The 57,671-nt window shown below is 70.9% G+C and carries 39 protein-coding genes (1 of these 39 running past the window's edge); 22 read left to right on the top strand and 17 right to left on the bottom strand.

The annotated features are described in order from the left end of the window. Positions 1-750 carry the 5' end (the start) of an outer membrane protein assembly factor BamA gene (gene bamA, locus CAP_RS17720; protein WP_156040898.1) on the bottom strand. Its footprint begins 1,923 nt before the window's first position, so only the first 750 of its 2,673 coding nucleotides appear in the window; the start codon lies at positions 748-750; its stop codon lies beyond the left edge, outside the window. A gap of 468 nt (positions 751-1,218) precedes the next feature. Here bamA and CAP_RS17715 point away from each other — a divergent pair, with 468 nt between their 5' ends. From CAP_RS17715 to CAP_RS53710, 3 genes are all read left to right on the top strand, one after another. Continuing rightward, positions 1,219-3,528, top strand: a complete 2,310-nt coding sequence (locus CAP_RS17715; RefSeq protein ID WP_231511540.1) for a DNA gyrase/topoisomerase IV subunit A — start codon at positions 1,219-1,221, stop codon at positions 3,526-3,528. Position 3,529: 1 nt separating this feature from the next. Then, a complete protein-coding gene (locus CAP_RS17710) occupies positions 3,530-5,482 on the top strand; it encodes a DNA gyrase/topoisomerase IV subunit B (protein WP_044242491.1) in 1,953 nt (650 codons plus the stop codon). A gap of 504 nt (positions 5,483-5,986) precedes the next feature. Then, positions 5,987-6,343 (top strand): helix-turn-helix domain-containing protein, encoded by a 357-nt coding sequence (locus tag CAP_RS53710; protein WP_269324391.1) that lies wholly within the window; start codon positions 5,987-5,989, stop codon positions 6,341-6,343. Positions 6,344-6,408: 65 nt separating this feature from the next. Here the strand turns inward: CAP_RS53710 and CAP_RS17700 are convergent, their stop codons facing one another. Beyond that, entirely contained in the window at positions 6,409-7,227 is an 819-nt protein-coding gene (locus CAP_RS17700) for a carbon-nitrogen hydrolase family protein (protein ID WP_044242487.1), read from the bottom strand. A gap of 43 nt (positions 7,228-7,270) precedes the next feature. Continuing rightward, the gene (locus tag CAP_RS50535) at positions 7,271-7,840 is read right to left on the bottom strand and encodes a hypothetical protein (protein ID WP_156040897.1); all 570 of its coding nucleotides are present in this window, start codon (positions 7,838-7,840) and stop codon (positions 7,271-7,273) included. Between the two features lie 150 nt (positions 7,841-7,990). On the opposite strand from CAP_RS50535, the gene CAP_RS17690 reads away from it, so the two are divergent. Together CAP_RS17690 and ligA are read left to right on the top strand one after the other, a co-directional pair. Further along, a complete protein-coding gene (locus CAP_RS17690) occupies positions 7,991-8,479 on the top strand; it encodes an NUDIX hydrolase (protein WP_197041229.1) in 489 nt (162 codons plus the stop codon). Between the two features lie 25 nt (positions 8,480-8,504). Next, the gene (ligA, locus tag CAP_RS17685) at positions 8,505-10,502 is read left to right on the top strand and encodes an NAD-dependent DNA ligase LigA (protein WP_044242484.1); all 1,998 of its coding nucleotides are present in this window, start codon (positions 8,505-8,507) and stop codon (positions 10,500-10,502) included. 32 nt (positions 10,503-10,534) lie between these two features. Here ligA and CAP_RS17680 read toward each other — a convergent pair whose 3' ends face one another. The 5 genes from CAP_RS17680 to xseA all read right to left on the bottom strand — a co-directional run bounded on the left by CAP_RS17680 (position 10,535) and on the right by xseA (position 20,063). Then, on the bottom strand, positions 10,535-11,536 hold the full coding sequence (locus CAP_RS17680) for a DUF2804 domain-containing protein (RefSeq protein WP_044242607.1): 1,002 nt from the start codon (positions 11,534-11,536) through the stop codon (positions 10,535-10,537). A 39-nt stretch (positions 11,537-11,575) separates the two neighbouring features. Further along, positions 11,576-15,055: a DUF2169 family type VI secretion system accessory protein gene (locus CAP_RS44865; protein WP_197041228.1), complete on the bottom strand. Its 3,480-nt coding sequence runs from the start codon at positions 15,053-15,055 to the stop codon at positions 11,576-11,578. A 154-nt stretch (positions 15,056-15,209) separates the two neighbouring features. Beyond that, entirely contained in the window at positions 15,210-17,312 is a 2,103-nt protein-coding gene (locus tag CAP_RS17670) for an amylo-alpha-1,6-glucosidase (RefSeq protein WP_052375444.1), read from the bottom strand. Further along, positions 17,309-18,385 (bottom strand): shikimate dehydrogenase, encoded by a 1,077-nt coding sequence (locus tag CAP_RS17665; RefSeq protein WP_231511539.1) that lies wholly within the window; start codon positions 18,383-18,385, stop codon positions 17,309-17,311. Before CAP_RS17665 ends, CAP_RS17670 begins: the two co-directional genes overlap by 4 nt. Beyond that, positions 18,378-20,063: an exodeoxyribonuclease VII large subunit gene (gene xseA / locus CAP_RS17660; protein ID WP_081864988.1), complete on the bottom strand. Its 1,686-nt coding sequence runs from the start codon at positions 20,061-20,063 to the stop codon at positions 18,378-18,380. The genes CAP_RS17665 and xseA overlap by 8 nt, the downstream gene beginning before the upstream one ends. Positions 20,064-20,787: 724 nt before the next feature. Between xseA and CAP_RS17655 the strand changes: the two genes are divergently transcribed. From CAP_RS17655 to CAP_RS17620, 8 genes are all read left to right on the top strand, one after another. Next, a complete protein-coding gene (locus CAP_RS17655; protein WP_231511538.1) occupies positions 20,788-21,738 on the top strand; it encodes a HEAT repeat domain-containing protein in 951 nt (316 codons plus the stop codon). Beyond that, positions 21,738-22,733: a HEAT repeat domain-containing protein gene (locus CAP_RS54990; protein WP_044242481.1), complete on the top strand. Its 996-nt coding sequence runs from the start codon at positions 21,738-21,740 to the stop codon at positions 22,731-22,733. Before CAP_RS17655 ends, CAP_RS54990 begins: the two co-directional genes overlap by 1 nt. 136 nt (positions 22,734-22,869) lie before the next feature. Further along, a complete protein-coding gene (locus tag CAP_RS17645; protein WP_370865987.1) occupies positions 22,870-23,376 on the top strand; it encodes a peptidase M23 in 507 nt (168 codons plus the stop codon). A 176-nt stretch (positions 23,377-23,552) separates the two neighbouring features. Beyond that, positions 23,553-24,092, top strand: a complete 540-nt coding sequence (locus tag CAP_RS17640; protein WP_044242475.1) for a VOC family protein — start codon at positions 23,553-23,555, stop codon at positions 24,090-24,092. Positions 24,093-24,101: 9 nt separating this feature from the next. Next, on the top strand, positions 24,102-24,743 hold the full coding sequence (locus tag CAP_RS17635) for a polysaccharide deacetylase family protein (RefSeq protein WP_044242473.1): 642 nt from the start codon (positions 24,102-24,104) through the stop codon (positions 24,741-24,743). Then, entirely contained in the window at positions 24,740-25,597 is an 858-nt protein-coding gene (locus CAP_RS17630; protein ID WP_044242472.1) for a fumarylacetoacetate hydrolase family protein, read from the top strand. Before CAP_RS17635 ends, CAP_RS17630 begins: the two co-directional genes overlap by 4 nt. Before the next feature lie 86 nt (positions 25,598-25,683). Continuing rightward, positions 25,684-27,480 (top strand): thiamine pyrophosphate-binding protein, encoded by a 1,797-nt coding sequence (locus CAP_RS17625; protein WP_197041227.1) that lies wholly within the window; start codon positions 25,684-25,686, stop codon positions 27,478-27,480. Between the two features lie 77 nt (positions 27,481-27,557). Continuing rightward, the gene (locus CAP_RS17620) at positions 27,558-28,277 is read left to right on the top strand and encodes an SAM-dependent methyltransferase (RefSeq protein ID WP_156040895.1); all 720 of its coding nucleotides are present in this window, start codon (positions 27,558-27,560) and stop codon (positions 28,275-28,277) included. 87 nt (positions 28,278-28,364) lie between these two features. Here the strand turns inward: CAP_RS17620 and CAP_RS17615 are convergent, their stop codons facing one another. The 3 genes from CAP_RS17615 to CAP_RS17605 all read right to left on the bottom strand — a co-directional run bounded on the left by CAP_RS17615 (position 28,365) and on the right by CAP_RS17605 (position 31,750). Next, positions 28,365-29,489: a pectin acetylesterase-family hydrolase gene (locus CAP_RS17615; protein WP_081864987.1), complete on the bottom strand. Its 1,125-nt coding sequence runs from the start codon at positions 29,487-29,489 to the stop codon at positions 28,365-28,367. A gap of 492 nt (positions 29,490-29,981) precedes the next feature. Next, positions 29,982-30,851, bottom strand: coding sequence for a hypothetical protein (locus CAP_RS50530; RefSeq protein ID WP_156040894.1), 870 nt, complete (start codon positions 30,849-30,851; stop codon positions 29,982-29,984). Between the two features lie 161 nt (positions 30,852-31,012). Beyond that, positions 31,013-31,750 (bottom strand): hypothetical protein, encoded by a 738-nt coding sequence (locus CAP_RS17605; RefSeq protein WP_197041226.1) that lies wholly within the window; start codon positions 31,748-31,750, stop codon positions 31,013-31,015. Positions 31,751-31,860: 110 nt separating this feature from the next. Between CAP_RS17605 and CAP_RS17600 the strand changes: the two genes are divergently transcribed. Then, on the top strand, positions 31,861-33,360 hold the full coding sequence (locus tag CAP_RS17600; protein ID WP_044242462.1) for an acetyl-CoA carboxylase biotin carboxylase subunit: 1,500 nt from the start codon (positions 31,861-31,863) through the stop codon (positions 33,358-33,360). A 38-nt stretch (positions 33,361-33,398) separates the two neighbouring features. On the opposite strand, the gene CAP_RS17595 is transcribed toward CAP_RS17600, so the two are convergent. The 3 genes from CAP_RS17595 to CAP_RS44860 form a co-directional block, all read right to left on the bottom strand. Next, a complete protein-coding gene (locus tag CAP_RS17595; protein ID WP_044242460.1) occupies positions 33,399-34,049 on the bottom strand; it encodes a DUF4276 family protein in 651 nt (216 codons plus the stop codon). Continuing rightward, the gene (locus CAP_RS17590) at positions 34,046-35,182 is read right to left on the bottom strand and encodes an AAA family ATPase (protein ID WP_044242457.1); all 1,137 of its coding nucleotides are present in this window, start codon (positions 35,180-35,182) and stop codon (positions 34,046-34,048) included. Before CAP_RS17590 ends, CAP_RS17595 begins: the two co-directional genes overlap by 4 nt. 99 nt (positions 35,183-35,281) lie before the next feature. Continuing rightward, on the bottom strand, positions 35,282-38,269 hold the full coding sequence (locus CAP_RS44860; protein ID WP_052375440.1) for a hypothetical protein: 2,988 nt from the start codon (positions 38,267-38,269) through the stop codon (positions 35,282-35,284). Positions 38,270-38,727: 458 nt separating this feature from the next. On the opposite strand from CAP_RS44860, the gene CAP_RS17570 reads away from it, so the two are divergent. From CAP_RS17570 to CAP_RS17560, 3 genes are all read left to right on the top strand, one after another. After that, positions 38,728-39,867, top strand: a complete 1,140-nt coding sequence (locus CAP_RS17570) for an IMP dehydrogenase (protein ID WP_156040892.1) — start codon at positions 38,728-38,730, stop codon at positions 39,865-39,867. 112 nt (positions 39,868-39,979) lie between these two features. Further along, positions 39,980-40,318 (top strand): SCP2 sterol-binding domain-containing protein, encoded by a 339-nt coding sequence (locus CAP_RS17565; RefSeq protein WP_044242454.1) that lies wholly within the window; start codon positions 39,980-39,982, stop codon positions 40,316-40,318. Positions 40,319-40,458: 140 nt separating this feature from the next. Then, positions 40,459-41,664: a CaiB/BaiF CoA transferase family protein gene (locus tag CAP_RS17560; protein WP_044242451.1), complete on the top strand. Its 1,206-nt coding sequence runs from the start codon at positions 40,459-40,461 to the stop codon at positions 41,662-41,664. On the opposite strand, the gene CAP_RS17555 is transcribed toward CAP_RS17560, so the two are convergent. Next, positions 41,665-43,083: a GspE/PulE/PilB domain-containing protein gene (locus CAP_RS17555; RefSeq protein ID WP_044242449.1), complete on the bottom strand. Its 1,419-nt coding sequence runs from the start codon at positions 43,081-43,083 to the stop codon at positions 41,665-41,667. Positions 43,084-43,298: 215 nt separating this feature from the next. Between CAP_RS17555 and CAP_RS44855 the strand changes: the two genes are divergently transcribed. Both CAP_RS44855 and CAP_RS17545 read left to right on the top strand, forming a co-directional pair. Beyond that, positions 43,299-46,103: a protein kinase domain-containing protein gene (locus CAP_RS44855; protein WP_052375438.1), complete on the top strand. Its 2,805-nt coding sequence runs from the start codon at positions 43,299-43,301 to the stop codon at positions 46,101-46,103. A 10-nt stretch (positions 46,104-46,113) separates the two neighbouring features. Then, complete coding sequence (locus CAP_RS17545) at positions 46,114-47,190, top strand: HAD family hydrolase (protein ID WP_081864986.1); 1,077 nt, start codon at positions 46,114-46,116, stop codon at positions 47,188-47,190. A 131-nt stretch (positions 47,191-47,321) separates the two neighbouring features. Here the strand turns inward: CAP_RS17545 and CAP_RS17540 are convergent, their stop codons facing one another. Then, the gene (locus tag CAP_RS17540) at positions 47,322-48,137 is read right to left on the bottom strand and encodes a uracil phosphoribosyltransferase (RefSeq protein WP_044242447.1); all 816 of its coding nucleotides are present in this window, start codon (positions 48,135-48,137) and stop codon (positions 47,322-47,324) included. Positions 48,138-48,328: 191 nt separating this feature from the next. Between CAP_RS17540 and CAP_RS17535 the strand changes: the two genes are divergently transcribed. Together CAP_RS17535 and CAP_RS17530 are read left to right on the top strand one after the other, a co-directional pair. After that, positions 48,329-48,916 carry an SMI1/KNR4 family protein gene (locus CAP_RS17535; protein WP_231511537.1) on the top strand — a complete coding sequence of 196 codons (588 nt, stop codon included), beginning with the start codon at positions 48,329-48,331 and terminating at the stop codon, positions 48,914-48,916. 93 nt (positions 48,917-49,009) lie between these two features. Then, complete coding sequence (locus tag CAP_RS17530; protein ID WP_081864997.1) at positions 49,010-50,950, top strand: serine/threonine-protein kinase; 1,941 nt, start codon at positions 49,010-49,012, stop codon at positions 50,948-50,950. Between the two features lie 127 nt (positions 50,951-51,077). On the opposite strand, the gene CAP_RS17525 is transcribed toward CAP_RS17530, so the two are convergent. After that, positions 51,078-52,118, bottom strand: a complete 1,041-nt coding sequence (locus tag CAP_RS17525) for a hypothetical protein (RefSeq protein ID WP_156040891.1) — start codon at positions 52,116-52,118, stop codon at positions 51,078-51,080. A 566-nt stretch (positions 52,119-52,684) separates the two neighbouring features. On the opposite strand from CAP_RS17525, the gene CAP_RS17520 reads away from it, so the two are divergent. Further along, positions 52,685-57,562, top strand: a complete 4,878-nt coding sequence (locus CAP_RS17520; protein ID WP_044242445.1) for a zinc metalloprotease — start codon at positions 52,685-52,687, stop codon at positions 57,560-57,562. Positions 57,563-57,671 lie beyond the last annotated feature (109 nt).

The following is a 57,671-nucleotide window of genomic DNA, read 5'->3' as shown; positions in this document are numbered from 1 at the left end:
GTCCTTCTGGGGGACGACCTCGAACTCGACCTCGGCGAGGAAGTAGCCCTCCTCCGCGTACTTGTCGCGGATCTTCTGGACGCCCCTGCGGATGGCCGCATAGCTGAGGATGGTGCCGGTCTTGACCTCCGCGGAGAGCGCCTCGGTCAGGTCTTCCTCGTCGACCTCGCTGTTGCCCTTGTACTCGATGGCCTTGATGCTCGGCCGCTCGCGGACGAGCAGACGGAGATGAACGCCCTCGTCGCGACGGGTGAGGTCGATCTCGACGTCCTCGAACAACCCTGAATCCCACAGCTCCCGGACGTCACGGGACAGGCCTTCGGGTGTGAAGGGGCGGCCGACACGGATCTGACCCAGGTAAGCGGAGATGTCCTCTGTCGAGATGCGCCGGTTGCCGGCGATGACGACCTTGGCGACCGGCTGTCCGCGGGCCTGCTCCCCTTCTGTGGGGGGGAGCGTATCCGTGAACTCGGGCGCATCCCCCGCTGCCGGCCCCTGGGCGCCGGTTCCCTGGGGCCCTGGGGCAAGCGCGCCAGGCGCAGGAGCGCTGGGCGCAGCAGCGGGTGCACCCTGCCCCCCCTCATCACCTCCCTCGCCGCTCGGTGCGGGAGCCGGAGGCGTGGGAGCTGGCTGCGCGCCCGGCTGCGGGACTGGTTGCGCGACCGCCGGCAGAGGGCGCATCGCGGAGCACAGCGCAAACCACAGCGCGAACCACAGCCAGATGAGCCGCTTCGCACGGCGGGAGAGCATCTGTGAACGGAACCCGGTCTCGTACAAGGCGCACCCGCGTAGCCCAGCGCGCGGTCCGTCTCAAGGGGCGGTCGTTCAACCCCACGCAAAAACGCACGAATCCGCCGCATCCTCTGAGCTGAGGCCGAGCTGAGGCGCTCCGGACCGAGGCGTCACCCCAAGGCGTCCACCTCGTGCTAGCCGTCCACACCTACAGCGCGGTCATCCCTCCGACGCCGCCTGCACACGGCCCTACGGCATCTCGTCGCCATCCAGCGCATGATGCCTTGCACCGAACCTTGACCAGGCAGCCCTCCGTGGGTAATGCCCTCGTCCCCCTTCTACCTGAACGCCGGTGCACCTTCGCGACCGGCGGCCAAGGAGCCAGGTGTGTCTCGCTCGCAACCTGTACCGCTGGATGACGATGAAGCCCCGCGCAGGGGCCGCAGGGGCGGCCGCCCGCCGGGCGGAAGTGAGCCCCCTCCGCCAGTGCACGACACCTCGCTGGCGGATGAGGCGCAGCGTCGTTACCTGAACTACGCCCTCAGCGTCATCACCTCGCGCGCGCTCCCCGACGTACGTGACGGCCTCAAACCCGTACAGCGACGTATCCTCTACGCGATGCTGCACGACCTGCGCCTCGCGCCGGACGCCAAGTTCCGCAAGAGCGCCGCGGTCGTCGGCGACGTCATGGGCAAGTACCACCCCCACGGCGACGCCTCGATCTACGACGCCATGGTGCGGCTCGCGCAGGACTTCGTCATGCGCGCACCGCTCGTCTCCGGCCACGGGAACTTCGGGTCCATCGACGGCGATGCTCCTGCGGCCATGCGCTACACCGAGGCGAAGCTGCGTCCGCTGGCCATGGAGATCCTCTCCGAGCTCGGCCAGCGTACCGTCGACTGGCGCCCCAACTACGATGGCACCCGCTCCGAGCCGATCGTGCTGCCGTCCCGGTTCCCCAACCTCCTCGTCAACGGAGCGCAGGGGATCGCCGTCGGCATGGCCACGAGCATCCCGCCGCACAACCTCGGCGAGGTGATCGATGCCTGCGTCGCCCTGATCGACACCCCGGATCTCAGCAACCTGCGGCTCCTGACCCACGTGAAGGGCCCGGACTTCCCGACGGGTGGTCAGCTCCACGCCACGAAGAAGGAGCTGGAAGCGGTGTACACCACGGGCCAGGGCTCCTTGAAGCTCCGGGGCGAGTGGCAGATCGAGGAGCCAGACGACAAGCGCGGCGCGCCCCAGCTCGTCATCACCTCCATCCCGTACGGCATCGAGCGCAAGGCCATCGTCGAGAAGATCGCGGACGTGATCCTCTCGAAGAAGCTGCCCGCGCTGATGGACGTCCGCGACGAGTCCACGGAGGAGGTGCGCATCGTCCTCGAGTTGAAGCGCGCGAGCGATCCGCAGCTCGTGATGGCGTACCTCTACAAGCACACCCCGCTCGCCATCAACATCCAGGTCAACCTCACCTGCCTCGTCCCCACGGACAACCCCGACGTCGCGACGCCACGACGCCTCGGCCTGCACGAGGCCCTGTCGAGCTTCCTCGAGTTCCGGAACGTCACGGTCACCCGCCGGACCGAGTTCCAGCTCGGCGAGATGCGCCAGCGGATCCACATTCTGGAGGGCTTCGAGAAGGTCTTCGACGCCCTCGACGAGGTCATCAAGATCATCCGTCGCAGTGAGGGCAAAGCGGACGCAGCCGAGAAGCTGATGAAGCGGTTCGAGCTGAGCGACGAGCAGGTCGATGCGATCCTGGAGCTGCGGCTCTACCGCCTCGCCAGGCTCGAGATCCTGGTGGTGCAGCGAGAGCTCGCCGAGAAGCGCGCCGAGGCGACCCGGCTGGAGTCCCTCCTCAAGAGCGACACGCAGCGCTGGAAGCTCGTCCGCGACGAGCTGCTCGAGGTCAAGCGCGCCTACCCGGATCGCCGGCGCACCAAGATCGTTGGCGCCGTGGACGAGCCCGAGTACCAGGAAGAGGACTTCATCATCGCCGAGGACGCCAACGTGATCCTCTCGGCGCAGGGCTGGGTGAAGCGCGTCCGGGAGGTGAAGGATCTCTCCACCACCCGCCTCCGTGACGGCGACACGGTCCTCGCGGCAGTGGCTGGCTCGACCCGCGCCTCGATCGCGTTCTTCTCGAACCTCGGCTCCTGCTACGTCTGCAGGATCCACGACGTGCAGCCGTCGAGCGGCTACGGCGACCCCGTACAGAAGCTCTTCAAGCTCGGCGACGGAGAGCGGATGGTCGCCATGTACTCGTTCGACCCGCGCGCGCTCGACGTGCCTGCTCCGTCAGAGGACGCCACCGAGTCGGAGCCCCCGTTCGCCGTGGCGGTCACCCGAGGTGGCCTCGGCTTCCGCTTCTCGCTGCGTCCCCACCGCGACCCCTCCACCCGCGCCGGCCGCCGCTTCGCCCGGCTCAACGACGGGGACGAAGTGCTCGCCGTGCTGCCCTCGGGCGTGAGGGACGAGGACATGGTCCTCTGCGCATCGAGCGAGGGTTACGCCATCGGCGTCCCGGTCTCCGAGCTGACCGCGCTCTCCGGGCCCGGCAAGGGTTCGATCCTCATGAAGGTCGAGGAGGGGGACCGCCTGCTCGGCGCTGTGCTCGCGCTTGAGCACAAAGATGTCATCACGGTCGAGACGGACAAGGGCAAGGTCATGGACCTCCGCGCCGACAAGATCGCCGGCTCTCGCGGGGGTAAGGGGCAGCAGATCGTCAAGCGCGACCGCTTCGCCCGGGTGGTCCCCTCCCCCGTCGTGGCGCCGACGCTGGAGGTGAGCTGACATGGCAGCGACGACACCCAGGTACACGGCCGCCGACATCGAGGTCCTGGAGGGACTGGAGCCCGTCCGCAAGCGACCGGCGATGTACATCGGTGGCACCGACGCACGCGGCTACCACCACCTCCTCTGGGAGATCGTGGACAACGCCGTCGACGAGGCCATCAACGGGTTCGCTCACCGGATCGAGGTGCGCCTCGACGCCGACCACCAGGGCGCCACTGTGGGAGATGACGGCCGCGGCATCCCCGTGGACATCCACCCCAAGTACAAGCGCCCCGCGCTGGAGCTCATCCTCTGCACGCTCCACGCGGGCGGAAAGTTCGCGAGCTCGAACTACAAGGTCTCGGGCGGGCTCCACGGCGTGGGTTCGAGCGTGGTGAACGCGCTCTCGGAGCTTCTGGAGATCCGCGTCATGCGCGACGGCGCCGAGCACACCCAGACGTTCTCGCGCGGCGAGCCCACCTCGAAGCTCAAGCGCGTCGCGCAGACCCGTAAGCACGGAACCATCGTCCATTACCGCCCCGACCCGCTCATCTTCGGCAAGAGCGCGCGCTTCAACGCCGATCAGATCCGCGAGCGCCTGGAAGCAAAGGCTTACCTGCACGCGGGCCTGACCATCGTCTTCCACGACGACGCGATCGGTGAGTCCACCGAGTTCTCGCACCCGAACGGCATCGCCGACTTCCTCCCCAAGCTGATCGCCCAGCGCGGCAAGCCGGTCACGCACCCGAACCTGTTCTTCATCTCCCGCGAGGCGACCCTCCGCAGTGACGGCATGGGAAGCCCCGAGCCGAGGGTCATGAAGATCGAAGCAGCCCTGCAATGGACCGAATCCACCGAGGATTACGTACGCTCCTACGTCAACGGAATCCCCACCCACTCGGGCGGGACCCACGAGACGGGCTTCGGCGGCGCCATCGTGAAGGCCGTGCGCGCCTTCATGGATGCCAAGAAGATCCAGCCCAAGGGCGTGACCCTCACCGCCGACGACATCCGCGAAGGCACCGTGGGCGTGCTCTCGGTCTACCTCCCGGATCCGCAGTTCCAGGGGCAAACCAAGGATCGCCTGAACAACACCGAAGCCGCTCCGGCCGTGGAAGGCGCCGTGCGACCTGCCGTCGAGCAGTGGCTCCTGGAGAACGGCTCATCCGGCGAGGCGATCGTCATGCGCGCCATCCTGGCGGCCCGTGCCCGTGAGGCACGCCGGGAAGCCACGGCGCAGGTGCTGCGCAAGACGCCCGTGTCCCACAGGCTCAATTTGCCGGGAAAGCTCGCCGATTGCGCGTCGACGGACCCGGGCGAGAGCGAGCTGTTCCTGGTGGAGGGTGACAGCGCAGGTGGCTCCGCGAAGCAGGGCCGCGACCGCAGGACGCAGGCGATCCTCCCCCTCCGCGGCAAGGTGCTGAACGCGGAGCAAGCGTCCACCTCCAAGGTGCTCGGCAACCGCGAACTCCAGGACATCGTGAGCGCGCTCGGCTGCGGCGTCGGCAAGGACTTCGACATCTCGAAGCTGCGCTACGGCCGCATCTTCCTGCTCATGGATGCCGACAGCGACGGCCAGCACATCGCCACCCTGCTCCTCACCTTCTTCTACCGCCACCTTCCCGGGCTCCTCCGTGGAGGCCACGTCTACCTCGCGCAGCCGCCCCTCTACCGGATCGACGCCGGCAAGGAGACCTACTGGGCGCTCGACGACGCGGAGCGCGACAAGATCCTCGCGAAGCTGCCGAAAAGCGTGAAGGTGGACATCTCGCGGTTCAAAGGCCTCGGCGAGATGCCGGCAGAGGATCTCCGCAACACGACGCTCGATGCGCGCCGCCGCCGCGCGCTGCGGGTCGTGATCGAAGGGGAGCTGGAGACCGACAGGGTGCTCAACGAGCTGATGGGCAAGGATCCCCAGGCCCGCTTCCGTTTCATCATGGATCGCGCAGCGGGCGCAGAAATCGACGTCTGACCGTCGTTTCCTCTGAATCCCTGCCCGCGGCGCCTCGTCCAACACCGATCCCCGCATTTCCCGCCACCACACCGCTGTCGCGCATCACAGTGCGCATCGAGATGCGCACTGCAGTGCTCGTCGCGATCGAGCCACGACAGAGCGCGCGCGATCGCGTGAACTGACGGCCACACCCCCATGGCATCGAGAGCATGGTCCGCTGCGACGGGCGCCGCTCACCCGCCGTGATTCCTGCGGATCTACCCCGCTGCGCGCCGCTTTTTGGTGTCACGGCCTGACCGTTGCAATTGCTCCAGGACGACCAGCACGGCGCTGCCGAGGCTGGCCCCAACGCTGGAGAGGTACGCTGTGACCAACGCGCTTTCTCTGTCCCATCGGATCGCACCCCCGGCAACGCACATCTCCCCCGAGGGTCGACTCCGCTTGCCAACCCCCAACGCCGCAGGAGCCCGCGTGCCCGTGCTGCCTCTGGCACCCCTGCCGCCGCGTCCCGCCCCCGCTCCCTTGAGGAGCACCCCCGAGCGCCTTCAGCTCGGCCGTGAGCGCATCCGCCAGGCTGCAGAGTCGGGCCAGCGCATCCGCTCGTACGAGGTGGCGCTCGACCTGGACCTGTCCGAGTTCCACTTCGCGCGCCTCTTCCGGGCTGCTTTCGGGCGCTCGCCCCACACGTACTACGACGAGGTCCGCGCCGAGCGCGCGCGCGTCCTGCTGCGCGAGGGGCTCAGCGAGGGTGAGGTCGCACGCCGCGTCGGGTTCCGCAGGCCGGCCGAGCTGCGCTCGCTCCTCGCCAAGCGCGCCGCCGCAGAGGGCGCAGAAGCTGCCCCATGCAGCGAGTCCCAGCCCTCGCGTCAGCAGGGCTGAACGTACCGGCATCTCACCGACACGCCCCGCGGCGGGCCGCGGCCTCGCGGCGGTTTGCAGTCCAGTCAGAGACGGCGGTGCTCCAGCGCCGGCAGGCTCGCGCGGACCCTCGAAAGATACGCCGGGTCCAGCGCTGCCGTCACGACGCCCTCCCCCTCCGACGCTTGCGCGATCACCTCGCCCCAAGGGTCGATGATGCAGCTCTTGCCGTACGTCGCACGGCCTCGCGGGTGCCTCCCCCACTGCGCCGCTGCGATGACGTACACCTGCGCCTCGATGGCACGTGCCCGCAAGAGCACCTGCCAGTGATCCTTCCCCGTCAGCAGCGTGAACGCAGCCGGCACCACCACCGCCTCGGCTCCCGCGGTGGACAGCGCCCGGTAGAGCTCGGGAAAGCGCAGGTCGTAGCAGATCGAGAGCCCCAGCCGCAGTCCATCGACCTCGACCACCACCGGCTCGCGCCCGGCCATCGTGGAAGCAGACTCGCAGTAGCGCGTGCCGTCGGAGGTCTCCACGTCGAACAGGTGGATCTTCCGGTACCGCGCCCGCAGCGCGCCGTCCGGCCCGAAGACCGCGCACGTGTTGTAGGGGCGCACGGCATCTCCGGATCGCTCCGGAAAGCCGCCCGCGACCAGCGTCACCCCGGCGGATCGCGCAAGCGCTGAGAGCCGCACGGCGATGGTACCGAAGCCTGGATCCAGGTCCTCGGCGAGAGCGCACTTGCCCTCCTCATCGCCCATGTAGGCGAAGTTCTCGGGGAGCACCACGGTGCTTGCCCCGCGCCGCACGGCCTCGTTCACCAGCACGGTCACACGCTCCAGGTTCTCCGAGACATCGCCCTGGCTGGAGAGCTGGACGGCTCCCCAGATGACCGGCTTCACCATGCGTCGACGTTATCACCCCCCACCGTCACTGCACGACCACCCCTCACGCCCCTCCAGTTCCTGCACCTCCTATCCCTCCAGCGCCCATCCCTCCACCTCCCGCGCCGTTTCCGCCACCTCCCGTGCCGCCCCCGCCTCCCTCGCCCCACGCAGGACACTCCAGCGGCTCCGGGACTGTGCACGCACTCCCGCACTGCGCGCAGGCGCACGCGAGCACCTCCCGGTAAAGCGCGTGCTCCGGCCCCTCCACGTCCGGGAACAGGCACGCGCGCTGACATGCCGCATCCCCGTCGCAGTCACCGACGCACAGGCTGATCGCAGTGCACCCCGCGTTGTCGCACGCATCCCCCGCCTCCTTGCAGGGGGCGCCCGGCGCGATGGCCGCGTTCACGCAGTCCCCGCACGCCACCCGCGCGCCGCTGGTCGCTGCGGCGCACTCGCACACGTTCGCCGGTCCCGCCGTGTCTGTCGTGCTGGTCGTGGTGGTGCCGCCGCTCGTCGCCGCGGTCCCCTCGCTGCCCCGCGGCGGCGGGAGCCCGTCGCCACCGTCGCACCCCCACAGGACGAGGACCACCCCAGCAGCCCCCCGCCAGACCCTCCGCGACGTCCTCATGGAGACGAGACTACCCAACCCTGGCCTCGGCGGCGCCTCGACGCGCCTCAAGCGGACGCCTGGACGAGGGAAGCCCGGGAAAGCAGCCGGCTCCCTCTCGCCGTTCCTGGCGAACCTCACTATCCTTCCGCCCCCTCACCTGGAATTCTCATGCCCTTTGCTCCTCTCTCGATTTTGCCGCGCTCCGTGATGGGTCTCGCCAAGGAAGTCGCGAAGGCCCTGCTCCGGCGGCCCGTCGTCGGTGTCTCGGCGGCCGCGCGCACCTCCGATGGCCGCTGGCTCCTCGTCCGGCGCGGCGACACGGGGACCTGGGGGCTCCCTGGCGGCACCCTGGAGTGGGGCGAGACGCTGCGCTCCTGCGTCGTCCGGGAGCTCGCAGAAGAGGCCGGGGTCGTCGGCGCCACCGTGGGCCGCCTGGTCGGCGTGTATTCGCGGCCCGATCGAGACATCCGCTTCCATGCCGTGACCGTGCTGGTCACCGCGGACATCGCCGAGCCCACCCGGAAACCGGTGAACCCGCTGGAGATCCGCGAGGTGCGCCTGTTCCGCGACGACGAGCTTCCCTCCGAGATCGCCCTCGGCATGACCGACCTGCTCGCCGCAGCGCGGCGCGGCGAGGGCGAACCCATCCTCGAATGACGCCCGACCGAACAGCGAGAACACGATGAAACAAGGGAACCTCTTCGCGGCGCAGCCCAGGCCCGCCTCCCTCCAGGGAGGCCTCGACAGCAACGCCGAGCAGCGCGCGCGGATCGACGAACTCGCCCAGCGCGTCGAGCGCTACCGGGCCAGCTACTACGCGGGCAACACCGAGATCTCCGACGCCGCCTACGACGCGCTCGAGGACGAGCTACGCGCCCTCGACCCGACCCACCCGGTCCTCGCCCGCGTCGGATCGAGCGCGCTGGTGACCGAGTGGGAAAAGGCGCGGCACGAGATCCCCATGGGCTCGCTCAACAAGGTCGTGAACGAGGACGAACTCCGCGCCTGGGTCGCCCGGTGTGAAGAACTGCTCGGCAAGGAGCCGCACGCCCCCGTGGCCTCGGACCTGTTCGTCGCCGAGAAGCTCGACGGCATCTCCATCGAGGTCCTCTACAAGGACGGCAAGCTCGTCGACGCCATCACCCGCGGCGACGGCGAATGGGGCGAGCGCATCACCGCCAACGTGGCCCGCATGAAGGGCGTCCCCGCGCGCATCCGCGAGCGGGGCCACCTCTCCGTACGCGGCGAGATCATCCTCCGCCTCTCGGACATGAAGGCCCATTTCCCCGGCGTGACGAGCCCCCGCAACATGGCCGCGGGCCTCTCGAAGCGCTTCGACGGGCAGGGCGCCGAGCGCTGCACGGTGATGTTCTACGACGTCGCCGAGCACGCGGAGATCCCCACCTGCCGCCGGCGCTTCGAGTGGCTGCGAGAGCTCGGCTTCGCCACCCCGCGCTCCGCCCACGGCACGCTCGACGACGTCATCGACCTCTACCGCAAGTACGGCAGCGAGCTGCGCGGCGCGCTCGACTACGAGATCGACGGCCTCGTGGTCTACGTCGACTCGCTCAACCTCCAGACCGTCCTCGGGGATCTCAACCGCCGGCCTCGCGGCGCCGTCGCCTTCAAGTTCGCCTCGCCCGCCAAGGTCTCCAAGGTGGTCGCCATCCAGTGGGACACCGGCCCCAGCGGCCGCGTGACCCCGGTCGCCATCGTCGAACCCGTCGAGCTCGCCGGAGCCGTCGTCCAGCGCGCCTCGCTCCACAACGCCGCCAACGTGCGCACCCTCGGGCTCGGCGTGGGCGACGAGGTCCTCGTCTCGCGCCGCAACGATGTCATCCCGTACGTCGAGGAGGTCGTGGAGAAGCACGGCCCTGCCGCGCAGCCCCCCACCACCTGCGGCGTCTGCAGCGGGGCGCTCGTCACCGAGGGCGAGTACATCCTCTGCCGCAACGCCTCTTGCCGCGCCCTCATCGAGGGCAGGATCCACAACTGGATCGACGCCATCGGCGCCCTGGAGTGGGGCGACAAGCTCATCGAGCAGCTCGTCGCCGCGGGGCACCTGCGCGAGCCCCTCGACCTCTACAAGCTCAAGGTGAAGGACATCGCCGATCTCGAACGGCGCGGCGAGAAGATCGCAAAGAAGTGCCTCGACCAGATCCAGAGCCGCCTGCCGCTCACCTTGCCGGTGTTCCTCACCGCGCTGGGCATCGAGGGCTTCGCCCTGCAGACCGCGCGGCTCCTCGTCTCTGCCGGCCACGACACCCTCGACAAGGTCCGCGCCGCCAAGGAGGCCGAGCTTGCGGCCATTCCGGGCCTCGGCGCCATCAAGGCCGCCAACATCACCCGCGGCCTCGCCGCCCGCAAAGACGAGATCGACAGGCTCATCGCCGGCGGCATCCAGCCCGTCACCACCGCGGCCGAGGGCCCCCTCGGCGGCCTCACCTTCTGCTTCACCGGCTCGGGCACCCGCCCACGGGGCGAACTCACCCAGCTCGTCGAGTCGAACGGTGGCCGCGTCCTCGGCTCGGTGACCAAGGAGCTCAACTACCTCATCATCGCCGACACCAGCTCCACCTCCAGCAAGGCCGAGAAGGCGCGCAAATACGGCACCAAGCTCATCACCGAAGAGCAGCTCGATCAGCTCATCGAAGAGCGCCGCGCCGCCGGCGCCTCCTGATCAGGACCCCCCGACCGCGCCCGGCGTGCCCCTCACCAGAGCACGTCCTGCAGCTCGGTCACGCCGAGCACCTCGTCGATCTCCAGCACCCGCCCATTCGCCCTGCGGATCGTCCCCGTGTACGTCCCCGCAGGCTGGAGGAACCGCGCGCGCAGGAAGCGCAGGTCGGTGTTGTCCTCGTGCGCCCCACCGGGCGCAAACCGCAGGTCCACTGCGCCATCCTCCGTGCGCACCGTCCACGGCTGGAGCGGCTTCCCTGGCACCGACGTGAACCTCCCCTCGGCGAGCGGCTCGATCTCTCCGTCGACCCACAGCGCGCACTCCGCCGCCCCCGACATCCCCTCCACCAGGTTCAGCCCCACCCGCTCCCCGCTGCGCGCCCGCCCGAGCGCGAACCCCCAGCGCCACACCGTCCGGCGTGGCAGGAGCCCGTTCGAGTAGTCGTACCCCCCGAGCCCACCGTCCAGCGAGAACCGCCGCCCCCCGACCCGCGCCTCTCCGCGCACCGCGAGCAGCGCCCCTTTCTCCGTGGCCACCGCCCTCCCCTCGGGCAGCATCGCGATCGCGGCGATGGGCGGCGGTGCTCCCGATGCATCGAGCGAGGCTGACACCTCCACCTCGCCCACCCTCGCCTCCACCTTCAGCGCCTCCCCGGCGCTACGGCGCCCCATCGAGACCTTCGCCCCGGGCAGCCTCCCCTCGGCCACGAGCAGCGCAGGCTCGTCCGACACCCGCGCTGTCAACGGCAGCCCGAGTGCCTTCCGGTCCGCAAGCATCCGCCCCTCGCCGCGGCTGTAGACGAACGCGAACGCATTCGCCGCGTACCCGAGGCGCACCAGCGCCACCGTCACCATCACCTCGTCCGCGACCATCGACACATACAGCCACCGCTTCTGACGCGTCATCCGCATCATCCGGCCCGGCGCGAGCTGCGCGAAGTCCAGACGAGGCAGGCCACCGCGGAACGAGCCGGTGCGGAGCGCGGACGTGCCGTGGTCGAGGAGAGCATCGGGAGGAGGCAGGAGCGAGCGCATCGCGCCCAGCATACCCGCGCTGCTCCTGGAGTGCGCCCCTCAGCCCGACTCCCCCGAACCGCCCGGCGCGTCTTCCACGAGCCCCCGCACGTTCGCCCCGCTCAGCTTCGCGGTCTGCCGCGAGGCCCCGCGCATGTCGGCCCCCTCCAGATCCGCGTCCCGGAGGTCGGCCCCTTCCAGCACCCCGTGCGACAGATCCGCCCCCTTCAGCTTCGCGGCGCGCAGTACGGCGCCCGACAGATCCGCGCGCGTGAAGCGGCTCCCCACCAGATCCGCCTTCCCCGCCGCCACCCCGTTCAGCTTCGCGCCCTCGAACCCTGCCTCCCGCAGCCGCGCCTGCCGCAGATCGGCCCCCTCCAGGTTGGCCCCCCCGAGATCTGCCCGGTCCCCGCTCAGCCGCTGCAGGTTCGCCTTCCGCAGGTCCGCGTCGCGCAGCCGCGACTCCGTGCACGTCACCCGCTGCAGGCTCGCCCCCTCCAGCACGGCCCCTTCCAGCGAGCAGGCCCGCACCGTCGCACCGTCCCACTGCGATCGCGGCGCCACCACGCCCGAGAGCGAACCTTGCTCCAGCACCACCCCTTGCGCGCGCGCGTCGGGCATCCGCGCCCGATCGAAGATCGCCCCCGTCCCGCGCGCGTCTTCCAGGTTCACCTCGGTCAGCGTCGCCTCCTTGAAGTTCGCCTGGTCCAGCACCGCGCCGCTGAAGTCGGCGCTCGGCGCGTCCATCCCCTGGAACGAAGCGCCCTCCCACACTCCCCGCGCGAACGTCGCCCGCGAGGCCCCTGCCCCCGTGAACGTCGCCCCTTGCCCACGCACCCCGCCGAGGTTCGCATCCCCGAGCCGCGCCCCATCCAGACGCGCGCGCACCAGCACTGCGCGTGACAGGTCGGCGCCCGTCAGATCCGCCCCCGTCAGGTCGGCCTCGGTCAGATCCGCCCCCGCGAGCTGCACCTCGCTCATTCGCACCCCTGCGAACACGCAGCGCACCAGGCGGGCACCCTTCAGATCGCAGCGCGACAGCACCGCCCCGCGGAAGTCCACCCCTTCCAGATCCGCCTCGGCGAGCCGCAGATCGTGGATCGCCTGTCCGGCGCGCACCCGCGCCGCGATCTCCGCCCGCAGCGGCGACTCACGCTCCCCGACCCCCGACGCGGGAGACACCGGCACTGGCGTCCCGGCTTGCCCGGGAGCTACTGCCTCTCCCGCACCGATCTCTCCCCCGGCACCTCCGGCAGCGGCCCCTGCACTGGCCTCCGCGGCTCGCCCCGCAGCGGGCAGGACCGACGCCTCCGCCCCACGATCGCCCGGCACAGGCGGCACCAGCGGCGGCGGCACCGGGGCAGCGTCGCTTCCCGAAGGCGCCAGGCCGCTCCCCTGCCCGGTCGACATCCGCTGCAACGACGTCCCCAGACCGAAGCGCGGTCCCTCGACGTGTGCCGGCACGCCACCTCCTCCGGAGGGCGGCCCTTCTCCCCGCGACGACGGCGGCGGTAGCACGGACGGCCTCACCGGCTCGGGCGGAGTCACCACATCCGGCGGCCTCACCACGTCCGGCGGCCTCACCACCTCGGACCGCACCGACTCCGGGGGCTTCACCATCTCCGGCGGCCGCGCACCAGCAACCCCGGACGTCGTCTCGGGCCGCCCGGGCGCAGCCCCCCTCCCTGCGCCCGCCCCGGTCCGGTGGAAGGGCAGGACATCCCGCAGCGGGCTCGGTCTGGGAGGCGCCGTCATCCCCAGATCTATCTCCCCCGAGGCCATGGACGCCGCCCCACCCCCGGCACCCCCGGCTGGAGGCGGCGCCACCCGCGGAGGCGGCACGGGCGCACCCGCGCCAGCGCCCGCGGCGGGCCCCTGCCCGAATGGCAGCACGGAAGCGCCTCCTCCGGGAGGCACCCCCGCGGCCGGCAACGAGATCGGCCCTGTCTGCATCGCCTTGCTGGAACGCTGTACGAACGGCAGCCCGCTGGCCGCAGCCCCTGCGCGCGTGTTGTGCGGCAGCGTCCCGTCTTCGGTCGTCTCCTCCGCGCCGCCGATCGCCTTCGCGCCCCCGGCCTCTCCAGCCTGAAAGGGCAGCGCGGAACCCTTGAAGGCTCCCGGCGGCAGCGTCCCCGCTTCTTGCCGCGCGCGCGGCGCCACCACCGTCTCCGAAAGCGACAGCACCCCCGCGGGCATCTGGGGTCCGGGCGCAACGAACCTGGGCGCCCCCGCCCCCTGCTCGCTGCCGCGCGGAGGTGGCTGAGACCCGCTCCACGGAGCCCCTGGAATCGCGGCTCCCTGCGGAGGCAACCCCGTGCGGGGCGGCGGCACCGGCAAAGGGCCGCTCGCGGGCTTGCGGAGGTCGTCCACCGAGACCGCGGCCGTCACCTCCTTGTCGACCGTCGTCCACGTCGCGCGCGGCGGCGGCGTCGGCACCTCGGGCGGCGGGATCGACCCACCCGCAGCGCCCGCAGCGCCCCCGACGCCCGCAGCCCCTGCACCGCTCGCGGCCGGAACGGGCGGCACGACCGTCGGCGGCCGCACCTGGGCCGCGAACGACGCGGGCACCGGGATGCTCACCGACGAGCGCTCATCCTGGGTCACCACCAGGTCCTCCGGATCGGGCCACGTCACCGGCTGTCTCGGCGTCTCCAGCCCCACGAACACCCGGATCGCGCAGCCCGCCGAGAGCGCCTGCGCCGGCACCTGCGCCCGCCACACCACGCTGCAGACCTGCTGATCGGCCTGGATGTGCAGCATGTCGGCGCTGAACTCCACCGGGGCCCCCTCGCTCACGCCGCGCGAGCTGATGAGGTAGTAGCGCCCGAGGGCCCTCACCGTCGGAAGGCGGCACGACAGGCGCGCCGCAGCCGCGTTCATCCCGTCGAGCACCAGCCACTCGTCTCCCCGCAGGAAGGGCATCTGCTGATCGGGCGGCGCCGCGTGGAAGTACCGCCAGTCGAGCCCCTCGGCGTACTCCACCACGGGCGCGCCGAGCACCGGCCGCGGCCTCGATCCCAGCAGCCGCGCCCGTGGCCCCCATGTCGGCGCGATGGGCCCGAACGACGTCGGCCGCCGCGGATCCGACGGATCCACCAGGTTCGGCAGCCCCGAGGACCCCGGCGCCCCCACCCCCACCGGGTTCTCCGGGAACCCCGGACCGCCGTACGTCCGCTCGTAGACCAGCGGCATCTGCCGGAACGGCTGCGGGCTCGCCGAGGATGGTGAACGATCCCCGTAGGCGTACACCGACTTCTCCAGCAGCCGCTGATCCCTGAAGACCGCGAGCCGCGCCACCACCGCCGTCGCCGTCTGCCCTGGCGGCGCGCACGCGTGCCCCGTCAGCACCACCCCCGCGCTCGGCAGGTACGGCACCGTCTCGCAGGCCTCCACGAGCGCCCGGCCGGGATCTCCGTCGCGGTAGCGATCCTGCTGGACCAGCTCCTGCGGCGCGATCGGCCACGCATCCCTGCCGTCTGCGAGGGCGAACGTCGCCTTGGCGAACACCGTCGCCCGCAGCACGCCTCCCACGCGCCACATGGCGCGGCCACAGGACAGCGGCTGCAGGGGAACGACCTTCAGGGGCGGCGGAATCTGCGGTTGCACCACGTCGACGCGGAGGCCGCGGCCATGCGGCACCCTCTTCCCGGCGACGTTAGCAGCGCGGGCCTGGGGAGGTCACCCCTTCCCGCATTCAACGAGGCTCGGTTCCGTCCTCGCGCGGTAGATCCCACGCCATCGCGCGCAGCAGCTCGGCCACGCTGCAGGCATGGGCCACGCAACCACGGGGCAGGTGCGGCGGCTCCGCGTCGCACAGCTCCGCCACGTACCCCAGCGCCAGCTCGTTGCCCGCCGCCGACGCCACCAGCCTGCGCAGGAGCGGCAGCACGTGCTCCCCGAGCGACGACGACCGCAGCGCCGCCCGCACGTAGAAGCTCAGCAGCCAGGGCCACACCGTCCCCTGGTGGCATGCCGCGTCCCGCGCCTCCGCGTCCCCCACGTAGCGCGCCGCGTAGCGCGGCTCCCCGGGCGCGAGCGAGCGCACGCCCGCCGGCGTCACCAGCGTGAGCCGCACCCGGTCGAGCAGCGCGCTGGCCTGCTCCTCGGTGAAGCAGTCCGGATCGATCGCCAGCGCGATCAGCGCGTTCGGCCTCACCACCGGATCGCGGAACGACCCCGGCCCCTCCGGAGACTCCGAGATCACGTCGTAGGGATAGGACGTCTCCTCGCACCAGAACCGCGCCCGGAACGCCTCCCGTGCCCGCTTCGCAGCCCGCTCGGCCCGCGCCGCGAGAGCCTCGTCCCCTGCCGCCCGGCTGAGCCGTGCCAGCGTCTCGGCCCCCTTCGCCCACAGCGCCGACAGCTCGACCGGGCACCCCACCCGCGGCGTCACCGCCGCCCCCTGCACCCGCGCGTCCATCCAGGTCAGCGCCTCGCCTTCGCGGCCCGCCGCGAACAGCCCGTCCGCGGTCAGGCGCACGTCGTGCCGCGTCCCCCGCAGCACCGCCTCGAACGCCGCCTGCAGCGCCGGGAACAGCTCACCCAGCACGAACGGGTGCCCGTCGCCGAGCACGCAGATCATGTGGCGCGCCGCCTCGAACAGCCAGAGCGTCGTGTCGGCCGAGTGGTACTCCGAGGCACCCCCGGCGTCGGGCAGCCGGTTGGGCACGAGCCCCCCCTGCATCTCCCCGATCAGCGCCCGCAGCACGCGCATCGCCCCCTCGACCTTCCCCGGCACGAGGTACAGCCCCGGCAGCGCGATGAGCGCGTGGCGCCCCCACACCTCGAACCACGGATACCCCGCCACGACCCCCGGGCTCGCGCACCCATCGCAGCGGAAGCTCGCCGCTGCGATGGAGAGCTTCCGCTCCGCGAGTGACACCGAAGGCCCTGGATCCTCCGCCAGGATCGCCGCGCTCGCCGCTTCCAGCAGCGCCTCGGGCGCCCCCTCGGGCAGCGATCCCGCGGCGACCACCAGGTACGCCGGCACGCCTGGCTCCACCGGCATGTCCACGTGCCCTGGCGTCCAGAGATCCTCGTGGAAATCCAGCCCGCGCTCCTGCTCGGCGAGGTACTCGAACCGCCGCCACCAGTCCGGCGACCCCACGAACGTCCCCTGGTAGCGGAAGCAGAGCCGCGGCAGGCTCCGGTTCGGCTGCACCCGCACCTCGTGGTACGTCGCGCCGTCGGGGCCGCTGTCCACCCGCATCTCCACCCGGTTCGACATCCCCCCGTTCTCGCGCAGGAGCCCGTGCATGTGCCGCACCGCGAGCAGCGGCCGGAGCGTCAGCCGCGCCGCCTGCTCCCCGCGCCACTCGTAGCGCAGCACCACCGCGTTCTCCCTCCGCACCAGCCCGAGCTGCATCTCCAGCACCCCGCCCGCGACCTCGTAGGTCCAGCGGGGCAGCGGATCCTGATCGAACCGCGCCAGGTAGAACGGCGTCGCCTCCGGATCCACGCCAGGGAACTGGTGCTTGCCGAGCTCCCACCGCGGCCTCCGCCTTGCTCCTGGCTCCGCGAGGTCCAGCCCCACGTCCACGTGCGACAGGAGCACGTGCCGCCCCCGCGGCGGATCCAGGGCCGCCACCAGCATGCCGTGGTAGCGGCGGGTGTGCATCCCCGCCACCGTCGAACTCGCGTAGGCCCCTGCCCCGTTCGTGTGCAGCCACTCCCGCGCCGCCCGACCGAGCTCCCCTCCCACCTCCACATGCGGCCAGGGCGACGGCCCTTCCATCCCCTTCGCCAGCGCCGCCTTCACCTCGGGGCCGAGCGACAGCCCGGGAGCCGTGCTCCTCATCGAACGCTCGTCGCCTTCTCGAGCGACTCTTCCGCCGCCGATCGCATCAGCTCCACGGGCGCTTCCATCCCGGTCCACAGCGTGAACGACCGCGCCGCCTGCCCGACCACCATCCCCAGACCATCCCTCGCTTTGAGCCCACGCAGCCCCGACATCCTCAAGAACGGCGTCACAGGTGGGTTGTAGATCACATCGTACGCCCGCGCATGCGGCGCGAGCATGTCCCAGGGGACGATCCCTGTCACGTCCTCCCCCGGAGGTCCCCCGAGCATCCCCGCGCTCGTCGCCTGCAGGATCAGATCCGCCGTCGCCGCGGTCTCGCTCCAGTTGAGCTTCAGCATCTGCGACGCCTTGCTCAGGATCGGCGTGCTCCGCACCGGCCACGGCGCCGTCAGCGCACCGAGCGCGCGCGCCCGCTCCGCCGAGGGCGAGTCCAGCATCTCCGCCGAGCTCGCCCACGACCTCGTGGTGACGCTGATCAGGTGAAACCCGAGCCGCTTGCAGGCCATGATCGCCGCGAGCCCTGCCCCCCCGGCCCCGATGATCACCGCCCTCCCCCGCGGACAAGGCAGCGCCTGCAGGTGAGGCTCCCGGATGACGCCGAGCGCCGCGGCCGGCTGGAACGACGACGCCTGCCCCGAGGCTTGCCCCGGCGACGAACGCACCGGCGCAGGGGGCGCCCCGGCCTTCCCCCGCACCGAGGGCGGCGAGGTGTCCTTGAGCAGATCGTCGAGTTCGTCCTGCAGCGCCAGCGCGTCGGTGTTGTAGGCGATGACCCGCCTGTCCGGCGTCCGCACCAGCACGTTGGCCGCGCCGATCGACGCCGCGCTCTCGTCCACCGCATCGACCATGGACAGCACCCGCTGCTTGTGCGGCACCGTCACGTTCGCCCCTGCGATGACGCCGCTCCGCACCTCGTCCACGATCTGCCGCAGATCGTCTTCCGTCGGCACGTCGAACGCGCTGTAGATGTGGGGCAGGTGCAGCGCCCTGAACGCCGCGGTGTGCATCACCGGCGAGACCGAGTGCCTCACCGGGTGCCCGATGAGCACGAACAGGCGCCGCTCAGCCATCGCTCCGGGGCTCCTCTGAAGGCTCCAGCCCCAGCCGGAGCTGCTCTCCCTCGATCCGCGCCGCCCGCCGCCGCGGCGCCCTCACCCCACGCGCCCGCCCCCCGCTGCTCCCGACCCCGCCCACGCTCATGCCGCCGCCACCGCTGCCGCCGTTGCTCCCACCGCCATCCGCCTCCGTGCCTTCGCCGAGCGGCTCTCCGGGCCCCGCGCTCGCCGTCACCGTCGCCCGCAGCGACCCTTCGTGCACCCGCACCACGATCCGCTCCCCCGCCGCCACCGTCCGCGCATCCAGGATGGCCCTCCCCGACGCATCCGTGGTGATCGCGTACCCGCGCGCCAGCACCGACAGCGGCGACATCGCCGACAGCCGCGCCACGTCCTCCGCGAACCGGCCCCGCAGCCCCCGCACGTACCGCCGCGTCGCCGCCCCGAGCCGCACGAGGAGCGGCCCGAGATCCGCCCGCGCCCCCGCGATCACCGCCCGCGGGTGCCTCCCGGCCAGGCGCCGCTCGATCTGCGCGAGTCCCGCCCGCTCCCCCGAGATCCGCCGCTCCATGGCCCGTTCGAGCCGCCCCCGCAGCTCATCCACCTCTTGCTGCGGCTCCGCCAGCAGCCGCTCCGGCGACCCGAGCGCCGCCACCCGCCGATCGAGATCCGCCCGCGCCGCGGCGAGCGTGTGCCCCACCGCCCGCGACAGCCGCACCGAGAGCAGCCCCAGCTCCCGCCGCCGCGCCCCCGCGTCGGGCACCAGCAGCTCCGCGGCCTGCGAGGGCGTCGCTGCCCGCGCATCGGCGCACAGATCGGTGAGCGACACATCCACCTCGTGCCCCACCGCGCTCACCACCGGCACCCGCGCCTGGGCCACGCGCCGCACCACCGCCTCGTCGTTGAACGCGCTCAGATCGTCGGCCGACCCCCCGCCGCGCCCCACGATGATCACGTCTACCTCCGGCACCTGCTCCAGCAGCCCGATGGCCCGGCAGATCTGCGCGGACGCCCCGGGCCCTTGCACCAGCGCCCGCGCCAGCAGAACCCGCGCTCCTCCCCGCCGGAACGCCACCTTCACGATGTCGTGGATGACCGCCCCGCTCCCGCTCGTCACCACCCCGATCACCCGTGGCTCCCGCGGGAGCGGCCGCTTGCGCTCCAGCGCGAACAGCCCCTCGGCCGCGAGCTGCTCCTTCAGCCGCTCCAGCGCCTCGAGCAGCGCCCCCCGCCCTGCCGGCGCCGCGCTCTCCACGATGAACTGCAGCCGCCCTCGGGGCACGTAGAGCGACGCCTTCCCCGTCACCACCACCCGCTCCCCGTCCTGGAGCGCCCGCAGCGACCGCGGCCCCGCCGTCCGGTACATCACGCACTCGATGCACGCCTCTTCCCGCTCGTCCTTCAGCGCGAAGTAAGCGTGCCCGCTCGGTGCCCGCTTCAGCCCCGAGACCTCCCCCTCCACCCGCAGGTTGGCCGTGGAGCCCTCCAGGAGCCGCTTCAGGCGCCGATCGAGCTCGCTGACCGACAGCACCTCCGACTCCCCCTCGAACCGCGGCCGTTGCCCCGCCGGCGACGAGGAGACGGGCCAGGAGGCAGGTCCCGAGGGCGGCACGGAAGGCGGTTCCCACCCGAGATCGCCCCCCTCGAACCGGGCTGCAGAGGCTGACTCGGGAGATGGGTCACGACGCTGCACACTTGACCACTACCCTGGCGCGCGTCGCCTGCCTAGTAGCGCATCCCCTGAATCCGGGGGTCACCGTCAGCTCGCTTTCCCTCCCCTGCCCTGCCCTGTCTTGCGGCCCAGAGGCCACGTCTACCTGCTCCATGTCCCCCCTCGTGCGCCTTGCTGCAGGCCCCGAACCTCCGCCAGGGACGCCGGCCCTGACGCTGCACCAACGGCCACCGCCTCCCGAAGATCCGCCATGGTCGCCGGTCCAGGGCGCTTCACCATGGCCCTGCCCTCTCGCCAGCAATGTCCCCTGGTGTGACCACCATTGAAGCACTCCGTGCGGACACCAATGCCTACCTCCGCGCCGCCTCGTGCATCCCCATGGATGTGCACATCTTTCCCGGTGCACTTATCCGCCGCGTACACTTGCATCGTTCGGCCCGCGGTGCATCGCACCTCATTCGCCATCGACGCGCGCGGCCTGCGTTGACGGCACGACGCTGCTCGTGATTGTTCTGCAAACGAGCATGCGTCGACGCTGGGTCGCCACCATCGCAGCAATTTCCTGCTGATTGCGTTCTGGATCATCGTCTGGCCGAAGCGCGCCCCCACCTCTCCCGACGCCCGGACCTCCGGCCCCTCCAGCGCCGACGAGGCCACCGCGCGCCAGCGCAACGATCGCGCGTCCTCCCCGGAAGGACCCACGGATTCCCACCCCGAGGGCCCTCATCCCGACGACAAGGTCCCCATGCCTCGCTGCTGGCAGGGCCTCCTCGATTTCGACCAGAAAGCCACCCTCGCCGACATGCGCGCCGCCATTGCCAGCGCCGTCGCGAACGGCGACCCCCTCCTCGCCGACTACCTGCGCGAGCGCCTCGCCGAGATGATCGGCAGCAACGTCGACAGCGCCCTCCAGGTCCTCGACTGGGCCACCACTGCCTCCGGCCCCGAACTCGGCATCCTCATGGGCGCCCTCAAGCTCTCCGACGCCGTCCGCGACCCGCGCGTCTCCGGCAAGCTCCTCGCCACCGGCGAGCAGAAGAGCGCCGACCTCACCCTGCGCGGCGCCGCCCTGGAGGCCCTCGAAACCCAGCACCGCTTCGACAGCGCCGCCATCGACCGCATCAAGGCCATCGCCCTCGACGACGACGCCGAATCCGCCGCCTGGCTCGCCACGCGCACCCTCGGCCGGGTCATGACCGAGGACTTCAAGCGCACCGGCAGCTACGAGCCCTACTGGAAAGAGCTGCTCTCCGTCGGCAAGGAGTCGCAGGAGACCGCCGTCCAGCTCCTCGCCCTGGAGATGCCCTCCTACGCCGACCCTGTGCTCTCCGGCAGCGAGATCGACACCCTCGCCGCGCTCCTCAAGAACGACCCCGACCGCAGCGTCCGCGAGATGGCCGCCCACCGCCTCTCCGTCACCCGCGAGGCCACGAAGGTCCTCGCCGTCTACCGTGAAGCCTTCCCCGCCGAGCGCGACGAGTGCGTCCGCTGGGCCATCTTCCGCTTCGCCGCGCGCGTCGGTGGCGCCGCCGCCCTTCCCCTCCTCGCCGACTTCGCCGCCCTCGATGCCCGCTTCAAGGAAGACCACCAGGACTTCATGACCCTCTACGCCACTGGCACGGTCGACTTCTCCCGCATCTGGATGGGCAAGGCCGAGCGTCACCAGTGCGTCCTCGAAGAAGGGATGCCCCACTGATGCCGCGCGCCGTCTCCACCTGCGCTCCGCGCGCCGCTCGCGCCCTCGCTGCCGCGTCGCTCCTCCTCGTGCTCGGGGCTGCCGAGCCGCAGGGCCAGCCCCTCCCCGAGCGGGTCGACTGCGCCTTGCCCGCCATGGTCGACAGCCTGCGCGGCGCGCTCCAGCAAGGCTCCCCCGCGCTCCGCCGCTACATGCAGCTCCACATCAAGGAAGCCGCCCTCTCCTTCCCCGCCGGCGAACTGCGCGCCCTCTTCGCCGCCGAGCGCGACCCCGCCATGCTCGAAGCGCTCGGCGCCGCGCTCGCCACCAAGGCCAGCCACAGCGAGGACCTCTCCCTCGTCGACCCCATCCTCGACCGCGCCCGCTCCGAGGCCGACCCCAGGCTCCGCGCCGCCTCCCTCGCGGGCATGCGCGGCACCGCCTCCGTCGAGGTCCTGCAGAAGAAGGGCGGCGTCTCCTACGAGGACTTCATCCGCGATCCCTCGCCCGAGGTCCGCACTGCCGCCGTCGACAACCTCCTCCACGAGAACGACAAGGTCCACTTCGGCCACGACCGCGGCGTCTCCGAGGCCGCCATCAAGGCCGCCGCCGCGAGCCCCGATCCCGCGACCGCTGCCAGGCTCCTCACCGGTACCTCCATGGAGCAGGTGGGCCCCGAGGCGGTGCAGACCCTGGTCTCCCAGCTCGCCTCCCGGAGCCCCGAGCTGCGCGCCGCCGCCGCCAAGGCCCTCGGCGGTGTCCCTGCCGCGAGCGCCGACACCGCCCAGCGCGCCCTCGTCTCCCGCTACCCCGCCGAGAGCGAGCACGCCGTGCGGGCCGCCATCCTCGAAGGCCTCGTCCACCTCCGCCTCTCCGGCGCCGCGCCCACGCTCCAGTCCCTGCGCAGCGTGGACCCCACGCTCGCCCTGGAGATCGACGCCTGGCTCAAGGTGCTCGCCATGCACCTGCAGGAGTGGACCCTCATCCTGCGGGAGAAGCAGCGCCTCGCGCCATGATCACGCGCTGCCACCGGATCCGGGGAACGTCGAACCACCGTCCAGAAGGAGAACAGAAGAGATGGCCATGACCAGGATCACTAAGATCGTCACCAGGATCGCGGCGATTGCCGCGCTCGCGACCCTCTCCGCCGCCATGCCTGCCCCGCTCGAAGCGGCGACCGCGCGCGGCCCCATCTGCGAGAACATCGCCAAGGTCGGCTCCACGACCTACTACTCGTGCAACGGCAGCTCCCACACCGCGCTCGACATCAGCAACCAGTCCTGCAGCGAGTGGAACGCCCGCGGCATGATCCTCGGCACCGTCAACTACAAGCTCTACAGCGGCTGCGCCAACAACTGCGCCAACCCGCCCCCCAACCCCAACTGCAACGGCGGCGCCGGCAACTACTACGTCGTCAGCGGCGCAAGCGGCTGGGACTTCCGCCAGCTCCACATCAACACCAACACGAGCTCCGCCACCAAGTCGTGTGACCGCTGTGCCCTCGGCCTGGTCGGCTCCACCGGCCAGTCCTACGGCGCCCACGTCCACGCGGACAACCGCCAGTACGGCACCAGGAAGAGCGCCTGGTACACCAGCGTCGGCACCACCTGCGGCTCCAGCGGCTACTGCGAGAACCGCGTCGGCACCCCCACCCTGTGACCTGCTGACGGCCCGAGGGGCAGCTCCGCCGGGGGAGCTGCCTCTGCGTGACCATGGTGCTCTCCACGGGCGTCCGGGAGGTCGTGAACGTCGACGTCGCGACGGGATGGATGCCGACGAAACCGGTTCCCCCCTTCACCCGACCTCCCTAACCTCACGGTCGAGGAGCGATCGCCATGACCACCGAACGACGCCCCACGAGGCTCCACCACACGGCCTACGTCTCCCGGGATCTCGAAAAGACCCGCGCATTCTACGAGGACCTCATCGGCCTGCCGCTGGTGGCGACGTGGTGCGAGTCCGACGAGCTGTTCGGCAAGGTCCGCACCTACTGCCACTGCTTCTTCGGCCTCGAAGACGGCAGCGCGCTCGCCTTCTTCCAGTTCGCGCACGAGGAGGACCAGCAGCTCTTCGGCCCGGAGATCCCCTCCTCGCCGTTCCACCACATCGCGCTCAACGTCGACCGCGCCACGCTCGAACGCGTGCAGAGAAAGCTCGCCGACGCCGGCTACAAAGAGCCGCAGACCTACGTGCTCGAGCACGGCTACTGCCAGTCGCTCTACGTCGTGGATCCCAACGGCATGACCCTGGAGCTGACGTGCGACGCGCCGGAGGCCATCACCGAGCAGCTCGTGCGCGGGCGCGAGCAGGACGCGCGGCGCGAGCTTTCGCGCTGGCTCGCCGGCGACCACACCTCGAACAACACCTTCCGGTAACTCCGGCCCATGAGGCGCGTCACCCTCTCGTTCGACAACGGCCCGGATCCGGACGTCACCCCGCATGTCCTCGACCTGCTCCGCGAGCGCGAGCTCCGGGCGCACTTCTACGTGCTCGGCAAGCACCTCGCGACCCCGGCCGGGCGCCGCCTCGTCGAGCGCGCGCGCGACGAGGGTCACCTCATCGGCAACCACTCGTACACCCACGAGACCCCGCTCGGCGCCGACCCTCGCCCGGACGCCGTGGCGCAGGAGATCGTCCGCACCGAGGCCCTGCTCGCGCCGCTCGTGCCCGGCCCCAGACGGTTCCGGCCCTTCGGCGGCGGCGGCCTCCTCGGGCGTCACCTCCTCAGCCCCGCTGCACGCGACTACCTCGTCGCCCACGGCTACTCCTGCATCCTCTGGAACGCCGTCCCGCGCGACTGGGACGACCCAGGGTGGGTCTCCACCGCGCTCGCGCAGACCGCCGCGCGCGACCACGCCGTCGTCGTCCTCCACGACGTCCCCAGCGCCTGCCTCGACGGCCTGCCGGCGTTCCTCGATGCGCTCCTCGCGCGCGGCGACGACCTCACGCAGGACCTGCCGCCGGAGTGCGTGCCCATCGCCAGCGGCCGGATCACGGCCAACCTCTCGGAGATCGTGAACGCATGAGAATCGCCTCCCTCCAGAACCAGCGCGGCCCCTTCCTCGGCGTGCGCCGCGGCGACGGCTACCTCGACGCGAACGCCGCCCTCCCCGACCTGCCCCGCGACCTCGGCGCCGCCCTCCGGGCCGGGCTCCTCGATCGCCTCGCGGAGCTCGCGGCGCTCACGTCGATCGACGGCCTCCTCGTCCGCGACGCGGCCTACCGCCCGCTCGTCACCGACGCCGGCAAGATCCTCTGCCTCGGCGTGAACTACGCCGACCACGCGAAGGAAGCGTCGATCCAGAAGCCGGACTACCCGGTCGTGTTCAGCCGCTTCGCCACGGGCTTCGTCGGCCACGACGTCCCGCTCGTGCGGCCACGCAAGTCGACCCACTTCGACTACGAGGCCGAGTTCCTCGTCGTCATCGGGCGCCGGGGCCGCGCCATCCCCGCGGAGCGCGCGCTCGATCACGTCGCCGGCTACGCGCTGCTCAACGACGGCACGATCCGCGACTACCAGACGCGCACCTCGCAGTGGACGGTCGGCAAGAACTTCGACCGCACCGGCTCCATGGGCCCGGAGCTGGTCACGCCCGACGAACTCCCGCCCGGGGCGCGCGGGCTGACGATCCGCGGTCGGCTCAACGGCGAGACGATGCAGGAAGCGAGCACCGCCGACATGGTCTTCGACGTCGTCTCGGCCATCGCCATCCTGTCCGAGGCGATGACGCTCGATGCCGGCGACGTGATCGCCATGGGTACCCCGGGCGGCGTCGGCTTCGTGCGGCAGCCGCCGGTCTTCCTGAAGCCCGGCGACGTCTTCGAGGTCGAGGTGGACGGCATCGGCACGCTCCGGAATCGCATCGTCGACGAGGCGTGACGCGCGCCAGCCGCTAAGCTCCGTGGATGCGTCTCGACGCGTCGCCCCTGGCTGGGCCTGAGCCAGGAGAGCCTCTCTTCGCCCCCATGAAATGCGACGGCGCGCTGCCGGGTCCCTGCGGACCGCGCCCGTGGAAGACGGCCCCTGAGCACCGGGAACGGTGCGCGACGACGGGCCGCACCAGGGTGCGCGAGGCGGTGGCCACGGCCATCCATGACAGCGGCGCGACCATGGTGTTCTGCCTCATGGGCGCCACCAACCAGCACCTCATCGACGACCTGAGCGGCCGGCTCGGCATGCGGCTCGTCCACGCCCGGCACGAGAGCGGCGCGGTCGGAATGGCCGACGGGTACGCCAGGTTTGGCGGCGGGCTGGCCGTGGCGACGGTCACCGCCGGACCGGGGCTCACCAACACCGCGACGGCCCTGGCGGTCGCCGCGGCCCACCGCTCGCCCGTGCTCCTCCTCGCCGGCGATGTGCCCGGTGGCAACCGGGACAACCCCCAGTACCTCGACCAGCCGTCCTTCACCCGGCTCTGCGCCGGGACCGGCCTGCGGCTGGACGATCCCGGGCAGCTCGACGAAGCCCTCGCCCAGGCCTCCCTGGCCATGGCGGACGGCCGTCCCTTCGCCCTGCACCTGCCCGCCGACGTGCAGGAGATGCCGGCTCCCGACGCGGAGCCTGCCTCCGCCGTCGACGGCGCGCGCGCCGACGTCACGGACGACGGCTCGACCCGCCTCGACGCGCGCGCCCTCGACGCCGCCGTCGACCTGCTCGCGGGCAGCGCGCGGCCCGTGCTCGTGGCGGGACGCGGCGCGCTGCACGCCGGCCCTTTGCTCCTGGAGCTGGCGCGGGAGGCAGGCGCCGTCGTCGCCACCACGTTGCGCGCCGCCGGCCTGTTTGCCGGTGACCGCGCCGAGATCGGCATCACTGGCGGCATGGGCGACGGCCGCGCCGACGACGCCCTGGCCGCAGCGGACCTGGTCATCGCCGTCGGGACCACCATGCACCCCCTGTCCGCCGCCGCCCTGCACGAGCGCCCCCACCGCCCCCCCCTCGTGCGCATCGACACCGCACCGGCACCTCAGGCCCTCCGGCCGCATGGGAACCACGCAGACCACGGGAGCCACAGGAACCACGGAAACCATATCCACCTGCGCGGCGACGCGGCCCTCATGACCACCCTGCTGCTGCGGCGCCTGCGCGAGCGACGCCCGCGCCCGCGCGTCCTCGCGGTAGGAAAGCCGCCGCTGTGGCAGCCGCGCTCCTGCCGGATCGCACCGGCGGGTGGTCGCGGGCGCGCGGTGCATCCCATCGCGGCGCTGGAGGCGCTGGAGGCGCTGCTGCCTCGCCCGTGCAACCTGGTCATCGGCGGCGGCCATGCCGCGCTGTCGGCCTGCCAGGTGCTCACCCCCGATGCTCCCGACCGCTTCACCTGCGTCAGCACCGACTTCGGCGCCATCGGCCAGGCCCTGGCTGTCGCCCTGGGGGCCTGCTTCGCGCGCCCCGGGGAGCGCGTCGTCCACGTCACGGGCGACGGCGATCTGCTCATGTCCCTGGCCGAGCTGCCCACCGCTGCCCGCTATGGCCTGCCCCTGACCATCGTCGTCCTCAACGATCACGGCTTCGGCCAGGAGCGTCACAACCTCGCGCGCGCCGGAGGCGATCGCGACCTGGCCGAGCACCCCGCCCCGGATCTCGCGGCCCTGGCCCGAGCCTGCGGCTGTGCCGGCGACCGCATCACCCGCCCCGAGGACCTGCCTCGCCTCAGGGAGGCCCTCACCGCGCCCGGCCCGACCCTCATCGACCTGCACATCGACCCGGAGTACCTCAACCCTGCCTCGGCGACGGTCGCCCGCGCCATGGCCCGTTCCGCCCAATGAACGCCGGACCATGACCCGTTCCACCCTCTGAACAAGGCCCGATCATGCTCCGCACTGCCGCCTCATCAGATCCGACCATGCCCTGCACTGCCGCCTCGTCGCCGATCGGTGACATCATCATCAGCGCCCGCCCCGCCGACGACTACCTCGCTCAGTTCGCCCTCACCGAGCCCGATCTGCTGCGCGGACCGGTGCTGGACTGCCCCGGCGGCGCCAGCGATTTCGGCGTCCACGTACGCGCGCTCGGCGGACGGGCCGTCAGCGTGGATCCCGCCTACGGCGTGCCTCCGGAGCACGTCGACCAGCGGCTGCGCGCCGACTTCCACCGGGTCACGGCCTGGACGGCCACCCGCCCTGACCGCTTCCCTCCCGGCCCCGACGGTCGGTGGCAGCGTCTTCCGCGCTGGCAGAGCGCCGCCCAGACCTTCCTCGACGACTACCGCCGCGACCGCGACGAGGCCACCGGCCACTACCTGCCGGCCCTCCTGCCCACCCTCCCCTTCCCCGACCGCGCCTTCGCCCTCGCCACCAGCGGCTTCCTGCTCTTCACCTACCCCGACCACTTCGACCTGGCGTTTCACCTCCGCGCCCTGCGCGAGCTGCTCCGCGTCGCCGACGAGGTGCGCGTCCACCCGCTCAACGACTCTGCCCGCACCCCCTATCCCCGCCTCGACGCGCTGTGCGACACCCTGCGCGCGGACGGCGTGCACGTCGACACGCTCGCCGTCGAGAGCCCCACCGACCGCCACGACACCCACAGCCTGCGCCTGCGCAGGCCCGCCCCACGCGCTGCCTGAACCAGCACCCCGAGGCGACCAGCGCTCCGAAGCGACCAGCGCTCCGAGGCGAGACGAACGCGTGTTGGCTCCCTCCGCCTCACGCACTCACGGCGCGCAGCCGTCGCAGGACACGCTCTCGATCGGCCTGTCGTTCACCATGTCCGAGAGCCACTCGGTGAGCTTCTTCCCCCCGGCTTCCACCGTGTAGAAGTTGTCGTAGGGCAGGATGCAGTGCTGCTCGCCTGGGGCCAGGAAGGCGTGGAAGTTCGGGGACGCATCCTCGATGGACTTCACGTTCGCCTTCATCTGCGCCGACCACTGCGCGTTGTCGCCCCCGCCCATGGCCACGAAGTAGAACGTCTGGTTGTCGTCGTTCACCGTGTTGTATTGCGAGTACACGTTGTCCGGATAGGCCGCTGCAATCATCTGGTAGAGCACCGGAAGCGACGTCGCCTGCCGGAAGTCCCCGATGAATGAAGGGAAAGTCGCCTCCGCATTCCACGACGGAAAGCTCTTCTGGAAGAAATCACTGGTGATCACCCCTGCCGCGCTGTCCGCGAAATGGTAGACTCGCGCCACGGCGTAATGGTGCTGCACCTCGGGCGCCCACCAGATGCTCCCGTACCCGCCCGCGCTGCACCCGGTCACGAAGACCTTCTGCGGCGCCGCCAGCTCCCGGTACACCCAGTCGAGGGCCGCCCGCACGTTGACCGCACCCTTATGGTGGATGGTCACGGCGCTGTCGCCTTGACCGTAGGTCTTCACGTTGTCGCCCCAGTGGATGTCGCCCGTGCAGTACGGGATGTACACGTGCGTCCACCCCTTCATCGGGTGCCCGGGCCGCGACTGATCGTACCAGCCGCGCTGCAGGTGCTCGGTGTACTGATCCGCGTCGACGGTCTCCTTGAAGATGGATCCCGCGAACGAGCAGGTCTGCTCGTCCCAGCATGCGCCGCCGCCCTCGAACTCCAGGATCACCTTGTCCCTGTCCCCGGGGCGCACGATGAAGGCGTACTCCCCTCCCCGCGAGCACGTCGTCTCGCCGCCGGGCCGGAGCACGGAGACCGCCCCCTCGGGGAGATCGTCGAAGTGAGGCAGGCTGGATGCCGCGCCCCCGGACGTCACGTCGCCGGAGGCTGCTCTCTTCGAGTCATCGCCGCTGCACGCCGCGAGCATCATAGAAGCCAGCGCGACGGCGCCGAGGCCAGCACGAGCGCAAAGAAGGGTCATGAGGAGTGCTCCTGGTTCAGGGGGTGAAAGGTAGGCACGGTAGGCTCACCAGCAATCGTGCGGGCCGCCACCACCGTGGGGCGGCGTTGTCGGAGGACGACATCCGTCAGGGTCGCGTGCCTCCCGGATGGCCCAAGCAAGACCGATGCCGCGCGGCCCCGCTGCGCTGCCCCGGTGCTACCCGCTCCGTCCCTCGCATGCCCGTATGCAGGAACGCTGCCACGCTCCGGCTCCGCATGTCAGAAGCGCTACCGCGCTGCGTCTCCTGCATGCAGAAACGCTGCCGGCTTGCTCTGGCGCATGGAGCAGGCGCTACCGCGCTCCCTCTCTGCATGCAGAACCGCTGACCGCCTGCTCTGGCGCATGCGGAACCGCTGACTGCTTGCTCCCGGCACTGCGTTTCTCAGGTTCGCCCCGAGTCCTCAGCTCGGTGTTCGAGCGAAGAACCGGGGGTAGCGACCATCGGGAGCGTAGGGACCTCGGGTCCCTGATTCAGAAGGTGCCGGCGAGGCCGATGAAGGAGTGGTCGGGGGAGATGGAGAGCTGGGGCACGATGGAGAGCTGGAAGGCCTGTTCGCGCACCTTCTTCCTCTCCTCTTGGGGGTCGGTGTAGGCGAGGGCTGCGACGTCGATGATGTTGGAGGCCAGGAGCCCGAGGCTGGCTCCTGCGGCTGCCCCGAGGAAGGCAGCGACGCCGCTGAACTCGCCCGAGCCGCATCGTCCGCCAGCGCAGGCGAGACCGGCACCGAGCAAGGCGCTGCCCGTGGCGATGCCGAAGTGCATCCCCAGGACCCCGAAGCCTCGCCCGATGCGGCCGTGCGCGAAGTGGACGATGGGGCCGCCGAAGACGAAGCTCATTACCGGGACGCCGACGAGGAGGGTGTCGCCCGTGGCGAACGGCACCACGAAGAAGGCGCTGCTGGCGCCCATCACGATCAGCGTCTGCCAGCCGTACCAGGTGCGCTCCGAACCCTCGGAGGGCTCGTAGTAGGCGGTGTACGCCGCGGGATCGGGATTAGGGCCAGGGCCAGTACCTGGCGGAGACCCGGGCGGCGCTGCGGCCTGCCCGGGTGGCGGTGGAGACTGCGAGGTCCTAGCGGCGGAGGCGGGTTGCGCCGGCACACCGGGGGAAACACCGGGGGAAGCTGACTGCGCGCTGCTCGTTGGCGGGGCGGATTGCGCGCTGCTCGTCGGAGGGGCTGGCGGCGCGCTGCTCGTTGGCGGGGCTGGCGGCGCGCTGCTCGCCGGAGGGGCTGGCGGCGGAGGCACGTCGGCGAGTGCGGATGGCAATCCTGTGAGCAGCGTCGGCGTGGAGGTCAGCAGCGCCAGGAGCGTGGGGAGGGTGCGGGATGAGAGGGCCATCTGGAGTCACCTTCTGCTTCCGGAGTGGCTCCACGTGCCGTCGCGGCACGATGGAAGGGGGCGTGGAGGCTGGGAGAGAGTGCGCAGCGGAACGCCTGGGAGGACGAGGATAGACGGGTCGCACCTCGATGCGCACGCCAAGGCAGCGGGGAGAGCTGGCTTCAGAACGTACCGCCGATGCCGAGGGTGGCGCGGCCCTGGTGCAGGTCGAGTGTCGGAACGAGGGAGAGCTGAAGTCCTGGCTGGCGTGCGGCATTCACCTCGCCGGGACGGTCCTCGTAGGCGATGACGGTGGCGTCGATGATGTTGGAGGTGAGCAGACCGAGGCCCGCTCCGACCATGCCCGCGTAGAGGAGGTTCTCGACCTTACCATGGCCCGTGCACACGTCGATGGCGCAGTCCAGGCCGAGACCCAGCAAGATGCCAGCGGCGGAGAGGCCGAAATGCATGCCGAGGACGTTGAAGCCTCGACGCACGTGGCCGTGGCTCCAGTGCACGATGGGACCGCCGAGCAGGAAGCCGCTGATCGGGAGGCCGAGGAAGGAACCGTCGGTGGTGACGAACGCGAGGGGGAAGGTCGCGCTGCTGGCGCCCATGGCGAGCAGCGTCTGCCAGCCATACCAGCGACGTGCGGGCGTGTTCTCCGGGCGGTTCTCGTCGTACGCCTCGTAATCGCGCGGGTCAGGGTAGGGCGAAGGACCAGGGCCCACGGGCTGCCGTGGCGGGAAGAACGCACCGGGAGGCGGCGGCTGGGTGCCAGGCTTCGGCGCCGGCTGCGCACCGGGGCTCGGGGGCATGGGCTGGAGTGCCGTCGGAGGCGCGTCGGCGCGCGCAGGGAGCGACACCGCGAGCAGCGCGGGGGTGACGCCGAGTAAAACCGAAAGGTGGCAGAGGGGCATGGACATCGGGGAGTGGCGTGCTGCGTCTCGACGTGTGATCTGCTGCATGAGGATAGACGCCTTGCACCTCGGCGCGCACGCCAGAGCGACGACGTGGTAAGGGTCGGACCGTGATCCGTAAGGTCCTCATCGCAAACAGGGGCGAGATCGCCGTCCGCATCCTCCGCACCCTCCACGAGATGGGCATCCAGGTGGTCGCCGTGTATAGCGAGGCCGACCGGGGGAGCCTGCACGTGCGCCTGGCCGACGAGGCGTATGCCATCGGGCCGGCGCTGGCGTCGGAGAGCTACCTGCGCATCGACAAGATCCTGGACGTGGCGAGGCGCTCGGGGGCCGACGCCATCCACCCGGGCTACGGGTTCCTCTCGGAGAACCGGGACTTCGCGGCGGCGTGCGAGGCGGCGGGGGTGACCTTCATCGGGCCGCCGGCGAGCGCCATGGAAGCGATGGGCTCGAAGACGGCGGCGCGCGCCAGGATGATGGCGGCGGGCGTGCCGATCACCCCGGGCGGGGACGCGAACTCGCCGGAGGAGGCGCTGGCGACGGCCGAGCGGCTCGGGTACCCGGTGATGCTCAAGGCGGCGTTCGGGGGCGGCGGCAAGGGGATGCGGCTCGTCGAGCGGGCCGAGGATCTCGCCTCGGCGTTCGAGCGCGCGCAGAGCGAGGCGCAGCGCGCGTTCGGCAACGCGACGGTGTACCTGGAGAAGGCGATCGTGCGGCCGAGGCACGTGGAGATCCAGGTGCTCGGGGACCGGCACGGGAACATGGTGCACCTCTTCGAGCGCGACTGCTCCATCCAGCGGCGCCACCAGAAGGTGGTGGAAGAGGCGCCGTGCCCGGTGGCCGACGACGATCTGGTGCGGCGCATGGGCGAGGTGGCGGTGCGCGGGGCGCTGTCGGTGGGGTACTTCTCGGCGGGGACGTTCGAGTTCCTGCTCGGCGAGGACGGGAGCTTCTACTTCCTGGAGATGAACACCCGGCTCCAGGTGGAGCACCCGATCACCGAGTGGGTGACGGGCGTCGACCTCGTCGCCGAGATGGTGCGCGTCGCCGCGGGCGAGAAGCTTTCCGTGCAGCAGGAGACGCTCACGCGGCGCGGGGCGTCGATCGAGTGCCGCATCTACGCGGAGGATCCCGGCTCGGGGTTCCTGCCGAGCCCCGGCAAGCTCACCGCGCTGCGCGCGCCGTCGGGGCCGTGGGTGCGCGACGACGGCGGGTTCTACGAGGGGTCGGAGGTGCCGAGCCACTACGACCCGCTGGTGTCGAAGCTGTCGGTGTGGGGCGTCGACCGGCGCGCGGCGCTCTCGCGGATGCAGCGGGCGCTCTCGGAGTACGTGGTGACGGGGATCAAGACCAACCTCTCGTTCCACCAGCACCTGATGGCGCACCCGGAGTTCCAGGCGGGCCGCTACCACACCGGCTTCATCGGCGAGCACACCGAGGCGCTGTGCGGCCCGACGCAGGTGCCCACCGAGGACGAGGAGCGGCTCGCGGTCGCGATGGCCGTGGCCACCGCCCGCGCCGAGCAGCGCGCAGCGACGGCGATCGCGCCTCCGTCAGGCGGCAAGGGCGTGTCGCCCTGGGTGTACGCGCACCGCGCGTTCCGGTGAGCGAGAAGGGAGGGGGCGCGGCTCCCCTCTGGAGGACGTCACGTCGTCACGGAGGCGCAACGCCGCTCGATCTCGGTGAGCCAGGCGTTGAAGTGCTGGCACTTCGCGCGAAGCGTGCTCAGCCCGATCCGCTCCGCGATGCGTGGGCCGTGATCCCGCTTGTCGTAGGCGGGGTAGAGTTTTTTCAAACGTAGCGCGGGGCTCTTCTCGGGCCGCTCGTTGATCGCTTCGGGATTGCCGTGAAACTCCTTGAGGATCCTCTCTATCCGCGGCAGGAGTCTTCCCTCCGCAACCACATCGGCGATGGCTTCGGGAGAAGTGAAAAGCAATCCCTCGTATTCATGCAGGACGATGCCAGGCAGGAAGCGCTCGTCTGCAATGTTCTCGGCGAAGGCTTCTTCGAGCTTGCGGACGCGTGCATACGGGTCGCCCTTCGCTCTGGTGGGTAGAGTCCAGCCCGGGAAGTTCGAGGGGAGCCGGTAGTAATCAATCATTGAGGTCACGACGTCGTACGCCGGCTTTTCCCGAAGCGAGTTTTCAATGTCTTTACGGTAAGGTTTGTAGCTCAAGCCTCCTCCCACGCACGAGGCCTTGACGAAGATGCTCTGCGCCTCCAGCGCAGGCTTCAGCACCCGGTTCACGAAGGCCTGCTCGGTCTGTCCCTCGCACACCACCTTGATGATGCTCATGTGATCGGACTCCCCCGGAGCACCCCCTTCAACCAGAGCTGCCCTGGGCTGTAGTCCGCGAGCCAGTCCTTGAGTTGCTCCGGAGTGTACCGGTGGAAGGTCGACTTGCCGTGCTCATGCTCGGCGACGAGCAGGTCCTCCACCTGCCCGCGCTCCTCAATCACCGCGTCGAGCAGCAGCGGAGACTGGGTGGCGATGAGCACCTGACTCCATCCCGCAGCCCTGCGCAGCAGTGCTCCCAGGATCGAGATGGCATAGGGGTGAAGCCCGAGCTCGGGCTCATCCAGTACGATCAGCGCCGGAGGAAGGAACGCCTCTTTGTTCGGTTGCATGAGCAGGGTGGCGAGACAGATGAACCGCAGCGTTCCATCGGAGAGTTGATGCGGACCGAACACGGAACCTGCACCGCGCTCCCGCCAGCGGAGCTTGATGGTGTCAGAGGTTGAAGGCTCCAGGACGAAGCGATCGAAGAAGGGCGCCACCAGCCGCACGGTGTCCTCGATGGCCTCGAACGTCGCAGGCTCGTCCTGCGAGACTCGGTACAGGAAAGCCGCGAGGTTGCTGCCATCATGGGTGAGAAACCGCTCCCCATCGAGGCTCTTGGTCTGCTTGACCGCGGCATTCTTGGAGGTGTCGTGGAAGTGGTAGTAGCGGAACCGGTCCAGCTTCCACTTGATGAACTTCGCCGTGGTGTAGCCTGGCTGTTTCTTGCGGATGGCGGAGCCGAGGCGAGTCTCGCGGGGCTCCGCACCCAGGTCCACGACATGCGGTTGGGAGCTTCCCTGCGCCTGGTAGCGGAGCCGCTCATGCTCGAACACCAGGCTCCCCGTTTCGGTGTTCTGGAGGCGGATCTCGTACTCGTTGGTGCCGCTCTGGCTGCTGAATCCGAGCGTGCATGTGAGGTGCTGCGTCCGGTTCACGCCGTGGTGCAGCACCGACTCCGCATCCCCCTGGTCGGCCACGTGGAATTGCAGGCGCTCCGCCGTGATCCAGTTCAGGAACCGGAACCACGAGAGCAGGTTCGACTTTCCGGCGCCGTTGGCGCCGATCAGGACGTTGAAGGGCCGGAGTTCCAGATCGATGTGCTCGATCGATTTGTATCCAGCGAGCTGGAGCTTCCGAATGTAGTCCATCTTCGTCGGTAGTTAATCCCGCTCCCCGGTTCGTGTCGACGCCCGAGGGGGCGCGGTCTCTCGGTCAACGCGCAGCGCACCGGGAGGTGACGCTTCGCTTCAACGGGAGCGGGCGTGGTGGTCGGCGGGGAAGGAGCCGGCGGGGGGGAGGTCGCCGCGGGAGAGGTTGGCGCGGAGGCGGGCGATGGCGTCGCGCTGGTGGGCGGACCAGCCGTCGATGTCGATGCGCGCGACGGGGCCGAGCTGCAGGAGGAGCTCCTGCGCGCACTCGCGCCGGACGCGGAGCGGGGTCATGTCGAGGGCCAGCTCTTCGAGGCTGAGCGAAGGCGTGTAGGGCTCGCCGAAGCGCAGGCGCTCGGCGGGGAGCGAGGCGCGCATCTGGGACCACCAGGAGCGCCAGACGGCGGGGTGCGGGTCGAGGGAGGCGCCGGTGATGCGCTGGAGCGCGCGGGTGACGGAGAGGTCGGAGCCGCGCACGGGCTCGCGGCTCTCGAGGGCGCGGTGCACCTGGTCGAGGAGGTCGAGCAGCGGCTCCACGGCGCCAGGGTGGCCGTACCAGCCGAGCACCTCGGCGAGGCGGGGGTCGCCGGCTGCGGCGCGCACGAGGAGGTCGAGGTCCTCGGCGCCGCCGCCGAGGGCGAGGAGGCGCGTGGCGTGGGCGCGGTGGTCGCGGCCCATGCTGCCCGAGGCGAGGTCGGCGTCGAGGCGGGTGCGGAGCCAGGTGAGGCCGGCCGCGGCGCCATGGAGCAGCAGGCCCTCCGCGGCGGCGAGGGTCACGCTGTCGTCGGTGTCGGTGAGGCGATCTTCGAGGAGGGGGATGACCTGCTCGGCAGGCTCGATGCTCGCGGCGCACCGGGCGGCGGCGGCGCGCACCCGCGCCTCGGCGTGGGTGAGGAGGGGGGTGATGGTGGCGAGGTCGCCGGCGCGACGGAAGCGGAGGACTTCGAGCGCCACGCGCACGAGCGGGGTGCGCTCGCTGCGGAGCAAGCGCGCGGCGGCCGCCTCGATCTCCGGGCTGGACGCGAGGCGGAGGCCGGCCTCCCACGCGGGGAGCGTGCCGGGGTGCGCCTTGCGCATGGCCGAGATGGCGGCGCGGGCGCCCTCCTCGTCGTCGATGCAGCCGAGCGTCACGGCGAGCGCGAAGCCGCGGCCGCGATCGGGGAACGAGATCTCCTGCGCGCAGTGGGAGATCTCCTTCACGGCCTCGGGGGCTGGCCGGCGGCGGACCAGCGCCACGAGCGCGTCGAGGTTGTCGAGCACCTGCTGTTCGAGCCTGGCGGTGAGGGAGGCGGGCTCCTCTTCGCGCTGGCGCCAGAGGTCGCCGAAGATGGCGATGTCCTCCATGCAGTCACGGGCGAGGCGGCGGAGCTGGGGGCGCACTTCCTCGTCGGGCGCCTCGCCTCCGGTCGCGGGGGCGAAGCGGTGCAGGGCCGGGACGCCCACGCTCGCCTGGAAGGGAGGCGTGGGGAGGACGGCGGACGAGGAAGGCACGAGGCTCGGAGAGCGGCGCGAGCGCGTGGAGAGCGGGTTCGAGGAGGGCGGCGCGGAATAGCGGATGGAGAGCGGCCCGGAGCCTCCACCCGAGATGGGCGCCGGTGACGACAGGGGCGCCGGTGACGACAGGGGCGCCGGTGACGACAGGGGCGCCGGTGACGACAGGGGCGCCGATGACGACAGAGGCGCCGATGACGACTGCGGGTCAGGTGCGGACCTGGGTGCTGCGGTGGACTGTGGTGCCGACTGCGGAGCAGGTGCCGAGCGCGGCGATGACTGCGGGGCAGATGCCGACTGCGGAGCGGAGGCGGAGAGCGGCGCGGGGGAGGATGGCGGCGTCGGCGCGGAGACCTCGGTCGGAGGGGCCCCCGAGATGGGTGCAGCCGTGATCGACAGGGAGGGAGATGTCGTCGACGGGGAGGGAGACGTCGTCGACGCAGAGAAGGGATGGGCCGCAGAAGCCGAGGTGGGGGCCGCGGCGGCCGCTTCCTGGAGCTCGGCGCGGGGCGCTTCCTGGAGCACGAGCACGGCGCGCTCGGCGGTGTCGTCGTGGAGCGCCAGGAGGGCGGTCGACGCCGGTGCACATCCCGCGTTCCAGTACGTGCAGGTCATGACGGCGAGGAGGGCACCGGTCGCAGCGCCGACCTCGCCGAACTCCTCGATCCACCGGTCGTCGCGCACGGTGGAGGCGAGCGCCGCGGCGCCTCGACGCTCGGCGGCGCTCCACGCTTCGACGCGCGCAGGCTCGGCGTTGACGTCGCTGAGGACCCACTCGATGGAGCCGGAGGTCCTCGCCGCGGCGTCGATGAGGGAGGCCATGGCGCCGCCGCCCCGGGACTCGGGGCCGGACTCGGCGTGGTCGACGAAGTGTACCCAGCCGTGGGCCGAGCCGCTGAAGGAATCCCAGCCGAGGACGAGGAACGCGGCGCCTTCGGAGGGGGTGATGCCGCCGCGGTGGTCGAGGGCGTTGAGGCGGTCGGCGCGGTCGAGGGCGTGAAGGACGGCTTCGTCGTAGTAGGTGTCGATGCCGCCGACGATGACGGCGGGGGCGACGCCCTGATCGAGGAGGGTGAGCGCGCGGGCGACGACGGTGGCGAAGCCGGTGTGGCCGCCGCGCACGACGGTGGAGCGGGCGAGGTCGACCTTGACGGTGCTGTCCGCGGCGAGGGTCGCGAGCAGCTCGTCGTCGGGAGCCGCGTCGGGGCGGTCCGGGATGGCGAGGAGGAGGGGGAGGCCAGGGGGCCCGCCCCCAGGATCCTGGGGAGAGGATGCGAGACCCACCTGGACGATGCCGGGGAGCTGCTGGTCGAGGGCGAGGGCCGCCTCGCGGAGGGCGGGGGCGCCGAGCGCCGGGAGGCGCTTGCTGCCGAAGAGATCATCGGAGAGGGCGAGGGCGCGCGCGACGCTCATCCGGTGGCCGCGCTGGTCGAAGAAACGCGTGGGGCGCGGCTCGATGCGGCCGGCGCGGGCGCTCATCGCAATCTGGAGCGCTTCGACGCCGAGCGGGCCCCAGGCGCCGAAGCCCAGGATGGTTGCGCGCGGACGCGTCGGATCTGCGGGAGCAGTGAGCCGCGTGGCCGGAATCGTGTGCAAAGTGACCGAAGTCTAAGCCAGCTCTCAAGGTTCGTCCTCGTCCTCGATGCCACGACGTGCAAAGAAGCCGGGGCAGCGACCGCGGCGCGTGGGGCGCTCGGGGGCGCACCGGGACGCTCGGGGGCGCACCGGGACGCTCGGGGACGCATCGGGGCGCTCGGGGACGCATCGGGGCGCTCGGGGACGCATCGGGGCGCCCAGGGGCGCTCGGGGGCGAGGGTTCCCGGGGCCACAGCCATGCGCGCGCCACAGGCGGCACACGCGCCCCGCTGGCGCACAGGGCAGGCGAGGACAGCGGGCGAGATGCTCCGGGGGATGATAGCTGCCCCACAGGCCACGGTGGAGGGTGCCAGAGGAGGGCGGGAGAAGCGCCCGGGTGGAACGTGCGCAGGGGCTTCTCCCGGGTCTGCCGCATGCTAGCCTCGTGGAGGTACGCGCAGCTCGGCACGGGAGGTGGTATGCGACTCGAGGCCAAGCGCGAGGGAAAATTCCCCGGAGCAGGCGTCCCCCTCTCGGCTGCTGGAGGTGGGCTTCGCGGGCGCGTGGGGCGCACGCCAGAGCGGTGGTTCGAGGTGGTCGACCCGGACGCTCCTCCAGCAGAGCCGCGGCGGTGGTCGTGGCCTTCGTTCGTGTTCGCAGCGCTGCTCTGCGTGGCGGCGGTGGGCCTCACGGCCGTGGGCAAGGGGCTCGCGATGCGGGTCCTCCTGCCCCTGCCTCTGATGGGCGCCGGGGGACTGCTGCTGCGGCGGATGGCGTGGATGGCGCGGCCGGAGCTGCTTGCGCGCAAGCTCGCGCGCAAGGGAGAGGCTCCGCGCGCGGGAAGGCGCGGCCTGCGGCTGGGAGGCGGGCGCCTGAGCTACCAGGGACGCGAAGGCACGTCGCCTTCGCTGCTGCTCGACGCGGAGGTGCCGTTCGGGGTGACGCTGCTCTCGTCGCCGCGGCGCGACCGGGTGGTGGCGCTCCTCAGCTCACCGCTCGGGGCGTTCTATGTGGGCGCGGTGTTCGACGCGGCGACGCAGCGGGCCTTCGCGCCGATGCTGGGGCGCACGACCATCGTGGCCGCCGACGAAGTGGGCCTCGCGGCCATCGGTCCCGATGGCGAGCCGCTGTTCCTCGCCCCGGAATCGCTGGCGGCGCTGGTCGAGGCGCTGATGGCGATGGCGCCTGGGTGCCAGGATCGGGTGCTCCTCACGGACGCGCGCGGCGCCCCGGTGGGCCTCGAAGGTCGGGAGATGCGCGCCGGGGGGCGGAGCTTCGACCTCGACACGGCGCTCGAGTGGCGCGCGTTCGTGTTCCAGGAGGCGCTCGGTCAGGCGGTGGCGCTCTACCAGGGGACCTGGGTGCGGCAAGGGTCGAGCGAGATCGTGCTGGTGTGCCTGCTGCCGGCGCTGACACCACGGCCTGAGGGCGAGGGCGTGCCGCTGTCGTCGCTGGATCGCGAAGCGCTGCGCGATCTCCGGTTGATGCAGGGCAGGCCGGAGGCGCCCCCTGCGCAGGCGCAGCGGGTGGCGGTGGATCGGCTGGTGATGCTGCCGATCCGCTCGGCGCTCGACAGGGCGCCGCGGTCCGGCGTCCCGACGCCGCGCGCGCAGGCTTGAGCGCCCCCGCGGGGCCGGCTGACCGCGCTTGACGCGCGCCGGCGAGCGCGGCTAAACCCGCGCTGCGCGCCGGCGTGTGGCCGGTGCATTCCACTCTTCGGAGGCACGAACCATGGCCGTCGACATCCAGAAGCTCTTCAACGAGGAACTCCCCGCTGCGCTCGCGAAGCACGGCGACGCTGCGAAGCAGATCGGCGCGAAGTACCAGCTCAACGTCACCGGCGACGGCGGCGGGGAGTGGTTCATCAACGTGTCCGACTCGGGCCCGTCGGTGGAGAAGGGCAACCCCGGCGGCGCCGACTGTACGATGACGGTGGCGAGCGAAGACTTCCAGAAGCTCTACGAGGATCCGGGCAAGAACGGGATGGCGCTCTTCTTCGCTGGCAAGCTGAAGGTGGCCGGCAACCAGATGCTCGCGATGAAGCTCTCCAAGCTCTTCGAGCTCAAGTGAGAGACACGGCGGCCTCGCGCTCTGCGACGCTTACCCCAGGGGGGTAGCGACCAACGGGAGCGCAGGGGCCGCAGGCCCCTGATCCAGGGTACGCAGTACCGTAGGGGCCGCAGGCCCCTGATCCAGGGTACGCAGTACCCATGCGCCCTCTCTCCGATATCAAGGTTCTGGACCTGTCACGGCTCCTCCCCGGGCCCTTCGCCACGCTGGTGCTCGCCGATCTGGGGGCGCAAGTGGACAAGGTGGAGGACCCCGGCGGCGGCGATTACATGCGGCACATGCCGCCCGAGGTGGCGGGGGAATCGGCGTCGTTCCACCTGCTGAACCGGGGGAAGCGGAGCGCGGTGCTGGATCTCAAGCGCGCCGAAGGGCGGGAGGCGCTGCGGAAGATCGTGCGGTCGTACGACGTGCTGTTCGATCAGTTCCGGCCAGGGGTGATGGATCGGCTGGGGCTCGGCCACGAGGCGCTCCGGGCCGAGAACCCGCGGCTCGTCATCTGCGCGCTGACGGGCTACGGGCAGTCAGGGCCGCTCGCGCAGCGCGCGGGGCACGATCTGAACTACCTGGCGCGCGCGGGGCTGCTCGGCGCGCAAGGGCCGGTGGGCGGTCCGCCGCAGCCGCCCGGGTTCCAGCTCGCCGACGTGGGCGGGGGGATGTGGTGCGTGATCGCCATCCTGGCCGCGCTGCGGGAGCGAGAGCGGACGGGACAGGGGGCGGTGCTCGACATCGCGATGAGCGACAGCGTGCTCGGGTTCGGGACGGTGACGCTGGGGTCGATGTTCGCCGAGGCGCTGGGGCCCAAGGCCGCGGGAGGGTCTCCGGCCGCGCCGCTCGGGCAAGGAACGGAGACGCTGACGGGCGGGATCGCGCCGTACAACACGTACCTGACCAGCGACGGGCAAGCGATGGCGCTGGCAGCGCTGGAGCCCAAGTTCTGGACGGCGTTCTGCACCGGCGTGGGGATCGCGCCCGACATGAGCGCGCTCCTGGCTGGGCCGCACCAGGCGGCGCTCAAGGAGCAGGTCGCGGCGCTGTTCCGGAGCCGGACGCGGGAGGCGTGGGTGGCGTTCGCGGCCGAGCACGATTGTTGCCTGGAGCCGGTGCTGCATCCGCGCGAAGTACCCGCCGATCCGCAGCTCGCCGCGCGCGAGGTGTTCTTCGAGATCCCGTCGGCGCGGGGCGCGACGCCTCAGGTGCGGATGCCCGTGACGCCGCGGGATGGGTCGTTCACGCCGGCGCCACGCTCCGGGGAGCACACGCGCGCCATCCTCCGCGAAGGCGGCCTGTCCGACGCCGAGATCGACGCGCTGATCCAGCAGGGTGCCGCCAAAGACGGCGCCGGCTGATCAGATCTTCTTCAGCTCCTCGACGAACTCCCAGTCGGCGATGACGTGCTTGCGGAGGAGGAGCGAGAGGAGGGCGGCGAACATGGCCTCCCAGCGGACCTCGTTGCCGAAGACGTCGTTCGCGTCGGCGCCGTGAGACACCGCGCGCAGAGCGGCGACGATGTCGCGCGCCGTGAGCACGGGCTCCTCGGGCGGGGGAGCTTCCTCGGGCGGGGCGCTCTCCTCGCGCTGGACGACGGGCTCGGGGACCTCCTCGACGACCTGCACCTGCACCTGCACCTGCGCCTGCGGATCGCGGCGAGGGCGGAGCGGCAAGGTGATGGTGGTGCCGTCGAGGAGGGTGAGGGTGATCCGACGGCGCTTGCCGCCGCCGCGCGGCGCGGGGATCTCCGCGGGGGAAATGACCTCGGGATCGGACGGGGGCGGGGCCGGCATGCCCGCGGCCTCGACGTCGCGCTGAGGCTCTGGCTGAGGCTCGGGCCCGGGCTCGGATTCGGCCTTGCGGGTCGAGGTGGGGGCGCCGAGGACGGCACCGATGAGCGCCGCAACCTGGGGGCGGAGCGCGGCTGCGCTCCCCGCGCGGCGGGTGGCGGGGATGGTGTCGGGGGTCGAGGGGCGCTCGGCAGGCGGCTCGGGCGGCGGCTCGGCGTCCTGGGTGTCTTCGCTGCTGGGCAGCGTCTCGGGGTCGGGCTCGATGGCGCGACGGCTGCGGCGCACGACGGGCGCGGGAGGCTCCGCTGCAGCCGCGGGGGGCTCGGTGCGGGAGGCCTCGAGGAGATCGTCGCTCGGGAGGGACTCGAGCGTCTGGCGCGAGGTGGCCTCTTCGAGCTCGGCAGCGGTGAGATCGTCGACGTCCTCTTCCTCGCCGAGCGCGATCTCGGGGCCTTCGACGGAGGGACGCGCGAGGTCGCGGAGATCGGGCAGCGTGGAGGGCGGATCGGAGATGGCGACCGGGACCGGGGGATGGACGCTCGCGCCGTAATAGGCGCGGATGGCGTCGCCGATGTCGCTCGGGGGAGCGATCATCGCGCGCACGGGCAGGCCCGAGTACGTGGAGCACTCGCGGAGGGCTTCCTCGTTCGTGGGGTCGTCCATGGCGACGTAGAGGGTGTCGCCCTGGCGGCGCACGCGGCGTACGTAGATGGGGACGAGGCAGTAGCGCTCGACCACCTCGGTGGGGACGAGGTCGAGGAGCTGTCGCGAGAACTCGATGTGCAGCAGGGAGACCCAGGGGACGGCGAGCTGATGCGAGAGGATCTGGGTGAGCTGGATCTCGTTGATGTAGCCCTTCTCGACGAGCAGCGTCCCGAGCCGTCGGCCGTCGGTGCGTTGAAGCGCGAGCACGGCGTCGAGAGACTCCTGCGTGATCATGCGCGCATCGACCAGGAGCTGACCGAGGCGTATCCGGGGCGTCGACATCGGGGGGGGAGGTTATCCTAAGTGCAAATACCTGGCCCAACGCGGGGCAACTCCAGGTTCCTCTGGGCCACCAGAGAGGGGTCGAGGGGCTCTCCAGGAAGGATCGGCCAGGGGTCGGAGATGGGCCAGAACCGCCTCGACAGGCCGAAAAGGGGACTCGGTCGCTCCCTACACCCCCTCACCACAGGAATGCCGATCGTGATAAGGTCGGGCGCGTGTCGACGGTGATCTGCCCGCAGTGTGCGAACCCGTGCGAGCAGACCCATAAATTTTGCCCCGTCTGCGGGTTTCCTGTCTCGGAGCTGAACCGCCGGACGGAGGATCCGCTGATCGGTACCACCCTGCCGGGCAACTACGTGCTCCTGGAGCTGGTGGGCGTCGGCGGCATGGGTCGGGTCTACCGGGCGGAGCAGAAGGCGCTGGGCCGGACGGTGGCGGTGAAGATCATTCACCCGCACCTGCTCGGGGATGAGAGCGCGTCGGTCCGGTTCATCACCGAGGCGCGCGCGGCGAGCCGGTTGAATCACCCGAACTCGGTCGGGGTGATCGACTTCGGCAAGAACGGCGGGCAGCTCTACCTGGTGATGGAGTTCCTGCGGGGGCGAGACCTGGCGCGGGTCATCTACGAGGACGGGCCCCTCGGGTTCAAGCGGATCGTGGACGTGCTCTGCCAGGTGCTGGCGGCGCTCGGGGAGGCGCACCACCTCGGGATCATCCACCGCGATCTGAAGCCGGAGAACGTGGTCCTGGAGCCGATGCGCTCCGGGGGCGACTTCGTGAAGGTTGTGGACTTCGGGCTGGCCAAGATGCTCGCCGACATCACCTCGACCGGGATCACCAGCCCGGGGATCGTGTGCGGGACGCCCGACTACATGTCTCCGGAGCAGGGGCGCGGGGATCCCATCGACGCGCGCAGCGATCTCTACGCGGTGGGGGTGATCCTGTTCCAGCTCCTCACAGGGAGGCTGCCGTTCGAGGCCGAGTCGCCGACCCAGGTGGTGCTGATGCACCTGTCCCTGCCGCCGCCGAACCCGGCGCTGCTCTCACCCGATCGCGAGATCCCGGAGGCCCTCATCGAGGTGTGCCTGCGGGCACTGCAGAAGGACGCGAACCGCCGCTACAAGGACGCGGAGGAGCTGGCGGAGGCGCTGCGCGGGGCGCAAGCGACGTTCGACACGCCGTCGGGGCGCTTCATCTGGAGCGAGGCGACGGTGACCTGCACGGCCTGCCGCGCGGTGGTGCCGCGGGGGCAGAAGTTCTGCGGGGAGTGCGGGGCGCGGATCGTGGCGCCGCCGCCGGCCGCGGGGGCGCGCCCGCTGCCGCAGCCAGTGAACCGGAAGGAGGTGGCGCCGGCGTCGAACGGGACGCGCCTGCCGCTGCCGTTCTCGGCGCGCGAGGCGGACCTGGAGTGGCTGGAGTCGTGCCGGATCGACGTGCAGAGCGCGGTGATCGCGGCGCGGATCGTGGGCGAGTCCGGGGTGGGCAAGACGCGGCTCGCGCAGGAGTTCTTGCGCCTCTGCGAGGCGGAGGGGGACGTGGTCATCCAGACCGGCCCCGATCCGTGGTCGGCCGACGTGAGCTACTACGCGCTGCGCTGGGCGATCATCGGGCTCGCGGGGCTCCCGCTCGATGGCGGGACGCCCGCGGAGTGGGCCGGGGCCTCGCCCGAGGCGCGGCGTGGGCTGCTGGAGGTCTTCGGGCGCGGGGAGCGGTCGAACGATTCGCGGCGGCTCCACATGTGGTCGAAGCCCCCCGCGGGGATGCTGTCGCCGGAGGACCGGCGGTTCATCGCGGCGGAGGCGCTGCGCTGGGCGATCTCGGCCGCGCACCAGACAGCGCCGCGGCGGCGGGTGCTCCTGGCCATCGACGATCTGCACGCGGTCGATGGTGCGAGCCGGGGGGCCTTCATCGACGCGGTGACCGAGCCGCCGCTCGTGCCGTTGCTCGTGCTGGCGACGCACCCGCCGGAGTTCGATCCCGACTGGGGGGGCTGGGTGCGCACCCTGGAGGGGCTGCCGGAGGCGACGGCGACGGCGCTGCTCAAGGGCTCGCCGAACGCGGACCTGCGGGCGGCGCTCCAGGCGGCAGAGGGCGAGGAGCCGCGGGTCTTGCCGCTCTACGTCGACCAGCTCGTGCGCTTCGGCATGGAGGGCGGGAGCAACCCGCCGGCGGGCATCGCCGATCTCCTGGCGGCGCGCATCGAGCGGCTGCCGCAGGATGCGCGCCGCACGCTGCAGGCGCTGGCGGTGGTGGGCGACGCGGCCGATCCGCCGACGCTCTCGCGCCTCTTGCCGGACATCGGCAGCTTCGAGCCGCTCCTGTCGGCGCTCTCCTCCGCGGGGATGATCGACGCCTATCCGGCCGACGTGGCCCGCTACGGGAGGGTCGGTGCCTCGCCGCTGCGCGGAGGGGGCGGTAGCCGAGCGTCGCGGTTCCGGGCGAGCCACCCGCTGGTGCGCGACGTGACGCTGGCGACGATCCCGGCCGGGGTGCGGCGTGAGCTTCACGCGCGGGCGCCCGTGGACGACATGGGCGATCCGCTGCCCCTGCCGATCGAGGTGCAGGCGCTGCATGCCTACCACGCGCAGAACTCGTTCGAGGCGCTGATGCTCATCGAGCAGATGGCGGACCGGGCGACGTCGCGGGGCGATCAGGGCGGGACGGTGCGCGCGCTGCGGCGGGGGCTGGAGCTGTCGCGGCAGGAGATGTTCCGGGGCGAGATCGACGACCCGCTGCGGGCGGTGCTGATCTTCAGCCGGAAGCTCGGGGAGGCGCTGGCCCGCGCCGGGGATCTCACCGACGCCGACGGGGTGCTCCGCGAGGCGCTGGACCTGGCAGGGCCGGGCGGCACGGACCGGGCGATGGTGCTGGGGTCGCTGGCGTTCGTGGCGCGGGAGCGCGAGCGCACGAGCGAAGCGTCCGTCTACCTGCGGGAGGCGCTGGAGATCGCGCGGCAGAGCGCCGAGCCGGATCTCGTGCACTCCCTGGACACCATGCGCCGCGAGTGGCTGGCGCGGTGAACGGGGCGTCGTGAGCACGGACGATACGCGCGAGGACAAGGTCGCCGCGGGCTCGGGCCCGGCGGGGCCGACGTTCGTGGCGCGGTGGGATCTCGACAAGACCTACCTGCGCACCGATTTCGACACGCTGCGGGACCTTTTGCGCACGGCGGTGGAGCGGCCGGACCAGAAGCGGACCGTGCCCGGCGCGGCGGCGCTCTTGCGGGAGCTGGGGCGCGCGGGGGTGGAGACGCACATCCTGTCGGGGAGCCCCGATCAGCTCCGCTCGCGGATCGTGCAGAAGCTCCGCCTGGACGGGGTGCGCTGGGCGAGCCTGACGCTCAAGCCGAACCTCCAGAACCTCCTGAGGCTGCGCTTCCGGGCGCTGCGCGGGCAGCTCGGGTACAAGCTGCCGGCGCTCCTGCGGGGTCGGTGCGAGCTCGTCGCCCAGCGCGATGGATCCGGGGCGCTGGTGCGGGAGGTGCTGCTCGGTGACGACGCCGAGGCCGACGCCTTCGTGTACTCGCTCTACGCCGACGTGTGCGAGGGCAAGGTGAGCCTGGAGGATCTCACCCGGATCATGCGGCTCGGGCACGCCTACGGGGACACCATCCTCGATGCGCGGCGCTTCGCGAGTTACGTGGAGAAGGGGCCGGTGGTGGAGAGGATCCTGATCCACCTCGACCGGCAGTCGTCGCCGTCCGACTTCCGGATCTTCGGCGGGCGCGTGGTGCCGTTCTACAACTACCTGCAGGCGGCGCTGGTGCTCCACGAGGGAGGGCGGATCCCGCCCTTCGGGGTGCTGCGCGTGGCGCAGGATCTGGTCGTGGCCCACAACTTCGACGGGGCGGCGCTGGCGCGGAGCTACCTGGACCTATCGCGGCGCGGGCACGTCTCGGGGCGGGGAATCCCGGAGATCGTCGCGGCGTACGAGGAGTTGACGCAGCGGCGGGTGGGGGGCGCGAGCGATCTGCGGGCGATGGTCGCGGAGCTGGAGCGCATGGCCGCGGAGCTGCGCCCGCCGGTGGAGCGGCCCTCACAGCCCGTGGACTACGAGGCGCTGGCGACGGTGCACAACCCGCGGGTGCGACGGCACAAGCGCCGATAAGCCCCTGGTGCGTCTCTGGTCCCTGGCAAGTCCCTTGCGGGTCCCTGGCGAGCCGCTCTCTGTAGGCAACGGGGGTAGCGACCAGCGGGAGCGTAGGGGCCGACAGGCCCCTGATCCAGGGTACGCAGTACTCAGAGCCAGGCGTTGTTGAGGATCTCGCCGACGCCGCCGGCGCCGGGGACGATGTACTGGTGCTCGTTGAGGCCCCGCTCCTCCTCGACGTGGGTGCCTGGCTCGGTGCGCAGCACGCGTGTCGGGGAGAGGCCGCGGTCGAGGCGGAGGGCGTAGATCTGGAGGTCCGGGTGGGACTCGTGCACGCGCCGGATGTACTCGGGCGTGACGATGAGGTGCATCGCGATGCACTTCGACGGCTGCCCTTCGAGCGCCGTCTTGTAATACGAGACGGCGCTGACCATGGAGGAGCCGGTGGCTCCCATCGGGTCGGGGAAGAGGACGATGCGCTCGTCGACGTCGCGGCCGATCTTGGCGTCGTGCCAGGTTGCTCCGGTCACTGTGCCCTCGGCGTTGGTCTGACGGCTCATGAAGAGGTGGTCCTGGCGGACCAGGGCCGGATCGAGCACCTCGTTCATGAGGTCGTAGACCACCTGGGATGGCATGGTCCCTGCCCTGGCAATGCCCACCGTGACGGCCTTGGTGGAGCGGGAGAGGGCGGTGCCGCGGTAGATGGCTTCGGGGTGAGAGGCGATCATCCGGGTGGGGACGTCCACCCTTGCGCGCGGGAACTCGGCCGCAAGCACGACGCGGGCCAGCACCTGGTACAGCATGGCGACGAGACGCCCGACATCTGGCTGAGCCGTCTCCGGGGAGCAGACGCGAGCCAGCAGCGTCCAGGCCAGGGGGTCGTCGAGCAGGTGAACGCCCGGCCCGTACCCGTGGGCCAGCTCCGGGGCCCTGAACCGGCTCTCAGCGTACGCGACGTCGATCATCGTTTTTCTGTTACACTACTTGAGCCGGCGCGCGGTATGCGTTGGGGCGCGTGCCAGGACCCCCAGCGTCCACTGGGGCTCCGATCGAGCTTGGGACCACAGCGGGTGGTGCCAGGGCTGACGGTGCGCTCGGAACACGCGAAGGTCCGCCAGGAGTGGATCTTCATTGGACTCGCAGAAGGAAGGGATCTGTGGATAGCGACCTGGCCGAGTCGGTTGCGGCGCTCAAGGACATCTTCGCCCGGCGAGGCATCCCGGCGACTTTTGGCAAGACGGACCCGCCGATCATCGACGAGCTGCGCAAGACGCTGCGGGTTCCCTCTCGTTACCGTGCATTTCTGCAGGAGGCCGACCCGGTCGACGTGGAGACCGTCACCCCCGTGGAGCGGGTGCGTCTCATCCCGGCCAGCAGGCTCGCCGCCGAGCAGATCGTGGACGGCACGGGTGAGGGCGCAGTCCCGGGGTGGCGCAAGAGCTGGGTGCTCATCGCCCGCAGCGCGCTGCTCGGCGACCCCTACTTCCTGGATGTCTCCAAGCTGGACGCCGAAGGAGATTGCCCGGTCTTCACCTGCATGACGGGAACCGAGTCGCTCAAGCCGGAGCTGTGTGCGTCGAGCTTCCAGCAGTTCCTGCGGATCCTGGCGACCTCCATGGAGGTGGCGATGGGCTTCGGGGAGACGGGCCTCGACGACGAGGACGAGTCGATCTTCCGCGAGGCGCTCGCGCCGAAGATCAAGACGATCGACTCCGCCGCCCTCCGGGCCGGCCACTGGACGTGAGCGCCGATCCGCGTCGTGCGGGACCCCACTGGCACCCCTGACGAGCCGCCCGAGGCTCACGGCACGACGGCCGGTGCCGGTCCAGGCGCGACCGTGCCTCAGGAGCCGCTGCCCGTCGCCGTGACGCCGGAGAAGGCGCACGCCCCCTCCACGCCCACGACCCGCGACGACGATGCGCCGCCCCCGCCCCTCCACGAGGCACAGGCACAGGCGCAGGCGCAGGCGCAGGCGCTGCAAACGTCACAGGCAGCGCAGGCAGAGCAAGCAGCGCGCGCCCTCGCTCCGCTCGCGGGCTCCCTGCCCCGGCGCGCGGCGCGGCTCGGCGCGGGGACGGTCGTCGACCACAAGTACGAGATCGAGCGGGTGCTCGGCGAGGGCGGGATGGGGGTCGTGTACCTCGCCCGCGACGTGCACACCGGGCTCCACGTGGTGCTCAAGGCGGTGCGGCAGGAGATCGCGCACCGCCGCGACACGCGCGCCCGCACCCTGGCCGAGGGGCGCGCGCTCGCGCACATCGACCACCCGAACGTGGTGCGGCTCAACGCCGTCGTGGAAGAGCAGGGCTCCCTGTGGCTGGTGATGCAGTACATCGAGGGCGAGAGCCTCGATCGGCTCATCGGCCGGCGCGCGCACGAGGGGCGCCCGCTCGGGGTGGACGAGACGCTGCGGCTGTTCCGGCAGATCGCCGCAGGTGTCGGCGCCGCGCACGGGGAGGGCGTGATCCACCGCGATCTGAAGCCCGCCAATGTGATGGTGCGCGCGAAGGACGGGGTCGCCAAGGTCACCGACTTCGGGATCGCCAAGGAGGAGGCCGACGCGATCGCGGGGCGCGGGATGACGCGCGGGATCATCGGCTCGCTCTACTACATGTCTCCGGAGCAGGTGGTCGGCCGGCGCGATCTCGACAAGCGGGTCGACATCTACGCGCTCGGGGTCCTGCTCTACGAGATGCTCGTGGGGCACGTGCCGTTCGACGCGGACAGCGACGTGGAGATCATGCGCAAGCAGCTCGACGCACCACTGCCCCGGGTGAGTGACGAGCGCCCCGAGGTCCCGGCCACGGTCGACGCCTTCCTCCAGCGCGCATGCGCCAAGGACCGGGCGGCCAGGTTCTCGAGCTGCGACGAGCTGATCGCGGCGCTCGACGCGCTCGGGTACGCGGTCGCGCCGTCACCCCCGACGCATGCGCCGACGTTCACGGTGGCCACCGGCGCGACGGCTGCGCGCGGCGGGGCGGGGGGGCCGCTGGCGACGGCGGCGACGGCGGCGACGGCGGCGACGATGGCAACGGGAGCGGCGGTGGCGCTGGAGCAGGCGCCCTCGAAGACGGACGCGACCGCCTCGACCACCGCCCCCGAGATCCACCTGCCTGCTCCCAGGGAGGCGCGCAAGCCGGGGTGGAGGCGCGCGCTCGCCGTCCTCCTGGCCATCGTCGTGCTCGCGGCCGGAGCGGCCGGGATCCTGGTCGTGGGAGGGCTCCTCCCCGCGACGGACAAGGCACAGCCGGAGCCCGCCGTCGTCCCCGCGACGCCCGCGCCCAGGAGCAGCGTGACCGCGGCGCCGGAGGCGGGCCGGGTGTCGACGACGCCCACGCTCGCAACGCTGGAGGGCGCCTGGACGAGCAACAGCCGGGATTTCGACGCCGTGATGAGCGGTGACGTGCTCGAGTTCCGCGTCCACGACGCCGAGCAATTCACGCCGCAGGACTACGAGGCCGGCGAGGTCCGCTTCTCGCTGCGGGCCCTGCCGCAGGAGCCGGAGGTCTTCGCGGTGGAGGATCACCTGCGCTTCATTCCGCCGGTGGGGCTGAGCTTCGACGCGATGCGCGCCCGCGGCACCTGCCAGGACGTGCGCAGCAGCGCCGAGGATCGGCCCCTGCGCGCGCGCTACGACGGCAGCCGCCTCAGCGTGGAGTTCGCGCGCATCGAGCCGGAGAGCACCAATTTCCTGGTGACGGGGGGCAAGGTGGTGAGCTGCCGCGGCCTGGGCGCCCTCAAGGCGACCCGGGTCCTCAGCGTGCTTACGCGTCCTTGAACCTCCAAAGCGCGACGCCTTGCCAGGAAGCACTGCGTGACGGCTGGCGAGAGCGGTTCGCGGGAGTGGGGCCCCGACGGGATTCACTCCCGGCGGGGTGAGGGGACGCGAGTCCCCTCGTGGAGACTCAGATCCCGCCGACGGCGGGGATGGGGCGGGGCTTGGCGGCGTGGGTCACACCGCATTTGACGGTGGTCGTCGCCGACTGAGCGCTGGCGCGGCCGCCGCCGAGGAGCAGAGGGGAAGCGATCTGCCGCGCTGCGGCGTCCACGTCGGCGGCGCCCTTCGCGGGCACAGGGTTGCCGCTCATGTCGAACGCGGACAGGGTCTGCGTCACCCCGCGCGCGATCTCCCGGTCCGGGAAGGAGAGCGTCACCGTGACCCGCACCATCGCGGTCGATCCCTCCAGGATCCCGAAGCTCAGCGGCTTGTTCGCGAACCCGCTGCAGAACGCGGCAGTTCCCGCGCCGCCGGGGGGCCCGTAGCTCGCCGAGACCCAGCTCGCCACGTCGATGGTCAGCTCGTCGGAGCCCGACCCCTGGGCGTACTGCACGCACTGACCGCGCTGCGGGTCCCAGATGGATCCGGTCTGACAGCGCACGGACTTCGCGCACGCCTGACCGTTCCAGGTCTCGTCCGGGGCGCAGGTCTGCGAGAGGGGGACGCAGGCAGCGGTCGGTCCGTCGACGACGAGGCGGGTGCCCTCGGGGCAGCCGAGCACCTCGCCCTGCCCCACGGAGACGCCCATCCCGCTCGCAACCTGGTTGACCTGCTCGCGGGGGACGCACAGGCCTGTGCTCTGATCGATCTCGTCTCCCGGGCGGCACTGGTCCTGCGCGCACCCGGTGTCCTCCCAGTGACGGCCCCGGCCGCAGTAGGCGTCGGCCTCCTGCTTGGTGAGGCACTGACCTGCGACGGGGTTGTGGCCCTTCAGGCAGCGACAGCGGTTCTGCTGCGTGTCGAAGGCGGCGCCTTCACCGCACGACGACAGCGAACACCGGCAGTTCTTCCCCTGGCAGACCTTGAGAAAACACATGTCGCCCCGGCATCCCGCCACCGCCGCGACGACCGCAGTCGCCGCGAAGGCCGTGAGGACTGCCGCGCGGAGGATGCTGCGGGGCGCGTGGATGAGCCTTGAAACCGAGGGATCGGAGCCGAGTGAGCGCATCGAGCGCGACCGTAGCACCAACGCTCCGACCAACGCTCTCGGCGAAGGAAATCCCGGAGAAGAAGGCACTTTCCAGCAGTGGTGCTCACTTGCCACCGTTCCCACGGGTAAGTCCGTGTGTTACGTAAGGTCAGAGACTGACGACGCGCTTACGGGTGCGGCCCGAGGGCTGATCAGGATCTACCTGCCGTCATCTTGACCTTGACGCTGCCTTTCCACCTTGTGCGTCGCCCCACCGCTGGCCTCGTGGTCAGGGCGGGTACGCACGCGATCGCGTCGGCGAGCCAGGCCTTCCTGGCAGCGGGCTGCCCGGCTCGCTGCGCCGCCGCTACTTGCTGCACGGCCACCCGACCCGGCCTCGTGGAGATGGAGGATCGTTAACAAGGGGGGTCAAAGAGCTAACGGCTGACTCGCGTCATCGCTCGGCATTGACATACAAACTGAGTGATTTCATCGATCTACATGATGGCATCAGTGTTGCTTCAGAGTTGGGATACGGGCGCCCCGCGGGCGCTGAAGGCTTTTCGTGGTTGGACCCATGGTTCGGCCGTGAAGGAGGAACCTCGATGAGATGGATGTGGACACGGGCGCTCCTCTGCGGCGCTCTCGGCCTGGCTGCCGGGAGCACGTCAGGGTGCGCGGTAGAGCGCGAGCCCATCAACAGGGTGCAGCCCAACGCACTGGCGAAGTCGTTCTTCGTCGGCGCGAACCTCCAGAGCCCGGATGACGATCCGGAGTTCTGGACGCGCGCGATGGTCGTGGACGTGGGGTACGGCGCGGCGCAGGACGGCCTCTTCTCGGCCTCCTACGCGCAGGCGGAGATGACCCGCATCAAGTGGCAGATCACCGAGGACGTGCTGATCGGCCGCATCTCTTACGAGCGCATCGAGGGCACCGACGGCAAGGGCGTCGGCGGGAAGGCGAAGGAAGGCGTCGTCGCCGTGGCCTTCAAGATCCTGTCGCACTTCGACATTCGCCGTGAGTACAACCCGACCACGGGCGAGGAGCTGAACATCGTCGGTGAGAACACCAGCGATCGCGCCTGGAACGAGCGGGAGTACATGAGGGTCGACTTCTCGGAGAACCTCAACACCGACTCGTACGACTTCGACACCCTCAGCCTCATCGGCCTCTACGGCGGCGTGGAGTACGAGCCGCTGGCGTACTACGTCAACGACCCGAACGACGCCGACGCTCCCCATTTCGACTCGGGCAGCGGCTACTTCGACATCACCACCAAGGCCTTCGCCAAGCCGCAGCTCATCGACCTGTCGAGCCTCGGCTGGGGCATCGACAAGTTCCCCGCCTGCTACCTCGACAACGACTTCATGGGCGGCGGCGCTCCCACGGCGACCTGCAACCCGGTGGAGCTCACCATCCGCCACTCGTTCCGCCGCGTGGAGAACCGCGACTACGAACCGAAGGACTGGGACGGCTACCAGTTCCAGGCCTACGGGCCGTTCCTCAAGGAGCGGAAGGGCTACTCCCGCAACTACGGGATGACCGACGAGAAGTGGCACCGCTTCGCCACGCTCTACAACATCTGGGAGCGGAGCCACTACTACAAGAGCCCGGCGCAGATGACGGGCGCCGTGGAGTGCTTCACCCCCGAGACCACCGCGTACGGCGCCGATCCGAACCGTGACGACGACGGGAACGGCACCTCCGACGAGTGCGAGGCGGTCACGGAGGCCACCGGGTTCGCCGGCGCGCGCTGCGACACCTTCAACCAGAAGTGCACCCTGCCCTACCAGGCGCGCACGGAGGTCCCGCAGATCTGGTACGTGACCGAGGGCTCGAACTACGAGTACTTCGACGGCACCGACTGGGCGACCCACGAGTGGGACGTGGCGCTCCGCAGCGCCGTCCAGGTCGCGAAATACGCCGAGTGCGCGCGCACCGGCGGACCTGACTGCGCGACGCGCTTCCCCGTGTGGCACGGGCAGCACGACGACAACGCGGACGCCGTGGCGCTCTCGCGTGAGGTCGACGACTGCCGGAACGGCAAGGCGTACGCGGGCGAGGACTGCAACGCCGTCGCGGACCGCATCGGCGGCGAGCGAGGCTACGACCCGGCCGTGATCGACCTGGCGAAGAGGCCCGAGATGCTGGTGCTCTGCCACAGCCCGGTCGAGTTCAACGACCCCGAGGCCTGCGGCAACGAGTCCGAGCGCCTTCCGCCCCACATCACCGCCGCCGACTGCAGCGAGGCGATCACCAGCGGCGACAAGGGCACGGCCTTCCTGTGCCGTCAGGCGAAGTCGGTGCGGATGGGCGACCTGCGCTACCACACCGTGAACCTCTTCACGGCGCCGCAGACCCCCTCGGCGTGGGGTATCTACACGGACTCCGAGGACCCGCTGACCGGCGAGAAGGTGAGCGCATCCATCAACGTGTGGACGCACATCAACGACCTCTGGAGCCAGGGCGTCGTCGATCAGCTCCGCTACATCAAGGGCGAGCTGAAGACCGAGGAAGTGACCAACGGCACCAACGTCCGTGACTGGTCGGCGGCGAGCGAGGCAGCCAAGAGCGGCGGCTTCCAGCACGTCAGCCGGGCGGAGCTGGACAGCAAGCTCGAGGCCCTCACCAGCGCGACGACGGCGATCCCCACGGCGATCAACGACGCGACGCTGAAGGCGAAGATCGGCGAGCTCAAGGCGCAGCTCCAGGGCGTGGCGGCCGACGCGAAGGCGGCGACCACCTCGCAGCCGATCTACAACGTGCGCCGCCAGAACGCGCGCGACACCCAGTTCGAGGCGCAGCTCCTCACGCCGGCGATGCAGCAGTACGCCGGGGTGGACGGCATGCCCGCCACCGACGGGATGATGAACATGGCCTCGCCGCTTCGGGGCATGAACCCGAGCGTGATGCGCCAGATCAAGCAGATGAAGGAGCTCGCGCTCGCCGAGCGTGGCTCCTGCGCGATGGGCACGGAGATGGCCGAGGCGCCGATCTCCATGGTGGGCCTCGGCGACGCCCTCCAGGCGAAGTTCGGCGCATTCAACGCCGAGGACGACAAGGCGACGCAGCAGGCGCGCGCCGAGAAGATGCGGCGCTACCTCGCGCAGCGCGCGCACTTCGCGGTCATCGGCCACGAGATGGGTCACTCCATCGGCGAGCGCCACAACTTCGTCAGCTCGTCGGACGCCTTCAACTACCGCCCGCAGTACTGGCAGCTCCGCACCAGGAACGGCAAGGTCAACGCCGAGTGCACCGACCTGGTCACGGACGGCGCGGGCTGCGTCGGGCCGCGGTACTTCGACCCGATGACCCAGGAGGAAACCGACAACCTCCTGTGGATGTTCATGAGCTCCTCCACGATGGACTACGCCGGTGAGAGCAGCCAGGACATGCTTGGCCTCGGCGCGTACGACTTCGCGGCGGCGCGCATGTTCTACGGCGACGCGGTGGCGGTGTTCAACGACACCAACAACTACGCCGCCAACAAGACCCGCGGGAAGAGCCTGATGTCCTGGAAGATGGACAACTTCGGCGGCATCGTCGGCATCTCGCCCGAGGCCAACGGGCAGCCGATCCACTACTCGCAGATCCAGAAGAACTACGACGTCATCGACTGCGGTCCTGGCGGCAACGGCTACTGGTCGGGCGACGACACCGCCGTCCAGATGTTCAAGCCCGCCACCTGGGACGAGGAGAAGGACGGCGTGTGGCACCCCGTCATCGACGGGCACATCGTCAAGGTCGACGGACAGTACAGCCGCTGCAAGCAGCAGCAGGTCGACTACGTGCCCTACCGCTCGCTCCGGATGCCCACGAGCGGCGAGGCCGGCCAGTTCTACCGCGGCGGCCCCGCGGTCGACATCAACAAGCGCGTGCGCGTGCCCTACGGGTTCGCCACCGACCGCTGGGCAGATCTCGGCAACCTCTCCGTGTACCGTCACGACAACGGCGCGGACGCCTACGAGCTGTTCAGCTTCTTCATCACGCAGCAGGAAGTCGGTCACATCTTCGACAACTACCGCCGCGGGCGGCACACGTTCAGCGTCCGGGGCGCGGCGAACCGCACCCTCGAGCGCTACAACGCGAAGATGCGTGACGGCGCCAAGGGCCTCGGGCTGCTCTACAACATCTACAAGGACTTCGCGCTCGAGAGCTCGTACGAGTTCAACACCCTCTGGCCGTTCATCGCCTCCGCGAACTACAAGGACAACATCCTTGCCTCGGGCCTCGCGTTCGACCACTTCACGCGGATGATGGCGCGCCCCGAGCCCGGCGTGCACTGGAGGCCGAGCTACGACACGGTGTACCGCGCCGCGCAGGATGCGTACGGGAGCCCCGGCACCCTGGATCCCACGGTCACCGTGCCCAACGGCGCCACCGGCTACTACGGCGACGTCTCCTACGGCGGCAAGCCCCTCGGGAACGCGCTCGCGGAGCAGTACGGCGAGTACGACTCCGAGTACACGATGAACGCCGGCGCCTACTACGACAAGGTCTGGACGCCGATGCTGATGACCGAGTCGGTCGACAACTTCATCAGCGACTCGCGCACCGACTTCCTCGACGCGCGCTACCGCTCGGTCTCGCTCGCGGATCTCTTCCCCGAGGGCTACCGCCGCTGGCTCGCGAACAACCTGACGCTCGACGACGAGATCAAGGGCGTCCGCGTCGCCGCCAGCGCCACAGGGGTCCCCGAGAAGGATGGCGATGGCTTCCCCTCCATGGCCATGGGCTGGACGTCCTGGTGGACCGACGGTGGTCCGCAGTCCTGCTTCCCCAGCAACGGCACCACGGTGTGCAGCGTCTACGCGCAGCCGTCGAGCGACCCGTGGAACCCGCAGGCTCCTGCGAACACCGCGATCCTCGACCCGCAGGTCGGCTGGGAGCAGCAGAAGTTCCTGATCGCCATGACCCTCGGGTACCTGCCCGAGAACCAGAAGCGCACCTGGCTCAACCAGATGATGATCTGGGAGCGCCAGACGGACGTGGAACCGGCATGGCAGAACCGCATCGAGCTCCACTACCCCGACGGCGCCGTCTACCTGGCGCGGACCGAGGGCAAGGAGACGATCTTCGGCAAGTCCGTGCAGCGCGGCATCGCGGCGCGCATGCTCGAGTACGCCAACGAGCTGATGGCGAAGGCGTACGTGACCCAGTCCGTGACCCTGAACGGCACGAACTGGTACGAGCCGGTCCTGTCCAGCCAGGGCAAGCCGATCGTGAAGTACGATGCCACCATCAAGAACATCACCCCGGAAGGCAACGAGGCGCCCACGAAGCCCGGCTGCCAGCCGAAGACGGGCACCATGACGGACGAGGCCGCGTACGGAAACTGCGAGTGCGAGGCGAACCGCGCCTGCGCTCAGCTTGAGAGGTACGTGCCCACCATCGAGTTCATGCGCCAGGCGATCAGCGCCTACCAGCTGTGCGTGAACGACGACGTGAAGGGCATCTACGACCTCCCGTCGTGCGGCAACTGAGCTGACCTGAGCAGCTAATCCCGAGCGGCCACGGTGGCTTCGGCCCCGTGGCCGTCCGCTTTTTGTGTCCTCATTCATACGGCAGGGGCTCGCGCCCATCGAGGAGGAG

Origin of the sequence: Chondromyces apiculatus DSM 436 (genome assembly GCF_000601485.1) — a bacterium.
Taxonomy (GTDB): Bacteria; Myxococcota_A; Polyangia; order Polyangiales; family Polyangiaceae; genus Chondromyces; species Chondromyces apiculatus.
This window is presented reverse-complemented; position numbering and strand designations above follow the sequence as displayed.

Excerpts from the sequence above, each read along its gene's own strand:
- CAP_RS17710 (WP_044242491.1), top strand. The coding sequence starts at position 3,530 with ATGGCAGCGACGACACCCAGGTACACGGCCGCCGACATCGAGGTCCTG.
- CAP_RS17700 (WP_044242487.1), bottom strand. The coding sequence starts at position 7,227 with ATGGTGAAGCCGGTCATCTGGGGAGCCGTCCAGCTCTCCAGCCAGGGC.
- CAP_RS50535 (WP_156040897.1), bottom strand. The coding sequence starts at position 7,840 with ATGAGGACGTCGCGGAGGGTCTGGCGGGGGGCTGCTGGGGTGGTCCTC.
- CAP_RS17690 (WP_197041229.1), top strand. The coding sequence starts at position 7,991 with ATGCCCTTTGCTCCTCTCTCGATTTTGCCGCGCTCCGTGATGGGTCTC.
- ligA (WP_044242484.1), top strand. The coding sequence starts at position 8,505 with ATGAAACAAGGGAACCTCTTCGCGGCGCAGCCCAGGCCCGCCTCCCTC.
- CAP_RS17680 (WP_044242607.1), bottom strand. The coding sequence starts at position 11,536 with ATGCGCTCGCTCCTGCCTCCTCCCGATGCTCTCCTCGACCACGGCACG.
- CAP_RS44865 (WP_197041228.1), bottom strand. The coding sequence starts at position 15,055 with ATGTGGCGCGTGGGAGGCGTGCTGCGGGCGACGGTGTTCGCCAAGGCG.
- CAP_RS17670 (WP_052375444.1), bottom strand. The coding sequence starts at position 17,312 with ATGAGGAGCACGGCTCCCGGGCTGTCGCTCGGCCCCGAGGTGAAGGCG.
- CAP_RS17665 (WP_231511539.1), bottom strand. The coding sequence starts at position 18,385 with ATGGCTGAGCGGCGCCTGTTCGTGCTCATCGGGCACCCGGTGAGGCAC.
- CAP_RS17655 (WP_231511538.1), top strand. The coding sequence starts at position 20,788 with ATGCCTCGCTGCTGGCAGGGCCTCCTCGATTTCGACCAGAAAGCCACC.
- CAP_RS54990 (WP_044242481.1), top strand. The coding sequence starts at position 21,738 with ATGCCGCGCGCCGTCTCCACCTGCGCTCCGCGCGCCGCTCGCGCCCTC.
- CAP_RS17645 (WP_370865987.1), top strand. The coding sequence starts at position 22,870 with ATGCCTGCCCCGCTCGAAGCGGCGACCGCGCGCGGCCCCATCTGCGAG.
- CAP_RS17640 (WP_044242475.1), top strand. The coding sequence starts at position 23,553 with ATGACCACCGAACGACGCCCCACGAGGCTCCACCACACGGCCTACGTC.
- CAP_RS17635 (WP_044242473.1), top strand. The coding sequence starts at position 24,102 with ATGAGGCGCGTCACCCTCTCGTTCGACAACGGCCCGGATCCGGACGTC.
- CAP_RS17630 (WP_044242472.1), top strand. The coding sequence starts at position 24,740 with ATGAGAATCGCCTCCCTCCAGAACCAGCGCGGCCCCTTCCTCGGCGTG.
- CAP_RS17625 (WP_197041227.1), top strand. The coding sequence starts at position 25,684 with ATGAAATGCGACGGCGCGCTGCCGGGTCCCTGCGGACCGCGCCCGTGG.
- CAP_RS17620 (WP_156040895.1), top strand. The coding sequence starts at position 27,558 with ATGCCCTGCACTGCCGCCTCGTCGCCGATCGGTGACATCATCATCAGC.
- CAP_RS17615 (WP_081864987.1), bottom strand. The coding sequence starts at position 29,489 with ATGACCCTTCTTTGCGCTCGTGCTGGCCTCGGCGCCGTCGCGCTGGCT.
- CAP_RS50530 (WP_156040894.1), bottom strand. The coding sequence starts at position 30,851 with ATGGCCCTCTCATCCCGCACCCTCCCCACGCTCCTGGCGCTGCTGACC.
- CAP_RS17605 (WP_197041226.1), bottom strand. The coding sequence starts at position 31,750 with ATGCCCCTCTGCCACCTTTCGGTTTTACTCGGCGTCACCCCCGCGCTG.
- CAP_RS17595 (WP_044242460.1), bottom strand. The coding sequence starts at position 34,049 with ATGAGCATCATCAAGGTGGTGTGCGAGGGACAGACCGAGCAGGCCTTC.
- CAP_RS17590 (WP_044242457.1), bottom strand. The coding sequence starts at position 35,182 with ATGGACTACATTCGGAAGCTCCAGCTCGCTGGATACAAATCGATCGAG.
- CAP_RS17570 (WP_156040892.1), top strand. The coding sequence starts at position 38,728 with ATGCGACTCGAGGCCAAGCGCGAGGGAAAATTCCCCGGAGCAGGCGTC.
- CAP_RS17565 (WP_044242454.1), top strand. The coding sequence starts at position 39,980 with ATGGCCGTCGACATCCAGAAGCTCTTCAACGAGGAACTCCCCGCTGCG.
- CAP_RS17560 (WP_044242451.1), top strand. The coding sequence starts at position 40,459 with ATGCGCCCTCTCTCCGATATCAAGGTTCTGGACCTGTCACGGCTCCTC.
- CAP_RS17555 (WP_044242449.1), bottom strand. The coding sequence starts at position 43,083 with ATGTCGACGCCCCGGATACGCCTCGGTCAGCTCCTGGTCGATGCGCGC.
- CAP_RS17540 (WP_044242447.1), bottom strand. The coding sequence starts at position 48,137 with ATGATCGACGTCGCGTACGCTGAGAGCCGGTTCAGGGCCCCGGAGCTG.
- CAP_RS17525 (WP_156040891.1), bottom strand. The coding sequence starts at position 52,118 with ATGCGCTCACTCGGCTCCGATCCCTCGGTTTCAAGGCTCATCCACGCG.
- CAP_RS17520 (WP_044242445.1), top strand. The coding sequence starts at position 52,685 with ATGAGATGGATGTGGACACGGGCGCTCCTCTGCGGCGCTCTCGGCCTG.